The sequence below is a fragment of the Chryseobacterium sp. ISL-6 genome, assembly GCF_018613715.1.
GTDB lineage: Bacteria > Bacteroidota > Bacteroidia > Flavobacteriales > Weeksellaceae > Chryseobacterium > Chryseobacterium paludis.
This window is the reverse complement of sequence record NZ_JAGGPT010000013.1, coordinates 115344-164364: the sequence shown is the minus strand read 5'-3', so window position 1 is coordinate 164364 and position 49021 is coordinate 115344. Positions and strand designations below refer to the sequence as shown.

The 49021-nt window shown below is 33.8% G+C and carries 47 protein-coding genes and 2 pseudogenes (1 of these 49 running past the window's edge); 14 read left to right on the top strand and 35 right to left on the bottom strand.

Annotated elements, in window-relative coordinates:
• Both J7E44_RS22385 and J7E44_RS22380 read left to right on the top strand, forming a co-directional pair.
• Positions 1-422, top strand: a 422-nt coding sequence (locus J7E44_RS22385) for an RteC domain-containing protein (protein ID WP_214834023.1), incomplete at its 5' end; no start/stop codon positions are given.
• Between the two features lie 158 nt (positions 423-580).
• On the top strand, positions 581-880 hold the full coding sequence (locus tag J7E44_RS22380; RefSeq protein ID WP_214834020.1) for a helix-turn-helix domain-containing protein: 300 nt from the start codon (positions 581-583) through the stop codon (positions 878-880).
• A gap of 572 nt (positions 881-1452) precedes the next feature.
• On the opposite strand, the gene J7E44_RS22375 is transcribed toward J7E44_RS22380, so the two are convergent.
• From J7E44_RS22375 to J7E44_RS22365, 3 genes are all read right to left on the bottom strand, one after another.
• On the bottom strand, positions 1453-1785 hold the full coding sequence (locus tag J7E44_RS22375) for a hypothetical protein (protein ID WP_214834017.1): 333 nt from the start codon (positions 1783-1785) through the stop codon (positions 1453-1455).
• 155 nt (positions 1786-1940) lie between these two features.
• Complete coding sequence (locus J7E44_RS22370) at positions 1941-2255, bottom strand: helix-turn-helix domain-containing protein (RefSeq protein ID WP_353050514.1); 315 nt, start codon at positions 2253-2255, stop codon at positions 1941-1943.
• Between the two features lie 28 nt (positions 2256-2283).
• Positions 2284-2712, bottom strand: coding sequence for a transposase (locus J7E44_RS22365; RefSeq protein ID WP_214834012.1), 429 nt, complete (start codon positions 2710-2712; stop codon positions 2284-2286).
• A gap of 1117 nt (positions 2713-3829) precedes the next feature.
• On the opposite strand from J7E44_RS22365, the gene J7E44_RS22360 reads away from it, so the two are divergent.
• Positions 3830-4420 carry an NAD(P)H-dependent oxidoreductase gene (locus J7E44_RS22360; RefSeq protein ID WP_214834009.1) on the top strand — a complete coding sequence of 197 codons (591 nt, stop codon included), beginning with the start codon at positions 3830-3832 and terminating at the stop codon, positions 4418-4420.
• A gap of 195 nt (positions 4421-4615) precedes the next feature.
• Here the strand turns inward: J7E44_RS22360 and J7E44_RS22355 are convergent.
• The 3 genes and pseudogenes from J7E44_RS22355 to J7E44_RS24330 form a co-directional block, all read right to left on the bottom strand.
• Positions 4616-5104, bottom strand: a pseudogene (locus J7E44_RS22355) (integrase core domain-containing protein); the annotation flags it as partial.
• 146 nt (positions 5105-5250) lie between these two features.
• Positions 5251-5700 carry a hypothetical protein gene (locus tag J7E44_RS22350; RefSeq protein ID WP_214834006.1) on the bottom strand — a complete coding sequence of 150 codons (450 nt, stop codon included), beginning with the start codon at positions 5698-5700 and terminating at the stop codon, positions 5251-5253.
• Positions 5701-5837: 137 nt separating this feature from the next.
• Positions 5838-5909 carry a hypothetical protein gene (locus J7E44_RS24330; protein ID WP_502757521.1) on the bottom strand — a complete coding sequence of 24 codons (72 nt, stop codon included), beginning with the start codon at positions 5907-5909 and terminating at the stop codon, positions 5838-5840.
• Between the two features lie 657 nt (positions 5910-6566).
• On the opposite strand from J7E44_RS24330, the gene J7E44_RS22345 reads away from it, so the two are divergent.
• Complete coding sequence (locus tag J7E44_RS22345) at positions 6567-7466, top strand: glycosyltransferase (protein WP_214834003.1); 900 nt, start codon at positions 6567-6569, stop codon at positions 7464-7466.
• 287 nt (positions 7467-7753) lie between these two features.
• Here the strand turns inward: J7E44_RS22345 and J7E44_RS22340 are convergent.
• From J7E44_RS22340 to J7E44_RS22300, 9 genes and pseudogenes are all read right to left on the bottom strand, one after another.
• Positions 7754-7942: pseudogene (locus J7E44_RS22340) on the bottom strand (transposase); the annotation flags it as partial.
• Between the two features lie 534 nt (positions 7943-8476).
• Positions 8477-8755, bottom strand: coding sequence for a helix-turn-helix domain-containing protein (locus tag J7E44_RS22335; protein ID WP_214834000.1), 279 nt, complete (start codon positions 8753-8755; stop codon positions 8477-8479).
• 50 nt (positions 8756-8805) lie between these two features.
• Positions 8806-8961, bottom strand: a complete 156-nt coding sequence (locus J7E44_RS22330; RefSeq protein ID WP_214833997.1) for a cyclic nucleotide-binding domain-containing protein — start codon at positions 8959-8961, stop codon at positions 8806-8808.
• A 1361-nt stretch (positions 8962-10322) separates the two neighbouring features.
• Positions 10323-11423: a metallophosphoesterase gene (locus J7E44_RS22325; protein ID WP_214833994.1), complete on the bottom strand. Its 1101-nt coding sequence runs from the start codon at positions 11421-11423 to the stop codon at positions 10323-10325.
• An 18-nt stretch (positions 11424-11441) separates the two neighbouring features.
• Entirely contained in the window at positions 11442-13175 is a 1734-nt protein-coding gene (locus J7E44_RS22320; protein WP_214833991.1) for a RagB/SusD family nutrient uptake outer membrane protein, read from the bottom strand.
• Positions 13176-13185: 10 nt separating this feature from the next.
• Positions 13186-16308 (bottom strand): SusC/RagA family TonB-linked outer membrane protein, encoded by a 3123-nt coding sequence (locus J7E44_RS22315; protein WP_214833988.1) that lies wholly within the window; start codon positions 16306-16308, stop codon positions 13186-13188.
• Positions 16309-16396: 88 nt separating this feature from the next.
• Positions 16397-17227: a FecR family protein gene (locus J7E44_RS22310; RefSeq protein WP_214833986.1), complete on the bottom strand. Its 831-nt coding sequence runs from the start codon at positions 17225-17227 to the stop codon at positions 16397-16399.
• A gap of 83 nt (positions 17228-17310) precedes the next feature.
• Positions 17311-17799, bottom strand: a complete 489-nt coding sequence (locus J7E44_RS22305) for an RNA polymerase sigma factor (RefSeq protein WP_214833983.1) — start codon at positions 17797-17799, stop codon at positions 17311-17313.
• Positions 17800-17963: 164 nt separating this feature from the next.
• Positions 17964-18368 carry a hypothetical protein gene (locus J7E44_RS22300; protein WP_214833981.1) on the bottom strand — a complete coding sequence of 135 codons (405 nt, stop codon included), beginning with the start codon at positions 18366-18368 and terminating at the stop codon, positions 17964-17966.
• A 402-nt stretch (positions 18369-18770) separates the two neighbouring features.
• Between J7E44_RS22300 and J7E44_RS22295 the strand changes: the two genes are divergently transcribed.
• Positions 18771-19178, top strand: coding sequence for a hypothetical protein (locus J7E44_RS22295; RefSeq protein ID WP_214833978.1), 408 nt, complete (start codon positions 18771-18773; stop codon positions 19176-19178).
• A gap of 160 nt (positions 19179-19338) precedes the next feature.
• On the opposite strand, the gene J7E44_RS22290 is transcribed toward J7E44_RS22295, so the two are convergent.
• Positions 19339-19941 carry a hypothetical protein gene (locus tag J7E44_RS22290; RefSeq protein WP_214833973.1) on the bottom strand — a complete coding sequence of 201 codons (603 nt, stop codon included), beginning with the start codon at positions 19939-19941 and terminating at the stop codon, positions 19339-19341.
• Between the two features lie 437 nt (positions 19942-20378).
• Between J7E44_RS22290 and J7E44_RS22285 the strand changes: the two genes are divergently transcribed.
• Positions 20379-21242: a phosphatase PAP2 family protein gene (locus J7E44_RS22285; RefSeq protein ID WP_214833970.1), complete on the top strand. Its 864-nt coding sequence runs from the start codon at positions 20379-20381 to the stop codon at positions 21240-21242.
• A 132-nt stretch (positions 21243-21374) separates the two neighbouring features.
• Here J7E44_RS22285 and J7E44_RS22280 read toward each other — a convergent pair whose 3' ends face one another.
• The 7 genes from J7E44_RS22280 to J7E44_RS22250 form a co-directional block, all read right to left on the bottom strand.
• A complete protein-coding gene (locus J7E44_RS22280) occupies positions 21375-21860 on the bottom strand; it encodes a hypothetical protein (protein WP_214833967.1) in 486 nt (161 codons plus the stop codon).
• Positions 21861-21939: 79 nt separating this feature from the next.
• On the bottom strand, positions 21940-22356 hold the full coding sequence (locus J7E44_RS22275) for a hypothetical protein (RefSeq protein WP_214833965.1): 417 nt from the start codon (positions 22354-22356) through the stop codon (positions 21940-21942).
• A gap of 221 nt (positions 22357-22577) precedes the next feature.
• Positions 22578-23453: a lysophospholipid acyltransferase family protein gene (locus J7E44_RS22270; RefSeq protein WP_214833962.1), complete on the bottom strand. Its 876-nt coding sequence runs from the start codon at positions 23451-23453 to the stop codon at positions 22578-22580.
• Between the two features lie 3 nt (positions 23454-23456).
• Positions 23457-24377, bottom strand: a complete 921-nt coding sequence (locus J7E44_RS22265; protein WP_214833960.1) for a DUF6268 family outer membrane beta-barrel protein — start codon at positions 24375-24377, stop codon at positions 23457-23459.
• A gap of 255 nt (positions 24378-24632) precedes the next feature.
• A complete protein-coding gene (locus J7E44_RS22260; RefSeq protein ID WP_214833957.1) occupies positions 24633-25388 on the bottom strand; it encodes a LytR/AlgR family response regulator transcription factor in 756 nt (251 codons plus the stop codon).
• Positions 25385-26311, bottom strand: coding sequence for a sensor histidine kinase (locus J7E44_RS22255; protein ID WP_251040658.1), 927 nt, complete (start codon positions 26309-26311; stop codon positions 25385-25387). Before J7E44_RS22255 ends, J7E44_RS22260 begins: the two co-directional genes overlap by 4 nt.
• Positions 26312-26682: 371 nt before the next feature.
• Positions 26683-27420 (bottom strand): SDR family oxidoreductase, encoded by a 738-nt coding sequence (locus tag J7E44_RS22250; protein WP_214833951.1) that lies wholly within the window; start codon positions 27418-27420, stop codon positions 26683-26685.
• 93 nt (positions 27421-27513) lie between these two features.
• Here J7E44_RS22250 and J7E44_RS22245 point away from each other — a divergent pair, with 93 nt between their 5' ends.
• A complete protein-coding gene (locus tag J7E44_RS22245) occupies positions 27514-27867 on the top strand; it encodes a winged helix-turn-helix transcriptional regulator (protein WP_214833948.1) in 354 nt (117 codons plus the stop codon).
• A gap of 250 nt (positions 27868-28117) precedes the next feature.
• Here the strand turns inward: J7E44_RS22245 and J7E44_RS22240 are convergent, their stop codons facing one another.
• From J7E44_RS22240 to J7E44_RS22205, 8 genes are all read right to left on the bottom strand, one after another.
• Positions 28118-29080: a zinc-binding dehydrogenase gene (locus J7E44_RS22240; RefSeq protein WP_214833945.1), complete on the bottom strand. Its 963-nt coding sequence runs from the start codon at positions 29078-29080 to the stop codon at positions 28118-28120.
• 44 nt (positions 29081-29124) lie between these two features.
• Entirely contained in the window at positions 29125-29430 is a 306-nt protein-coding gene (locus J7E44_RS22235) for an ArsR/SmtB family transcription factor (RefSeq protein WP_214833942.1), read from the bottom strand.
• Between the two features lie 107 nt (positions 29431-29537).
• The gene (locus J7E44_RS22230) at positions 29538-29885 is read right to left on the bottom strand and encodes a VOC family protein (protein WP_214833939.1); all 348 of its coding nucleotides are present in this window, start codon (positions 29883-29885) and stop codon (positions 29538-29540) included.
• Positions 29886-29944: 59 nt separating this feature from the next.
• Entirely contained in the window at positions 29945-31396 is a 1452-nt protein-coding gene (locus tag J7E44_RS22225; protein ID WP_214833936.1) for an MBL fold metallo-hydrolase, read from the bottom strand.
• Positions 31397-31502: 106 nt separating this feature from the next.
• Entirely contained in the window at positions 31503-31973 is a 471-nt protein-coding gene (locus tag J7E44_RS22220; protein WP_214833934.1) for a cupin domain-containing protein, read from the bottom strand.
• Between the two features lie 134 nt (positions 31974-32107).
• The gene (locus tag J7E44_RS22215) at positions 32108-32806 is read right to left on the bottom strand and encodes a DUF1826 domain-containing protein (RefSeq protein ID WP_214833932.1); all 699 of its coding nucleotides are present in this window, start codon (positions 32804-32806) and stop codon (positions 32108-32110) included.
• 171 nt (positions 32807-32977) lie between these two features.
• Positions 32978-33394, bottom strand: a complete 417-nt coding sequence (locus J7E44_RS22210) for an acyl-CoA thioesterase (protein ID WP_214833929.1) — start codon at positions 33392-33394, stop codon at positions 32978-32980.
• Positions 33395-33623: 229 nt separating this feature from the next.
• Positions 33624-34895, bottom strand: coding sequence for a T9SS type A sorting domain-containing protein (locus J7E44_RS22205; RefSeq protein WP_214833927.1), 1272 nt, complete (start codon positions 34893-34895; stop codon positions 33624-33626).
• Positions 34896-35720: 825 nt separating this feature from the next.
• On the opposite strand from J7E44_RS22205, the gene J7E44_RS22200 reads away from it, so the two are divergent.
• Positions 35721-36338, top strand: coding sequence for a phosphatase domain-containing putative toxin (locus J7E44_RS22200; protein WP_214833924.1), 618 nt, complete (start codon positions 35721-35723; stop codon positions 36336-36338).
• Positions 36339-36429: 91 nt separating this feature from the next.
• Here the strand turns inward: J7E44_RS22200 and J7E44_RS22195 are convergent, their stop codons facing one another.
• Together J7E44_RS22195 and J7E44_RS22190 are read right to left on the bottom strand one after the other, a co-directional pair.
• On the bottom strand, positions 36430-36996 hold the full coding sequence (locus tag J7E44_RS22195; RefSeq protein WP_214833921.1) for a GNAT family N-acetyltransferase: 567 nt from the start codon (positions 36994-36996) through the stop codon (positions 36430-36432).
• Positions 36997-37073: 77 nt separating this feature from the next.
• Entirely contained in the window at positions 37074-37430 is a 357-nt protein-coding gene (locus J7E44_RS22190) for a response regulator (protein ID WP_214833918.1), read from the bottom strand.
• A 224-nt stretch (positions 37431-37654) separates the two neighbouring features.
• Between J7E44_RS22190 and J7E44_RS22185 the strand changes: the two genes are divergently transcribed.
• From J7E44_RS22185 to J7E44_RS22170, 4 genes are all read left to right on the top strand, one after another.
• A complete protein-coding gene (locus J7E44_RS22185; protein WP_251040657.1) occupies positions 37655-38785 on the top strand; it encodes a helix-turn-helix domain-containing protein in 1131 nt (376 codons plus the stop codon).
• A gap of 153 nt (positions 38786-38938) precedes the next feature.
• Complete coding sequence (locus tag J7E44_RS22180) at positions 38939-40405, top strand: serine hydrolase domain-containing protein (protein WP_214833912.1); 1467 nt, start codon at positions 38939-38941, stop codon at positions 40403-40405.
• A 183-nt stretch (positions 40406-40588) separates the two neighbouring features.
• On the top strand, positions 40589-41644 hold the full coding sequence (locus J7E44_RS22175; RefSeq protein WP_214833909.1) for a serine hydrolase domain-containing protein: 1056 nt from the start codon (positions 40589-40591) through the stop codon (positions 41642-41644).
• 203 nt (positions 41645-41847) lie between these two features.
• Positions 41848-44721 (top strand): glycosyl hydrolase, encoded by a 2874-nt coding sequence (locus tag J7E44_RS22170; RefSeq protein ID WP_214833906.1) that lies wholly within the window; start codon positions 41848-41850, stop codon positions 44719-44721.
• A 78-nt stretch (positions 44722-44799) separates the two neighbouring features.
• On the opposite strand, the gene J7E44_RS22165 is transcribed toward J7E44_RS22170, so the two are convergent.
• Both J7E44_RS22165 and J7E44_RS22160 read right to left on the bottom strand, forming a co-directional pair.
• Positions 44800-46254: a sigma 54-interacting transcriptional regulator gene (locus J7E44_RS22165; protein WP_214833903.1), complete on the bottom strand. Its 1455-nt coding sequence runs from the start codon at positions 46252-46254 to the stop codon at positions 44800-44802.
• A gap of 88 nt (positions 46255-46342) precedes the next feature.
• Complete coding sequence (locus J7E44_RS22160; RefSeq protein ID WP_214833900.1) at positions 46343-47485, bottom strand: vWA domain-containing protein; 1143 nt, start codon at positions 47483-47485, stop codon at positions 46343-46345.
• 413 nt (positions 47486-47898) lie between these two features.
• Here J7E44_RS22160 and J7E44_RS22155 point away from each other — a divergent pair, with 413 nt between their 5' ends.
• Positions 47899-48729: a helix-turn-helix domain-containing protein gene (locus J7E44_RS22155; protein ID WP_214833897.1), complete on the top strand. Its 831-nt coding sequence runs from the start codon at positions 47899-47901 to the stop codon at positions 48727-48729.
• Positions 48730-48808: 79 nt separating this feature from the next.
• Positions 48809-49021: the 5' portion of a hypothetical protein gene (locus J7E44_RS22150; RefSeq protein WP_214833894.1), read on the top strand. The gene runs 195 nt beyond the window's last position; 213 of the gene's 408 nt are visible here — the first part of the coding sequence; the start codon lies at positions 48809-48811; its stop codon lies beyond the right edge, outside the window.

Genomic DNA, 49021 nt, shown 5'->3' with positions numbered 1-49021 from the left:
TTTTTGCTGACGATTTACAATCGAGTATATATAATTTAGATGAAGATTTTACTACATCACATGATCATAAGATTGCTATGATAGAAGCCAATAAATTGCTCGAAGATTATCTTATAAAATGTATTCAAAACATTGGTCAAAATACAAAACATGATACGAATGTAATGTCGAAGTTATCATGGACGTCCTCAAAAGTTTCATTAATCGAGCTGGTGTATGCATTACACAAGACGAAATGTTTTAATGGTGGAAATATCGACTTTAGTGAAGTTGTAAGATTTACAGAAGAGGTATTGAATATTAATTTAGGGAATTTCTATAAGACCATTGGTGAAATTAAGAATAGAAAATATAGCTCTACTAAATTTTTGCAACTGCTTACGGAAAACCTTAATGATGCTTTAATGGAAAGAGGCGATTAATGGATGAAAGTTGTTTTGTATAAATATTTTATATATAGGATTTATAATGTAGTAATTTAAAAATAAATAATTAAAAACCGTTCGGTAGTACCGGTGAGATACCGAAAAAGTTTCATGCTATTTGTTAAACTTTGTATTGATAATAAAAACGAAATATTATGAATATTGACAAAATGGAATTTGTTTCATGGATGGGGAGAATCATGACAAGATTTGACATTATGAGCGAAAAAATAAAAGAAAACCAGAATGATTTAAATAGTATTGATGGTGAGCAGTTGTTGGATAATCAAGATGTATTACAGTTGCTTAAAATTAGCCCAAGATCCTTACAGCGTTATCGATCAAATAAAAAAATACCATACTATACAATAAGTGGCAAACTATATTATAAACTTTCTGATGTGCATCAACTGATTAGAGATAGTTTTAGTAAATCTGTACGTGGTTGTAGTTGAAATATATGACAATCATATTTTATTTAAGAGATTATTATTTTGCATATTGACTAATTGTAAGTAATTTATTTATCAAATTATACCAATAAAAAAGCCCCTCCGAAGAGGGGCGTAAAAAACATAAATAATGTAAAAAAAATACGATGAGCTTAAAGGTAATAAAAAATATCTGGGGTCTTTCAATCTCGAAAAAATACTTTTGTCTTTTCCATATTCGTAACACTATATTAGTTTTCTACTAAATTAGTCTACGAAGGGCTGATGTATTCACAGACTCATATTAAAATTTATCAAGTTTGTACAGATTATAATGGAGAACTACTTGAAGTAGTAAATTTTGTTGGAATGGGGATAACAAATGGTATATAAACAGCCATCTGTTGTGGTAAGCTTATTTTCAGATGATGAAGGTTTTTTGGTAAAATATGTCCGAAATGTCAATCTTATTTTAGGACGACTCAAATCATCAAATAGACCAATTCTTATTTTATTTCTATAATGACTAGTCAAGAACGGATCTATTTTAAGCATTATAGATGAAAAATCAATAGATAGAAGAGACTCGGTCATTTCTATAAAAAAGAATTGACCATCTTTCGGTAGTCCCTGTCATTTATATCCGATACCTTGATCTTAATTCTAAAAGGCATTTCTTTTTCCTTCAAATCAACATCGATTACAATTATATCAGCAAATACCGATCTTTCGATTTTAAGCGAGCGTAATTTGTTCACAGGATATTCAACTAAAGGAAATACAATCCCTTTTTTTGATGGATGATAGTATTTGATTGAAAATATGAAACCACTATTTTCAAACTGAAATACTTTAAGATTGGTTATTTTTTTAATGATTAATATACTTATTACAAGAAATATCCCGAGTAACGGCCATCTTAATTCCATCGGTATAAGAGATTTTAAGACAAATCCACATACTGCCAAACAGCAATTGAATACAAGAAGAAATTGCCAAACCCTCATTTTTGATATTACTTTATCTTTATTCGTTACGACCATAAAATGTATTAATAATTTTTACTATAATATTTTAGTTGAATTTATATGGCAAATAGCTTTTTCCATCGAGCTACCGTATTTCTACTTAATTTGTAATGGTTAGCTAATTGTGAATTACTTAATTTGTTTTTTTTTTGGTATTGAAGTATTTCCATAATGGTATCCTGATTATAAGAACGATGCCTTTTATTAAACTTCCAACTTTCTGCAGTGACGGCCCCAAATATGATCGTGTTAAGGTCTATCACATCTAGATGTGATAATATTTGTTTATTCAATAAGCTTTCGCAGTCTTTCTTTTTATGTGGAAACCTGGTGTCCAGAATATCAGTATAAATTCTTTTGTAATCGGGCATATTTTCCATCAGATACATTTACTTATTTTTACCGGATCTTATATTTAACCATCCATCTGCGTAATGTCGATTTAGGGATCTTGTAATCATTGATCACTTCAAGATGCGTTTTTTCATTGCTTTCAATTATTTCGAGTATGTAAAATATCACTTCCTTCGTATAAAGGTTTTTCCTGAACTGCGGTAATACAGAATCAGTCGGCCTGTTATAATTCGCTCCCATGGGAGAGGTAAATAATATGAGGTGCTGCGAAAAAAAACGGAAAAAATCGTATTCTAGAAGCTTACACCATTTCAACAAGACTTTTGTCTCTAATGTATCCTGCTGATACATATTATTAATTTCCTCTTCCTTAAGCTTCATATTGCTACATATTCTATTCATATCTATACCCATTTCCATTACACGAGTTTGTATAAGGGAACCTATATGAATATCTTTAAAATCAATGTTCATTGTTATTATGCGTTTCTAATTATTTCTCGTAAAGCCCTCTCTATCTCCCTTACTTCATCGGTGCTTAACCCATGGAGGCGAAGAGAGATGGCTTCTGTATCGCCATTACTTTTTTTTATGACCATAGTCAGATTAGAATTTTCAATTGCGCAGCTTTGTAGCATTACTAATGGGAACTCCTTTAATATTCCATGATGATATCTTTTAAAAGGATGGCAATACCTGATCTTTATTTGTGCGTATGAGCTCTCAAATTCAACAACACGTATGCAGAAAGCGCAAAAGAAAAAAATAGTAAAAGAAAGGCTCCGATAATTACCGGAATATTGCTATACTTAAATCGCGTAAACCAACAACTTGCCATTATTAAGATAACAGGAAGTAAAATCAAAAAATATAACCATAAATAATCCTATATACTTTTTAGCTATTTTGAATTCTTAAAATAAAATCAAACTTTATATAAACCGCCACGTTCATAACCTCATAATTGAGATTTGCGATATCTTCAGTTTTCTTTTAAGAATAATGATCAGGAAACTTATTGGGACAATTTCTTTATTCATGGCGTTATATTTTGGTTATTTTTCTAAGAGTTTTCAAACTACACTTAAGAGTTTTATTAAAACATAATCCAACCTAGACTACATTTTATCGCAAATATAAATAATTATCTCAATTAACAGAAAAATATTAAGCCGTGGCAAATTAAAAGGTTGAAATTAAATTTTTAATAACTTATTTGGTATCATATTTTCAGTAATATGTTGGTTTTTTTTTCTTTTTTTTTAACACCCTATTGATCAATGAATTAACTTAAAATCGATATAGATAGGACTACTTTTTTTTTCTGTAAATTTGCTGACAATTTACATAGAACCGATGGCAACCAAAGTATCCCAATCCGGTGCAATTGTGGCTAAATCCCCAATTCAATTAGGAAGCACCATTAAATAGAAGGTTTAGTGATGAAAGCGTTTTCACTTCCGATAATATGGTTTTAAACTCTCGGATTATTTTTTTTCCTCGTTACTTGCATTTCGATTTTTTAACAATTGTTATCGTTCAGACATTTGCTACTTCTCAACTTTGGAGTAGGTAATAAAGCAAAGTAAAAATGAATGTAGTAATAGTATTTAATCATCCTTACGAGGGAAGTTTTGGAAACGCAATTTTGAATTCTGTGACCAGGGGACTTAACGGTGCAAATCACGAGATAGACCTGATGCATCTTGACAATGATGGATTTAATCCCGTAATGTCAAAGGCAGATTTGAAAGCATTTGTGGATCACAAACCTGTGGATCCACAAGTAATAGACTATAATGAACGTCTGGAAAAAGCAGACCACCTGTTTTTTATTTTTCCTATCTGGTGGGATTTGATGCCCGCAATGACCAAAGGATTTGTTGATAGGGTTCTTACTCCCGGAGTTGTTTACGACCACCATCCAAGGGGATTTGGTTTGGTACCCCTTTTAAAAAACTTAAAAGGTGTGACAGTCATCACAACCATGAATAAACCTAAGATAATGTACTCCCTGCTTATTGGTAACTTAATTAAGAAAGCAATGATAAAAAGTGTTTTCAAAACTATGGGATACAAGAATCTTAAATGGATCAGCTTTAACATGGTAAAGTCAGTCAGTCAGGAAAAAAGGGTGAAATGGTTAAAGAATATTGAAGCCAGATTTTCAAAGATTCAATAAGGGTAATTACATGTTTAAATATTCAAAACACAATTATATTAAAATATTGACATCGTTTAAATAGAAGACTTACCTGAAAATTCCTTTAAATTCAGTTTTGGCTAGCCGATATACTTAGTACAATAAAATATATTGTTTGCTGATAATATTATAAGGCATTTGTCGTACTTCATGGCTTCGTAGACTTAAAGATAATTATTTTAGTTTAGCTTTTAATATTTCATAAGGCGTTTTTCCTTTAAAAGATCCATGTGGCCTATTGAAATTATAAAAATTTTCCCATTGCTGTAATTTTTGATTCAAATCTACGTCGTCAGTATAACTTAAAAGTTGATAAAATTCTTTTTTATCTGTTAAGTGCGAGCGTTCAACTTTACCATTTAATTGAGGTGTTCCGACTTTTATAAATCGATGTTTTATACCTAAATCCTGTACATGCCAATGAAACTTAGATTGAAATTCATGCCCATTATCTGTTTGTATGGTGTTAATTCTGAAAGGAAATTTTTCGATAACACAGTTTATAAAATCAATGGAACTTTCTTGTGTATGTTTATCGTATATTTTTAAAGTCCTGATGCGCGTTGCATCATCGATTGCTGTGTATTGATACCTTTTTATCTTTATTCCACCTTCATTTGTGAAAATTAGAAACTTAACATCTACTTGAACATGGTGTCCAGGGGTCTATTTTCTGTACAACACAAATTCCCTTTAAGTTAATTTGCTTTTATTAGGATAACAATTGATGGTTGATTTGAAATTACCTGCTGCCCTTATTGGTTTTGTTAAGCAGTAGATGCGAATCCTAAAGTAAATGAATAGATAGTTTAATAGTTTGAATTATTTAGATTGGTTGCGAGATCTTTGACTAAAATTTGGTAATGATGTGAAGGATCTACTACCCGTATCAATCCAAAATTTTTTACGAATTTTCTACTGTTTTCATTGCAGTTTTCAAATGCTAATAACAAAAATCCACACTTCATAGCAAGTTGAGTTAAAAATTTTAAAAAATCAGTTCCATGTCCCTTTCTAGTTTGATCATAAAATAGTCGAGCAACAACTAAGGTTTCTTTACCTTTATAATGTTTATCATCATCAAAGAGTCTAAGATGGATGTCGAACTTACGACTACAAGCAGTTATCGTTCCAGAACTAAAAGAAAAATGTGCGAATTCTTTTTTATATTGAAAGCGCTTACATAAATACCCGTTAAGTTCTTTTAAAATATATTCATGTTTGATCGTTCTTGTTGAAGTGATTCTATAGTTTTTCATAGAATTGGCAATGGTTTCTTTTTGCTATTACAATATAAGGAATAATTAAATCTTATAATCTTGTTTGGTGCCATCCCATGATTTCGTAAATTTTAAGAGAAGAGGGGAGAAATTAAATAATTTCTATTGTCTATTTTTCACATTCCCTGAAAGTAAGGATGGCGAATAATTTTGTTGCTTTTCAACTCTGCATAATTTACTTCGCACAGTAATCCGGGCTTAAGCCAAGTAATATTTCGAATGTGAAGGGTTGGGTCTAAATCGGGATGGCTTATTCACATCTGGTTCTTCTGAAAAGGTTTTTTGTAGCTAATGGTTTGAGAAGGTCCATCGTCTCCTGCTGATCTTATCATTAAGTCCTGTTCCGACCTTCTTGTATAATAAGTTTTTTTGCTGGTAAGCTATTGTGAAACAGTTGTTTACATGGTTGGTTTTAAAGTGTTAATCATTTCCTTTTGCTGATCAACCTCCCATTTTACTTTAGCTGACTGAAAGCTAATTAAAATCATTAAGTTCTATATTATTAACAACAATAATTCAATGAAGTCAAACTATTTTCTTTCTATGTTTTCTTTTTTATCTTTGATTTCTAATTGTTCCTAAATATATTGGTATTATTCCTCTTGTCGATTTAATTATTTCTGGCGGAACTTTCCAATTTTTAATTTTATTGACATAAGATTTAAAATCACAATCATTACTAGAATTGTGATAGTTTAAAAACTACATCTAGTTAGTGATAATATGACTTATTATCATGTAGTGTAAAAAAAGCATAATTCTACATTTGTAATATATTTTTAGTGAAAATTATAAGTTCAAGATGACAGTTATCTTATCTTAAAATCAAGTTAAATTAAAAACAAATGAAAGTATCTGTTGCGCTATGTACATATAATGGCGAGAAATATTTATCCCAGCAGCTAGAATCCATACTGAAGCAAAGTCAGTTTGCAAATGAAATTATAATTTGTGATGATAATTCCACTGATAGTACAATAGAAATCCTATCTAATTATAAGAATCAGTATCCTAGTATTATCAAAATATTTAGAAATGAAGTTAATGTAGGATACATAAAGAACTTTGAAAAGGCTATTAATTTATGTTCTTATGATTTAATCTTTTTATCTGATCAGGATGATATTTGGAGTAATAATAAAATTCAAAAAGTAAGAGATTTTGCAGAGAACAATCCTGATTATAATATATTCAGCCATAAAGTAAAATTATTGAAAGAAAATGTAGAAATTATTGAAAGTCCATTTTGGAAAGGCAGTAATTTTAATGAAGATTTTAATAATACAGAAGTATTGCAATATCTTCTTTTTGAAAGAAATGTTTTTCCAGGAATGACATTGATTATTACTCAAGATGCTAAAAAAAATTATCTTCCTTTCAAAAATGTACATCCTGTAATTATTCATGATTATGAATTAGTACTAAAATCATGCAGAGACGAAAAATTTGCTATAATCCCAGAGGCGCTTTCTTTATACAGAATTCATGAGAATCAAAGTATAGGATTGAACAGTCAGGGAGAACACAAAAGCGAAAAGGAAATTATTTACAACAAAATAAAAAGAATTTATTTTGTTGTAAATGCTGTTCATCAATTGAACTTAAATCCAAAATTAATAACAGAATATAAAGAAAAATGCAGACATGATTATAAAAAGTTCATTAAAAATATTAAATTCCCAAAAAATTTGATAATGTCCTTGAAGTTTAAATATTATTATAAAATTTTGGACGATATTATTTAATATAAAAAACGAAAAATCTCGATTAAATTAGTCCGATATAGATTTATTCTTCTGATTTAACTTGAGCCTGTTAGACGACTTTCATTATTCTTTTTATCTGCTATTCCTTTGCATTAAATACATTATAGAAACACTTTTAAAATCAAATGACTGGTCCTGAAAAATCGATACAGATTATTAATGACAAAATAGTAATTAAACTAGAGCAAAAAGACACTATCCAACGAGGATGTAAGTTAAAAAGCTAGGCTTTGATTTTACAATCTGAGCCTTTTTTCAAAAATAATAACAACACAAATTTGGGTTTGAGATTCAGGAAAGACAGAACGGATAGTTTGGGTAAATCCGTTCAAATTATTGATGGTGGTGATTACAATACCCTCCACACCACAGGCTTTTAAATCAGTGAGAACATCCATCCAGAAAGCTGATCTTTCATTTTTTCCAAGGCACATCCCCAATACTTCTTTTCTTCCGTGATATTTTTTTTCTTCACAAGCAAAAATATTTGGATTGAATAGTAGATGAGAATTCTTGCCTTTATGCGCATTTACTTCTTTTCTCAGGCTATCAGTTTTATTTTTAAGTTTATTAATCTGTTGTGTTTTTCAAAAGCGGGCTGTTTATAAACCCTTAAAAATCCTTTTGTAATTCTCAATAGGCTTATCGTTTTGATATGCTATGTTGAAATTCAAAAAAATCTGATTCCTTTACAATTAAATCCTCAAATTTTTGAGAACCAATTTCAGTTTTTAATTCTTCAATTTTTTCTTTCAGGGCTTTATATTCTTTCCTTTTCTGAATTTTAAACTCAATGGCCTTGATCCTGAAATACCCCTTTCCATTTCCAGGCATTCTGTCGTGATATCCTGCATTTTAGAATAATAATGATGGTAGTATCCTTCGTCCTTATGAATGGCAATCTGAAATATCCTTTCTTAACTCTAAGATTTAACATTATATAAAATCAACAATTCACACTTATAGCCGCACTGTTGTTTTTTTTGAACTTAATAATATATTTTTCCATTTGACAGCTGGACAATATTCATCTTCTCCATCTTCTTTACCGTTCTGGTGACGGCTTCAACGCAAAGCCCTGTTAGATTAGCAATCTGCTGGCGGCTAAAAGGAACGTAAAATCCATATCTCTTTGTCTCTGAGTTGAACTTCTTAAAGTAGTCAAGGACTGCCTTAATCTTAATAACAGAATTGGTCGTAGAATTATTAAACAACATAATGTACTTATAATAAAGCCGGTCTGAAAGACATCTGAATAAATCCATCATACAATTCTGGTCTGTCATTAAAAGATCAATAAAATTAGATTTAACTAGTTTCAATATCCTGCATGGTGTCTTGGTAACTGCATCCATTGGATATTATGATCACTGAAAAGAAGAGATTTCCCAACGCTTTGACCGTCAGAAAGAATGTTTAATGTAAATTCCTTACCATCTTCATGGTAATTGTTCAATTCGACTGTTCCAGGCACTATTTGAAAAAAAAAGCGGGGCAATCATCTTTCCTGAATAGAACCTCTCCGGGTCCGTACTCCTGATATTCTGCTCCATTTTGCAGTAATAGATCTTCATTGATTATCATATTATTAGTGTTTAAATTGTAGAAAAAAATAAAAACTATTAATGAACAATTGTGATGATCTTATTAGAAAAATAAGACAACTTTTTGATCATAATAAATTACAGATATGCATTGTTATTCTCTTTGTAAAATCGTTCAGTTAACCATAAAAGTTAATTATAAAGGGGGATGATTAATCTTCCGTATGGAGTTTGATGTGGATCGAATCCGGAACTGTAGAAGCAGTTAAATCAGGTAACGTTTTGACCGTTTCGGATCTTTTATCATTCATAGTTGATTTTTTGTTGTCATTATTGATATATTGCATTTCAGATTTGGTGCAGCATATCAAAAGAAACAAAATAGAGACCAATAGATATTCTATATTCTTGAATTTGGTTTTTAAGTTTAAAAAAGATCTTTTACAGTTGAATAACTCGCTACCGTAAAAAACGGAGTAGATTAACAATACACACACACAGCACCGGCAACTGGGTTGCAATAGTTCTGAATCCCCAAGATTATCAGACTCAATGACTAACCAGAAGATGTTATATACATGTTAATAAAAATGAAACTTAGATTTTTTTTCCGATACCTATCAGAAAAAAACAATTTTGTGCAGAGATTTAATCTGTTACCGGATAGCACTTACAAGTAAATGTGCTATGGTAAAAATGATTCATCAGAATAACTGAATATATTTAAATAGGATTTTAGAGTTATATCTCAAATAAAATATCAATATATAGGGTAGTTCTATAGAAAGTCCTGTAAGGGAAGCCAGTTGTTGTCTAGCATGTGGAATCTCTAATGAAAATTTATCCTTATTTTCGTTTTTTTCAATGTTAATAATTATTAGTAATAGTTCTTTTTTAGTAATCTGTTTCTATAAATTTAATGAAAAAACAGATGCTAATAAGAAAAGGGTACAATATAATATTTTTCTCAAAACAGTAATAAATCATATGGAAAATAAAATAAAGTAGGACTGCTATATAAATTTATATGGTAATCGATTTATTTATATTATATTTACAGCATGGCTTTTTAAAAATGTTCCCTATTTGTTCCCTGAGAGTCGGGAATATCTATTAACAAGTGATTTCTAAGTTTTGTATCGGAAAGTAGAAATTATGTAAATTCTATTCTAATAGGATTCAAAGGCTTTTATAAAAATAGAGGCGAGCTATTAGCTCGCCTCTACAGTATTCATATTAGCTTAAATTTCGATGCTAAAAATAAAGCAATGGGTGTGCTATATATCCGGAGTTATTCTGAAAGTTTAAAAACAAACTCATTTCTCGGATCTTTTTTATAGGCATCTTTTTGAGTAACCGGTGAAATACCAAAAAGAGGGGAGTAGGTTTTTACTTTTACGGTTTTATTATCAGGATAGAACTCAATAATTCTGAGCCAGCCATCACCTCCGTTACCATCACGATGACCACCGCCTTCACTTTGCATATCAAAAAGCATTTGATTCACGTTTTTCCCGTAACTATTGCGATCTACACGGAAGCCCTCACCGGAGATATGACCACTTAGCACGAGCTCGAGGTTTTGAGACGGCTGTATGAGCTTTTGCCATATCTGTTCGCCGTTATTGGACTCTGGAAGAATGATGGTTTTGGATTTTTGAGGGACATTGTTTATTAAAAAAGGCTTATACATGAACCATGAATTATCTTTATCCGTTCTCTTGTCTTTCTCATTAAGAAAGGCGTGGGTTATTAAAATCGATTTATGATTTTTGTATTGAGGCATATCCAACACTTTTTTAGCCCATTCCAACGTTTTATTTCTCGGTGCAAATTCAAGGCTAAGAAATAAATAATCGATACCATTTAATCCTTTAAGTTCCAAAACAGAGTTTTCCATGCTTGGAGCACCGGCATCATTAAAAAAGTTTTGTGCTAAATATTTCTGATTTAAACGATTAAAATTAGAAGGAAAAAACTTATAGCGGGAAAACCTTCTGCCTTCATCATTAATACTAAAGTCATGGTTTCCTGTTGCAGCTACGTAGGGTACTTTTCCATTGAGTCTTCCCAGGATTGACTGCACGGATTTCCATTGGTCATCTGCACTTTGGTCTCCGTCATATCCCTGATTAAGAATATTATTATGTTCCACCAAATCCCCAACCTGGCAAACCATTTTAATATTAAGTGGAGAGATATTGTCCTCAATCCATCTTACCATCAGATCTAAAATAGGCTGATTTTTATTCCATTTCACATAGTTTTGCGTATCTGGGATCAGAACGATACTCCATGATTTTTCATTGTCTAATTTTGGAGCTTGAAATTTTTCTTGCGCAAAAAGCACAGCAGATAGCAGTAACAAAAATAGCGATATATTCTTTTTCATATATTCTCTTTTTTATAATTAATATCCAGGATTTTGTTTTAGAGAAGGATTTGCATCCATTTCCGATTGTGGTATTGGCCAGTACTCATCTTTATTTATTCTGTAAACCACTTCCTGTGTTGAAAAATATACTGAAGCTTGTGAATGATTATAAATAGGATTTGCACTTTCATCAAAGCCTGTTACTACTGATTTAGTCCAATTGTTTGCATTACGGTTTAGGTATAAATAGCCGTTCATCACATTATTGGCGATATTCCAACGTCTGATGTCATACCATCTTAATCCGTCATTTGCTAATTCTACTTTTCGTTCATATCGGAGTGCTTTTCTCAATTGAGCTTGTGACATTCCGGTATTTAAAGCGGGCATTTTTGCGCGGGCTCTGATTTGGTTAATCACGTCATAAACGGAATTATCCAAGTCATTCGACTCAATTTTTGCTTCTGCATAAATCAACATTAATTCCGGTAACCTGAAAATTCCAACATTTAAATCTGAATTTCCACTTACAGAGGTCGAATTAAAGTCAGCAATATCAACCACTTTTCTCCATAGATAGCCACTGAAAGATCGATACGCATTCGTAGCGTCGGCATTGGTAACCTGTGTTGGTGCGCCAACTGACCAGTAGTTGTTTACTTTTGCGAAAGAGGTATTCGGTTCAAATTGGTATCCGAGATATCTTGAGTGTGGTCGTGCGGTATACATGTCAAGACGCGGATCCCTGTTTTTAAAAGGGTTTGCTTCATCATACAGCGGAGACTCAATTATTGAGAGACCATCTGTCATCTCATAAGAATCTATAAGGTTTTGAGTAGGTCCCCAGTAGCAAACTCCTTTACCCAAACGGGATGCTGCATAATATTGCTGATTATGCAGGTATCCTGGTACATTCATATTGTATTCTGCCACCCAAATCCATTCTTTACTATTAGCAAAGCCACTATGCCCAAATATATTACTGGGATCCGGCTCTCCTACGGTATGATCTTTACCGGCATAATTCACAGAAGAATTGAATGGTGTTAAACTATAAACACCTGCTCCTAAGTCTAAGGCCTGTTTTGAAGTGATCGCCGCCGCCGCGTATTGTTTAGAATAAAGTTCAACCCTGGCTTTTAACATTAAGGCGGCTATACGGGATGCGCGCACATTTCCGAACTGCGATTGTGATATCGGAAGTTGTGGTGCAACCGCTCCAAGTTCGTTAATAATAAATTGTTGAATTTCAGCAACAGGTGTTCTGGGAACATTAGCATTTTCAAGCGTAACAGCTGCTTTTATTAATGGAACATCTCCGTAAAGCTCGATAAGCTGAGAATAGCAATAAGCACGAATAAATCTCAATTCCGAACCAAGCTCCGCCTTTTGCCCTTCGGTAAGTCCTGAAATTCCATCCAATTTATCGAGTACAGCATGACATCTTGCAATGGTCTGATAATGAACTTCCCATGGTTTTATAGCCAATGCATTGGTTGTAGTAAGAGAACTTGTGATAGGTGATGTATAATTGGTTCCAGGTCTTGCATACCCAATGTCTGTAATATTATCCATTACGTGCCACATCGGAGTACTGGCAGCATCCAAGGTACTTAAGTTTCTATAAGCTGCAAAAAGACCCATTTTTCCTTCTTCATAAGATGCGGGAAAAGTCCCGGATGTTGGTCCGTTAAGCGGTTCTAAATCCATATCGGCGCTTGTGCACGAGGTGATTATGGCTAATAAAAATATTTTTAAAAAGTTTTTCATTTTTTTTAAATTAAAATTTAACATCGATACCGAATGAGAATGTTTTTACCTGTGGATAATAGTTTCCGCCTCCCAAAGCAACACCGTCAGAACTACCCAGATTGTAATTGATTTCCGGGTCATAGCCCTCATAGAATTTTGTGAAAGTGAAGAGGTTTTGTCCATTGAGGTAGATATAAACACTCTGCAGGAATGTTTTGTCTATAAAAGATTTAGGTAATTCATAGCCTATCTGTACATTTTTAAGACGCATATAAGCGGCGCTTTTCATCCACTTTGTCGAGTTTTGTGTATTGTTTGTTGAAGTTAGGGAAACACGGGGAAATTGAGCATCGGTATTTTCCGGGGTCCAATAATCGAGTTGCCAAGGTTTCACAGCACTTGAGTTTACGGCAGGAATTACGTAGTGTGAATCCAAATACCCATCAACTTTTCCAACACCCTGTATTAGTGCTGATAACCTGAAGCCTTTATAAGAAAGATCCATATTAAAACCGTATGTATATCGGGGAATTGTACTTCCGATAATGGTTCTGTCAGCATCAGTAATTTTTCCGTCACCGATTGGGTTACCATTAGCATCAAAAGCTCCGGCAATATCCTTGTATCGGATATCTCCCGGTTTTAAAGTTCCAAATTGTGTTGGACCGGCATCAATTTCTGCCTGACTTTGGTATAAGCCATCAGCGATAAAGCCGTAAATGGAGTTCACGGAAGAACCAACCTGCTGGCGAAGAAGTGTTCCGGAAGACTGGCCTTTCATATCAATAATTTTATTATTGACGTCAGAAAGATTAAAGCCGATATTCATTTTAAAATCACCCCATTTTTCATTATACTGTGCACCTATTTCCCAACCTTTGTTGCTTACTGTTGCCGCGTTTTGAACGGGTGCCTGTAAACCTGTAAGCTGAGATGTGTTTAATCTTAAAAGAATACCATCGGTTTTTTTATCATAAATATCAAAAGAAAGGTCTAATTTTTTCCATAAGGATAAATCAACACCAACACCTGACATGGTGGTTTCTTCCCACTTCAAATTGGGATTGGACATAATTAATTGCTGTATGGTCTGATATACTTGTCCGTTCATAGAAGTACTTCCCAATGATAATGGTTCTGAAAACGGATAATAAGAAGAACTGATATTCTGATTTCCTAATTTACCCCAGGATCCTCTCAGTTTTAATTGGCTGATTGTTCCTCTTAAGCTTTCGAAAAAGCTTTCTCTCGAAACCACCCAACCGGCAGAAAATGATGGAAAGACTGCCCAACGGTTTTTACCAATAAACCTTGAAGTGCCATCGTATCTTACGTTAGCTTCAAATAAATATTTTTGATCGTAATTATAATTTAATCTACCAAAAGCAGAAACCAATAGCCATTCGTATTCCGAACCTGCATTATCCTTGGTTTCATTATCTGCACCGGCATCCAGCTGTTCGTAATTATCATATAGAAAGTCCCTTCTGTATCCGGATAATATTTTTTCATTATAAGTTTCTCTTGAAGTTCCGGCAAGAAGCTCAAAACTATGCTTACCAAATTCTTTTTTTGCATCGGCCTGGAATTGATATGTTCCATAAAACTGACGTCTTGCAGATTCTGTAAGCTCTGTAAAAGTGTTGGCAGAACCCGCTTCAGTTCCGTCTTCATAATAGGTGGGTACACTTTTTCTGAAAAGATGGATATTGGTAGTATGATATCGTGGAGCAACAAGACCTTTTAAGGTCAGCCAATCTGTAGGTTTGTAAGAAATATTCATATTTCCTATAAACTCTAAGTCGTTTTGGGTGCGATTTCCACCATTTTCGATAAAACCAACCGGATTGATTTTTACCCATCCGTCAGAATAGTTATTGCCATAATAAATTGGAATATTTGTAGGCATTCTTCCAAGATAATTCCAGATGGTGCCTTCATCAGCAATCTGTTTTCTGTCTTTGTTTACCACTGACATATCCAGTCTGATATTCCATTGGTCGTTAGGGGTAATATCCATATTATTACGGAAAGTAAATCTCGTAAAGTCGGTATTTTTAATAATACCTTCCTGTTTTGAATACCCGAACGATGGTGATACACTGATAATTCCGGATTTTGCGGATAACGAAAAATAATGGTCCTGCAAGAATCCACTTCCCTGAAGGATCGCTTTTTGCCAGTCATAGTTGCTGGGGTTTTTGTTGTATGCTTCTGTAAAAGCACTTATAGCCTCATCACTGTAGATCTTTGTGCCATTGTCATTCATACTGGCATCATTAAATACTTTCATGTAGGTAAGACCATCAGTAACTTTTGGTATTGCCGTTGCCATTTGCCAGCCTGTATACACTCTATATTGGGCAGATAATTTATTCCCCTTAGCTCGTTTTGTGGTTACAAGAATAACCCCACCAGCTGCTCTGGAACCATATATTGCAGCAGAAGCAGCATCTTTAAGGACGGAAATAGACTCAATCATGTTGACATCAACATCATTGATGTTTCCTGCAACACCGTCAATAATAACAAGTGGATTGCTGTCGGAGCCTCCAAAACTGTTGATCCCTCTGATTCTGATATTCCCGGCATCACCGCCAGGTGCCCCAGTTTGTGTGGTCACCGTAACACCGGGTGCAAGACCCTGTAAAGCATTTCCAGCCGAAAGTATTGGTTGTCCGTTTGCTGATGAGCCTTTCACAACAGATACGGATCCTGTTATAATGGATTTCTTTTGTGTACCATATCCAACCACCACTACTTCTTCTATTTTTTTCTCCTGTTGGTTTATAGTATCGTTTTGGGGTTTTATTTCATTTTCAGTAAAAGAATTATTAGAAGTTAATTTTCTAAGGATGACCGTGTTGTTCTGAATTTGATAATCCAAAGGAACATTCTTTTTCAGGTATCCTAAACTTTGCTGTAATGATGAATAGTTGATTTTGCTTTCATCTACCCAAATATTTTTAAAATCTGAAGCAGAATAAAAGAACTTAGTATGGGTAGATTTCTCTAATTTTTTAAGTATTTTGACTAATAGTACCTGTTTTTGATTGTTGGTGACAGGCATGTTAGCTTGGGTTTGTGCATAATTTAGCACAGGCAGTCCCATAGCTACGAGTAAAGCAATAGAAATTGCAGTTTTTTTCATAAATTTGAAGAGTTAATTTATTATTCTTTTGCGAGTTTTGAGTTAATTACAAGCACTGATAACGCCACATTATTGGTGCTGTTTTATTTTAATACAGAGTTATTTCATTTTCATTTTTAAAAACAGTTTTTAGGTTAAAGGGATAATTTATAATGGAAAGAATTTCTTTCAGATTTCCTGAGAATGAACCTGATACTTGGTTTTTAGCAATGTTTTTTGGATACGTAATATGGACTCCATACGTATTTTCTATTTCAGTTATGGCATCCTCGAAAGTTGTGTTTTCAAAAGTGAAAGGCCTTACCATACTCATTGCATAATAATGAAAATCTATTTTTGTAGAAGAAGTACTCCAGTTTTCATTAGGTAAAAGATATATTAGTTTGCCATTGTGTTTTATTTTTACTTTCCCTTCAATCAGTTTTACCTTTTTTTCTTCCGACTTCTGATCAACTGAAAATTTTGTTCCTAAAACTTCAACACTGAAGCCACCTGCATCTACTATGAAAGGTCTTGATTTATCTTTTTCAATCGAGAAAAAACCTTTCCCCTGAAATTTTACATTTCTATATTTTTTGCCAAAATCTTTATTTATAGATAATTTACTGTAAGGCTCTAAGGTTATAACACTATGATCTGATAGTCTGAAAGTTTTAGAAAATTCATTGGTTTGTAATACGATTGCTGACAAGTCATTTTTTGTTTCTTTTGGTGCAAAATCTTTATAAAAAAGCAGTATTCCGAATAAAGGAACCAAAATAGCTGCCGCAGCCGCCCAGTAATATTTTCGCTTATTATTTTGCTTAATTCTCCTGTCTATTCCTTTCCAGATTCTGGAATCGGTTGTAGAATCCATTTCCTGTTTTTCTTCGGAGACTGTTTTCCAAATTTTTTCAAAATGTTTTTGAGAATCTTTCATACAATTATAATTACGCGGTTAAATAAAAATATCCACCCCGGAGAGATGGATTTAATAATTTGTTTATATTGATTAATATTTAGTTAAAATAGATTTAAGTTCGCCTTTATGTATCGGACGACTTTATTGACTTGTTTTTCTACAGCTGTTTTGGAGAGATTATTTTCTTTTGCGATCTGAGAATAACTTATTTTTTCTAATTTGTTTTTATAAAAAAAAGTTTTACTTCTTTCAGGAAGTTCTTCGAGAAGGTTTTGTATTTTTCGTAATTGTTCTTCTTTAAATTCAGTATCCGTTTTTTCTGAATCGGCTTCATCTATTATAAAACTTTCATCGGAAAAAGAGAAAAGCATTTTATTTTTTCTATAAAAATTAGAAACTTCCTGTTGGGCTGTTTTGAAGATAATGGATTCTAAAGTCTGTGGATTTTTAAGAGATGAAGAATGTTTCCAGAGATGTACAAAAATCTCCTGCACAACGTCTTCCACATCTTCAATATTTGAAATAAACTTTTTGACAAAAAAGTATACCTGATGTTTGTAATCTAAATATATTTTTTTAAAATACTCCATTATAAAGCACCAAACGGTTTCAATGCATGGCAAAAGTAATCAATTCGTGTCGGGCTAATATAAAGTATATATTAAATTTAACGTAGATTATTTAATCTGCATTTACTTTAACAAATAATATTTAAACTTCTTGCTTAAGTTTATAATAAAAAATTAAGATGGAATTATTTTTCCAGTGTTACCACCTCTGTCTCGATCTCAGATTTGCCTTTTTTTAGTTTACGTTCTGTTTTTGTTAAAATCAAGCGCTTACCATTGGTTGTTATTATATAAGGCTCTTTGTTTTTTTCAGGCTTACCTATGAACAACTTATTAGCTTGAACCCGAAGTGGCAATTTCTCAGTGTGTTTACCAAAACCCTGAGTAATTCTAACATTTGTTGAAGTAAATGTGTAGGTTTTTTCTCCGGCTTTGTAAATTTCTTTATCCTCCTCCGTTACGATGCCCTGTTTTGTTTCTGTCTCAATTTTTGAAACAGCTTTCCATGTTCCGTTCAGGGAAGGGATAACCTTTTGGGAAAAAGCTGTTGAGGAAAGTATGAGTGCAATGCAGAATAGTAGATTTTTCATATCTGTCTGATTTGTATTATAAATATACTCATTTTGAAGGTTCTAAATTCTGTATTGGGAAGTAATTACCTATAATACTACAAACAAAAATATATGGTTTATTGAAAATTAGACATTTATAAACGCAAAATGCCTTATAATGCTATCCAGTTTTTCTTATTGATTTTATTGTTGTAGTTCATGTATTTCTACAATATTAATTTATTTGGCAAGGTTCTTAGCCTACTTACTTTCAATTAAGTATTTCTACCTAGAGCTATAATTGGTCAATTGTACGCTACCACAGATTCTAACATCTTTGTTACTTTGAGATAGAAATCAAAGCTTCAGAGCAGATCCTAAAATGATGTATTCTGAAAAGCTATCGTGAACAGAAACTAATCAACCAAAAATACATTCAATATGGAAACAGCAAATGTAAACGTAAACTCTTCCGGCCAACTTCAATTGGGTGGTGGAGCTCAATTCTGGGTTTATCTTTCACCTCAGAACAATACAGCCAAAATGATTTCAACATGGCGTGTCACATTCTCGCAAGGCAGCTGGAGCGACTCTATTTCCAGTGAAGACCCAACGAAACAAATTCAGACACCTAATCTATCAGGTATCTTTGAAATTAAAGTAGAATTGCTAAGCGGATCAACGGGTACATGGCGACAGATTCCACCTCAACATGGAAGTTATAATGAAATAGGCTGTAATTCCAACTGTGCCTCAATGGTAGGCATTGTTGCAGACAGTACGAATCCTCCTCCAGGTGCTATTAATGCGCACTTTTGGACAACATGGGATGCCATGTGTAAAAGATAACGGAGTATAAAAAAATTTTAAGTAAGGCGAGCCCATACTATTCAATTGCCGGTTTTATTTTTTACAAGTTTAATTACATGATTTTAAAGTTCGTGTATTGACGTCCAGTGAAAAAATAAAACCGGTAATTGCTTTATAATTATATGGGAAAAATAAACATTTACGATTTTGCTTCCAAAATAATCCAGCCGACAGATGCACCGTCATCCGTTGGGGTTATTTGTATCCAAACATTTTTATCTGCATTACGTATGAGGTAGGTATATGTAGTTGCATAACCAATGAATCCATATCCGCTCACATATTTTACCTTGTTTGCTTCATCAGTCGCTGAAATATCTGATGTCACCTTAGATTCGTTTATCTTTTTCCCACCCAGAGAAATAATTTTCTCCTGTATTCCCTTTAATAATTCGGTTTCAGAATAGGTCTTTCCATCCTTGGCCTTTATCCTGCTGAAAAAGATTTTACCAACAGGTTGTTCAAAATGATCTCCAACCCAAAAATAAGCTTTATCGCTATCAGATATTGGATTATCGCTTACATTATCATATCCTTCAGGAAGAGAAATGTATGGAAAATCACCCAATTTCTTGTCAGAAACGGGTATGCTGTTTATGTCGAATCCTACATTTTTTAAAGGTTTAGTGCCCGTTGTGGTTTCTTTTTTCTGTGGTTTAGATTCTTGTGAATTTTTCTTGCTCTGACTGCAGGCGGTGATCGCTAAGACGGTCATTGCTGAAATAAGGATTTTTGCTTTCATGATTTGATTACTATTTTTATTTGGATTAATAATCTATACGTTTTTACCCATAAAAATATAAAAATATTTGGTTCAAAGATGAGTCATGAAAATAAATTATTTGATAAGAAATGCTTTCGGCATAAAACTGATTATCAGACGTTATGGAATCTTCTAACTACTTTATGTTACCCTGATTTTTTGTCTTTTTTAGCAAAAATATAAACAGGTGGCATCAGTGAAGTAACCCAACGAATTTGCAAATCTTGTGTCAATAAAAAAATAAGTAAACTTATTTGCTAAAATCTGTACTTCTAAAAAAAATTTATACACATTAAAAAATATCCATCATTATATTTTGGAAATAAAACATAATGATGGAAATTGTTTTTTTCTATCATCAGGAAAAAGCCTTTGATCTCCTTAATTTGTAATTTTGCCCTTCTCAAAAAGAAATAATGAAGCGGGTTTTTATTTTATTCCAATTTTTACTTTTCAATTTTATTTTTTCCCAAAAAGCTGATAGTTTGGTCATTACTAACCAGTCAATAACAGATACTTTAATCATTTCTAAGAAAAATAGTATTGGTAGGCAGCTGGTAGTTGACGGTAAACAGATATTCAATAATATGGCACACAGCTATTTGAGTCCATTTTCATGGAAAAAAGATAATTGGATTGATGTGGGCGGAGTTGCATTGGGAACAGTATTATTGTATTCTGTAGACAATAATACCAGTCAGTATTTTATAGATCAAAGTGGAAAAGTGCCCAGTGTTATCAAAAAATTCGGATACTATTTTGGGAGTCCACAGAATAATTATGGCATTACAAGTGTAGTTTATCTGACAGGACTTTTTACAAAAAATGATAAAATCAGAGATACAGGAGTTCTTATGATTTCTTCTGCAACAACAGCCGGATTGATCCAGACATTATCTAAAACATTAGTGGGAAGGGCGAGACCGGGAACAGGTGAAGGAAAATCTTACTTTAAACCCTTTAGTGGACAAGCTGAATATCGATCATTCCCATCAGGACATACCGTGTTGGTTTCCACTACTATGTTTGCATTGGCCAAACAGTTTTCAAATCCATGGGTGAAAGCCGGGATCTATAGCGTAGGTTTTATAACGCCTTTATCAAGAATGTGGGAAGGTGCTCATTTTTTTTCAGATATATTTCTGAGCACTGCGATTAGCTATTTCATTGTAGATGGCACCTATCGTTATATGCAGAAGAATGAGTACCGTAAGGAAAAAAAGATTTCATGGAAGGTAAATATGTCACCTAATATGCTTGGTTTAAATGGGACCTTTTAATAATTATTCAGTAAATGATATGCTGGGTTTTTCAGATCGATGGAATTGAGCCAGATTTTGAATACGGAAATGGTGAAAAAAATAAACCCCCAGTTTAAATTAGCTGGGGGTTTGGTACATATTTTTAATCATTTATTTTTTTGGTTTCAAAGAAAAATTATCCACATATACTGCCTGATGTATTCCATTCAGCAAAACTTTCAGTCCTAAATTTGAATCTTTTTTTAAAGAAATAGTAAAGACTTTTTTATCTCCCGTTATTTTTGAAGATTTAGCTATTGAGACATAAGATTTGGCATCGGCTGTATTGTTTATTGAGAACAGTTCCAAAGTAGTTTCTCCACCGTTGTCAGAAATATCAAGGCTAAGGGTATATGTTCCTGCTTTAATTTTTGGAGTAATCAAATACATATTTTCTCCGGGATTGGTCATCGAATAAAATACGATTCTTTTTTCATTATTGTAAAGCATTGCTTTTCCTGACTGAGCAGTCCAACATTTGTTAATATCTTTCCAGGTATCAAAATTTTCTACAAGTGTGGATACAGTTTTGCACTGTGCATTTGCTGTTAGAAGTCCTCCTAAAGCCACTATTCCTGTAAATACGATTTTTCTCATGTATGATTTATATATTATCAGATAAAATTAGTTAAAAAAGGTTGTACCAGAAAGCCATTGTTTAATAATCTAAGTTAATTTATTGGTTGGTTGTTTCCTTATTTGTATTAAATAAATTAAATTTATTAGACCAACTAAAAAAGTGTATTAACTCATTTTTGTTTAGTTGCTCAAAATGAAAAATTTTATGAGGGAATGGAATAGCATTCGAATACACTCCGTTATTTGAAAAGACAAAAATTGTTTTTTTGTTCTGGCAATTTTCTAATTCAAAAAATCTAATAAACCCTTTTAGGTCTCTTTCAGAGTGAAGTTCTGAAGAAGAATTTTGAATCAGCAAAACAATATAGTTGCAATATTTTATAATGTTTTGAAAATCAATCGCTGTATTATTTCTGATAAATACCTCATTTCCTCTATTCCATAAGAAATCTGCGATGTCATCATGTAATTCATCATCATGCTGTTCTTTATTTTCTATAATTATATATTTCATTATCAAAAATGCTTAGTTTGTGTTTTAGTCTTGTTGTTAAAGACTATAACTCTAATTATAAAATCGTGTTCAAAAATAGAATTTCATCTAAATTGAGAGAAATTATTTACTCTTCATGAAGAACTTTAATAAAGATATACAGAAAGAGGAAACAGCTGATAAAACAGCTAATAAGTATCAATCCTATGATCACGATGATTGAAAGTAGGTAAATCATTATTTTATGTTTTCCACCGTTTATGTGTCCATAGCCAACCGTATGGTTCTTCGTTGATATTTTCTGTCAATAAATCAACATACCTTTGCGTTATTTCTCTCTTATTTAGGATTTCCGCCTGAGAGCATATGGGAACGCAGGTTATTTTGTAATTTCCTTTTGATACTTGAACAATATGCAGGTAAACAACTGCTGATCCAGTAGTAAGCGCCAATTTTTCCATCCCTGAAAATACATAGGTATCTTGATTTAGTAGTTTGAATCTGTATCCGTTTTCTTTTATCCGGGGATATTGGTCAGCTAGAAAAAGATAAATGGCTGGAGATTGCTTTTTGGTTAAAATGTGTCGTACGGCTGATTGGTCGGGTATCAGCTTCATACCAAAACGTGACCTGAGCTTAATCATTAGCATGTTTATTATTGCCGACTTTAATGGTTTATAAACCGCATACATATCGTGTTGAATTTTATATGGCATAAAATTCAACACTTCCCAATTGCCGCAATGCCCCATACAAGAAATAACATTTCGGCCTGAGTTTACATATTGGTCTATTAATTCTAAATTTTCAAATATGATTTTCTTGTCCATTATTTCTGTCCGAACAGATACGCTTTTTATGATTTCAGCAAAATAAGCCGCAAAACAAGTATAAAACTTTTTTGCAATACGATGGAGTTCTCCATATTGCCTGTCAGGAAAAGAGCGTGCAATATTTTGAAATACAACCTCTTTTCTATAACCAATAATGTAATAAGAAAGGAAAAAAGCAAAAGAAGCCATTGCATATAGAAATGTCATAGGTAGTAAACTTAAAGTATAGACAATCATATAAAGACTCCTATATGCAAGAATTTGTACGGCTTGGTTTATTTTCATAAATTAAAATTTCATTTTTAAACCAACCGATACATATGATGAAACGGAAAAATAATAATCATTATCCGATGCAAACACTCCTTTTAAAGTTCTGTCACTGTAGGAAGCCGGTCGATACAAATTAAGCCCAGCCATACCAGTCACAGAGAATCCGGTTGTGCCAAACTTTAGTTCAGGACGAAACCCCGTAACTATATATTGATGAGAGAAGATCACATTTTTACCGTCCTTTTCTAACAAAGCCACTTGTCCGTTCATTTCTATCGCATAGGATAGTTTGAATTTCTCATTAAAATCATAACCAGCTGATATTTCCAGACCTTCAACAAGTTCAACGTTGATGTCAAATTTCCCGTCGAGTTTCCATTTAACGTAAACAGCAGGAAATACCATTGGATAGCCTAAAGAACTATTTATAGCGATACCTCCGCCGAGGTCAAGATTGGGATTAAGGTGTCGGATAAAAACAATACCTCCACTTCCGAGAATATTTTTAAAGTTGATCTTAGAAAAATCGGTAGAGGGAGTAAATATTCCTATCCCAACGCTTGCCCTCAGAGACCATTTGTCATTCAATGGACGAAGATGATAAATACCCAATTGCAAATTCATGATTTCAGATACCATGTTTTCTTTGAAGTTTTTGTTATTCAACGCAACATATGCCCCGCCAAAACCAATACCCCAGGTAGTAGAACGATTGTTTTTATTTGATTTCATAGATAATGGGATGTTGACCGCTCCCTGGTAGACCATTGCAGACCCTTTGCCATCACCAATTTTTTCCTTGGGTTTCTCGTTTGGGGGTAGATAGTAGTAACCTGAATTTCCGATGTACTCTGTTTTGAAGGATACTTCCTGCGCCTTTCCTTTTAAACATAGCAGCGTTGCTGATGCCGTTAGGAATAATGCTGTTAACTTCATGTGATTTTAAATTTGTATTTGTAATATTTTGTACAAAATAACAATCAATGAAGTGGAGTAGAAAGTGGTAAGTTGCAGGCTTCAGAATCTACAGAATGAAATTTAGAATGAGTGGAATAAAATGAATTCTTTTATTTTAAAACTAAAGAAATAGAAATGAGATGATAGACAAACTATAAGCTAGACATTAGAATTTTGTATTGGATAAAAGAACAGAGAATAAAGAGTGGAATATGGAATGTATGGTAGCTCATGTTATTCAATTATACCGTCCATCCATTTCAGGAAATCCGATACACGTACCCGGCTCACCAGAACTTCATGTGGGCATTCAGGTGAAAAGGAAAGTTTCAGACGGCTGTTAAAATACTTAATAACATTTTCAATAGCTTTTACATTACCAATGCAATTACGCGACACACGGAAGAATAAGCGGTTATCCAACTGTTGCTCCAATTGGTCTAATGTATAATTAATAATATGTCTTTTACCCTGAAACGTGTGCAGGAATACCACTCCTTCTTCACTATAGAAATGGGCAATATCTGTTGTTTCTATGTAATGATAGTTTTCTCCTTTCGATATGAGGAATCGGTTTTTGGTTTTTAGAGAGCTTGTTTGTTCTAAATTTTTGAGATCGGTTTTAAATGGGGAGCTATGGAAAATATTTTCAAATTTGATTAATGCAGTTTCTAATTCCTCTTCATCAAATGGTTTTAAAAGATAGTCGATGCTGTTAAGCTTAAATGCCTTGATGGCATGCTCATCATAAGCCGTAGTAAATATAACAGGAGTGGAAACCTCCACATGATTGAATATCTCAAAACAGTTACCATCAGCAAGTCGTATATCCATAAGAATCAAATCAACTTTGGATACTTTCAGAAATCCAATGGTTTCTATGGCTGTTTTAGTATGTTTTTCCAAGGAGTAACCAGGACGTAATTTCGTCATCATACGTTTCAGCTCTTCGTATGCAAACCTTTCATCTTCTACGATCAGGAATTTCATAATTGAATATATGGGATTTTAACAATAAATGTTTGCTTAGTATGTTCAACGATAACTTCTTTCTCATACAATAAATATTGCTTTGTAAGATATTTCAGTCCGATTCCACCTTTTTCTATATCAGTTGATGGCTGAATATTATTTGCTACGATGATGTAGTCAGTATTCATTGTGATTTTTATATTTAATGGCATTTCTTCTGTTGCAGTATTGTGCTTAAATACATTTTCTATAAGTAATTGTAAGGTAAGAGGAATAATGCTATTTTTTTCAAGATCAGATCTTTTATCTACTGTACAAGCAAAAGAGTTTTCAAATCTCATTTTCATTAGAAAGATATATGAGTCCAATACGTCCAGTTCTTCTGCAACAGAAATTAAAGGATGGTGATTAAGGGAAAGTACATATCGGTAAGTTTTGGAAAGAGCCTTTGTGAATTTATTGGCATTGTCGGGATTGATATATATTAATGAAGACAGAACATTTAAAGAATTAAACAAAAAATGTGGGTTTATCTGTGCTCTCAGTGTTTCGTGCTGAAATAAAAGGGCTTTACGTTTGGCTTTTTCAGAATCAGCAATCGCTTTTTGTTCAGATTGAAAATAATAGATCAGTTCAAATACTAATAGGATCGGAATATTTGCTGCCATTCCGAATGCGAACTTTATTAGGAAAGAAGGCATACCATTTTTAGAAACATGAAATACATCGTATATCAGATAATTAAATATCCCTAACAACATCATACATATTACAGTAAGTCCAGTAAGTCCAGCCAGTATACGGAGTAATATACTCTTTGAGTAGGGTAGATATTTGTTCAATAAAAGTAATAAACCATAATCAGCGATACACATGGTAAAGATTACAATATAATGGGCTGATAACTGGATGTGAAAATTATTCCATAGATCTTCCTTCATTAAAATAATGCTAAAAAGCATCTGACATAATGCATAGATCAATGTGGAAGCAAAAAAAATGAATAACCTTTTTATATCTATTTTTTTTAGTTGAATCATCCTTCAAAAATAAAATTTCCACAGGAAATTAAGTATAAATCTAGTACTTTTCTGATGAACTTCATTTTTTGAAGGATGAATTTCAAGATAGGAATATCTTAGATCTAAAAATAAAAAGACAGGTTATAATGTTGAATAATTATTCCAAAAGGATAACATTTGATAATACCTTCATAGTCTTTGATAAATCTTAGAATACCAACAATATACTCTAAAATTTTTGATGGGCTAATTAGTTATATCATAAATTAAAAAGCTTAAAGAAGTATCAATTATACCAGCAGACTCCCTCCATCAACGACTATGATCTGGCCCGTGCTGAAGGTGGCCCGCATCAGATACAGATAAGCTTCGGCAATTTCATTCGCATTACCTACCTTTCCTGTCAATAATTTACTTCCAATCTGACTATAGAAAGCCTCTCTATTTGCTTCAGGTACGTTTGTCAAGAGATTGGTTCTTACTGTTCCTACGCAAACTGCATTAACTCTTATAGGGGCAAGCTCAAAAGCAAGTGCACGGGTAAGTCCTTCAATAGCGCTTGCCATTCCTGAAATTATTGCTGTTCCTTTCCTTGGCTTTCTTCCGAGTGCACCCGTTGTCAAAGTGATCGATCCTCCTTTTTTTATCAACGGAGTAGCATGCTTTACAGCCATTATTGCTCCCCAAAAGCGAAGATTAATAGACTGTTTTGCTTCTTGAATGTTCAGGTCAGTTAATTCGTTAAACTTTAGGGTGTCGCCTGCTGTAAAAATAAGGTGGTCAAATTCACCTATTTTTTTAAAAAGTAACTCGATCTGCTTTTCGTTTCCTAGATCAGCAACAAAACCTGTACTTTCCTTCGGTAATAAATGTAATGCTTCGTCTACCTTTTGTTGTGTACTTGAAACAACAATTACTATTGCACCATCCGCAGCTGTAGCCAGTGATGAAGCTAAACCGATACCGGATGTTCCGCCTAATACAACAACTTTTTTACCAGCCAGACTGTTTTCACTTTTATTTTCCATAATCTTTAGTAAATTTTATGTTTATAATAGCAAAACTATCAATCATTCATAATAATTTTACTATTCATTACCTTTAGGATAGTTACTATAATTATGGGAAAAACAAAATGTAATTCAGAACCCGACATTAACAGAAAATTAGCGCTGAATGACGCTTTGGAATTATTAAGTGGTAAATGGAAAATAGTTCTTTTGAGAAGTTTATATCTTTATGGAATTATGCGCTTTAAAGATTTACAGGAAACCATAGAGGGCATATCACCAAAAATATTGTCAAAGGAACTACAACAGTTAGAAGAAAATTTACTGATCACCCGGACAGTAAACAATACAAAACCGATAACGGTGTCTTATGAACTTACCGATCATGCTAAAGAGACTCTTCCTGTTATCAATGCTTTAATTGAATTTGGCCTGAAACATCGTGAGAAAATCAAGAATAAGTGATGATTTCATCATATCTACTACAAATGCTAATTAGGCTATAACTATATTAACTCTATTGTTTACTTTGATTAAAACTCTGGGAGCACTTTTCACAGTTGAAAAGTGCTCCCAGAGCAATTCCAGAGAATATGTATATATTTTAGAAAATTAACTTAATGAAAAAGCTGTGATTTCACCAGAAATAGGGACCTATCTATTATATTCAGATCATATACGGATTTCAAATAATTTTCTATTACAAAAAACATTTTTACAATGAAAGTACAATTTTACCTAATAAAGGCCGATCCCGTTTTGTATCCTCTATTCTTTGATGGGCTTTTTTCACCTCTTCAATGGGGTATATACTATCTATAATTGGTTTTACATGTCCAGATTCAATTAGTTGGGTAATATGATGAAGCTCATCTCTGTTTTGTCGCGTAAAAACAAAATGATAGGTAGCATTTTTTTCCCATGCGTTGATCAGGTTTTGTGGCTGGGGAATATCAACAAGCGTTACAATTTTACCATAGTTCGCTAAGGCTAGGGGACTGTCGGAAAGTGTGCTTCCTCCTACAGTATCAATAATTACATCTACACCTTTTCCCTCAGTATAGGCCAGTATTTCTTCAATATAGTTTTTTTGATGATGGTCAATGACTATATCTGCTCCAAGATTCTGAAGTTTTTCATGTAAAATACTTTGTCCTGTTGTATAAACAAAAGCACCCAATGATTTAGCGACCTGAATTGCCAATGTTCCAACACCACCTGCTCCTCCGAGGATGAGAATGGTATCTCCTTTTTTTAGTTGAGTCCGTACCACAAGCATTTCCCAAACCGTTCCTCCAATAAGCGGAACAGCAGCAGCTTCCTCGTAGCTAAGATTATCAGGCATTCTGGATAATGAGGCTTCGTCTGTCAGGTGATATTCAGCATAACTGCCGGAGCCACCAAAACGCGGTGAATAATAAACTTTATCACCAGGCCGCCAATTTTTTACTGCTTCACCTACTGCTACAACATCACCTGAGATATCGTGACCAGTTACAATTGGTAAATCAAACACTGACGTATAATCTCCCCGCCTTACCTGATAATCAAGGGGATTTACTGAGGTAGCTCTTACCTTCACTAATACCTGAGAAGGATCTGTTATGGAAGGAGTCGTCACTTCCGCTAACTGGAGAACTTCCGGTCCTCCATAATTTTTAATTACAATTGCTTTCATAATTAGATATTTCGCTTATTTTCGAAATGTTTAGTTAAAAAAATTCACAATGATTTTTGAATTAATTTGTTAAGCGTCTCAATCGCTCCTTCATTACGTTTGTAGTAGGTCCACTGACCCATCCTTGTAGCTTCGATAAGCCCACATTTTTGTAGTAAACTCAGATAGTCTGAGGTGGTAGATGGAGATAAACCAGCTTTTTTTGTAATGTCACTTACACAAACACCAAGATTGGAATCATAGTCCTTCAATTCATCAGCAGGAAAGTGGAGGTGAGGCTGCTTAAGCCAGACAAGTATGTTGATTCTAGTTTGGTTACTGAGCGCTTTAAAAACTGTAATTAATTCCATGGAACAAATATATCGATATTTTCCGAAATGCCGAAATTAAAATTTGAAGATTATATTGCCGTATTAGCACCTGTGCATTTAAAGGGATTTACCTTGCACAAACCTATTTATGCTTGGACAACACAAAAAGAATTTCCTTCAGGATCAAGCAAAACTACATAATCAGCATCCTGTTCATAATCCCAATTTTGCATTTTTACAGCACCTATACTAAGTAACCGTTTTACTTCTTCTTTTTGGTTCTCAGTGATCAGGTCAATATGGTGTCTTCTTGGCTCCTCGGAGCTGGTGAGTTTCAACGATAACTGCATTCCCTGACCATTTTGGGGAATCAAAATGGCAAAATCCAGATCTGGATTCCGTTTCAATTTATAATTCAATGCCTTACACCAAAAGTTTATTGCTCTGTCAAGATCCTGTACTCCCCATACAATTGAAAGTATTTTTAAGTCCATATAATGTAGTTAGGATTATTAATGCTAAATTTAGCAATTGTTCGATACGTTTACCCATTCTAATGCTCAAATGTATTTTTAAAAAGCGGATCTTTCTTTTTCATTTTGACAATCTCATTAAACGTTTCTTTAGAAATTACAGGAAGTCCATGATGGCCAATAATTTTTGTAAAAGTTATTTTTTTCTGACGTAAAAAATCGCTGAATTCTTTTGTTACAGCTATTGCGGGGGTGGTGTATGAATCCGCAGGCAATGATAACAGATCTCCCTGATAGATCATTTTCTCCTGAGGCAGGTATAAAAATGACATTCCTTTTGCGTGACTATTAGGTATTTCAATGAACTCCAGCTTTTTATGATCATTTTCTAATACCTTTTTATTATTAAATACTTCAAAATTTACTTTTCCATTTTTATAAAGACTGCTATCGCTGTTTTGCAGCATGCTGATAACCGGCTGCTTCATGTTTTCTGCACAAATAATAGTAGCCCCTTCTTTCACAACTTCAGCAATACCGGCTATATGATCGTTATGGAAGTGAGAAAGATGAACATATTTGATAGGAATATCAGGGAGTGTGGTATGAATAACATCCAGTATAGATTTTGTCGTTGCTGATGATATGGGTGCTTCTGTAAGTACAATATAATTTCCCATATTAATAAACATGATATTACGGTCTCCATCTACATTTTCAATCAGGTAAACATCTTTAGCGATCATTTTTGCAGAAAGTACGGGAGTGCTTTCACTAGTTGATTTATACCCTGGAGGAAAATCAAAAACGAGACTGGCGAAATTCTGATTGTATTTAAATAAGCTTAATGAATCTGAATAAATAATATTTCCATTGCGCTCCAGGCTGCTTTTCTTCGCAATCATTAATCCATCAGTCGGTGTGTAATCTTCGAAACGCTGTACTATGGTGTCTTGTCCCTGTATTCTGGTGATTTTCTTCAAAAGAAAAGTGATTGTATCAAATCTGTATTCTTCAGTTCCATTTGGATTCTTTTTTAAGACAATCAAATCCTTTCCCTCTGTAAGCACGGACTCGTTTTTAATTTCCTGAAGTAATTGTTTAAGTATAAAATAAGGGAAATTGTTCAACAGGCTATTCTTCCTTTTATCGAAAGAGGATGAACCCAGATTCAGTAGATCTTTTCCCGTTCTACTGCCAATACCATCATATACATAATAGGTTGAGTCCCGTCCCAATCTGTAGGTGTCAAACACATAACCTCCAGGATAATGATTCTGCGTATGGTGTAAAAAACGGCTGTCTTTTAAGTCAACAAAAAGATGGAATGAATCTTTTTCCGGTAGAGCATGGTCGAAATCATATCCTTGCCATTTATCTATATTTATCCTGTTAGTCGCATATTCAAAATCATTCACTGTTTCCCAGTTTCCCAATGCTGATATACTTTTTTGAAGTACATTGGTAGTTGTTTGTGCAGAAATAGTAAAGCTCAGGCACCATCCAATGATGAATAAAAATTTTCTTTCCATAGATCAATTTGTTTGATTTTTTTCACATGTATGTGATGAAACAAATGTAATCAATTTACATGGTAAATAATTCTATGATAAAGTATTAACAAATAACATTGCAAAGTTAGTGTGGATTATTCGTAGTAATAACAAACATGATTAAAGGTTCGTCTCCAGTGTTTTCTATAGAATGATAGCCTATGGAGCTGATGGCCGTAATATCTCCTTTTTGAAGCGTTTTTTTACGTTCTGGTCCCTGCGTTCCGGTTCTTTCACGATATTCTCCGGTTCCATGCACGACAACATACAATTCTTCCTCGTTTCTTTCATTATGGGTGTGAAATCCCGATTCATCGCCTCTATTTAATAAGACCATATAAGCTCCCAGACGATTATTGGTTAATTCATTCTGGTCGAACATTTGTAACATGTATACTGTTCCTTTTCCACCATACATTTTTTCACGTTTATCGATTCGTGTAATGGTTCGTTCATTCTTTTCAAAGGCCATTACATACAGGTGGATATATTTTGAAACCTCTTGTATAACATGATCAAATTCTGCTCCTTCAGATAATATAACGGTATCAGCCATGTGAGTTAAATATTAATTGATAATAATAAAGATCAATGTACCAAAAATTACATTGTAACACAAGCAAAATTGCCTTCATTGAAGAGTTCTTTTTATTGTGAACAAATAGCAGCCTGGAATACCAAATAGACTCCTTAACAAATCAGAAGCAGTCGGTATTCACTATCGTTTTCAATAGGAGCTCTATGAACACAGGGTAAAACTTGTTGCTCCGGATGATCTACCGCCAGGCGCCAAAGATGTCCAACTTTTAAACTGATAGGTTCAGCATCTGGTTTGGGCTGATAATGCAGATCGAAAAAATAGTCTTTCAGGAAGTCTTCAAATTCCTCTTCCGGACCATTGTGTAATTTTTTAAGCTTTTCCCGGATTTCAGGGATCAGAATTTTTTGTTCAACCTGATCATTGGGTAAGATTTCACTTGCAGTACCATGATAGGTACACAAAAAAGTATCCGTTAAAATCGGTGATCGATCGACATGATACGAATATACATCTGTTGAAATGAAATCGAACTCCTCATCCCGTTCGTAATTTTTGAGCAGATTGAGAGAAGGTAATGCTCCAAAATCAGTTAATAACTGTATATCACTTAAGATGATTTCCCTTGCCTCATTACCTTTTTCTGATAGTTGTAGAGCTAAAAGGTCTTCAATGGAAACTTCTGTGACGTTCTCTTTTAAATGAAGCTTAGATACGATCTCGTTAAAATCTCCAACTAAATTTCTGTGCCAGCAAATAGCATTCATAGCTCCCTGAAAATGGGTGTCTACAAGTTCAGAAAAAGTAGAAACTATTCCAATTTGTTCATTGTCAGAAAATGTATTGTCCATATTTTAGGATAGATAATTTAGTTGCTTAATTCTTTACAAAAATAAGGAATAGGTTAGAAGAACATGCTAACATTGATTTTGTTTTTGTAAGTCATAACTGATTTATTGTAAAAAGTAAAAGCGAGTTTAATAACTCGCTTTTTATATGGTATATTTTAATTTTACAACGACTTAATCTTCCAAAGTAGGGGCATTCTCAATAAGCGTTTTTATGGCCTCGGGAAGAAATGGCCTTCCACCTGTAGATGGCACACATGTACCTGTAAAAGTAGCTTTTGTCGTTACCTTACCATTCAGAATAATGGATTGCTTAAAATGTATTTTAGGAGCATCACTTTTGTCGCGAAATAATTCACAGGTTACAGTGAAGGTATCTCCTTGTTTTAAAGATCTGAGAAAACTGATCGTGTACCCGGATAAAACCATATTAACGCCATTTTTTGCTTCGTTTTCCAGATTGAAGCCCAAAATTTCATCAATATACTGATGTCTGCATTCTTCCATGTAAAAAGGATAGTATAAACCATCCATAATTCCCTGTACGTCAATGTGCTCATCTTGAGTCACATATTCTTTTGAATATTTCATAATGACCATTCTATATTTAGTAGATAAATCTAATTATAAATTTTTCTAAATCAAAATTGAATCGATCTATCTTGAGTGGGGTAGTATATATAAAATGTAGTCCATTTGATATCATGAAATAACAAAAACCACTGCGATTGCGGTGGTTTTTAATTATTCAATATTCAATATTCAATTCAATTTTTGCTTTTATGTGATAACTATTATAAATGTTCTTTACTTACAATACTTATTTTTTAATCGTATTAAAGGTTTGTTTAGATCCGTCTTTCATATAAACAACCACTACATAGGTGCCCGACTTTAATTCTTTTAGCTGAAGAACTGAAGATGGTTTATCAATCGTTTTCAACAATCTCCCTGAAATATCCACTATAGAAACAGATTTTACATTCTTAATATCAGAAATATTTAATAGATCTATAAAAGGATTGGGATAAATATCGATGGTATTTTTGGCTTGTAAAGCTTCAGAAATACCAAGAGAAGGACCTTTGGTAATGTTGATGGTAAATATTCCGGGTAGAGCAGTACTCGACTGAACCCCACCTACGTTTATATAATAAACAGTACCAGCATTAGTCTGTATTGTGAGTATTTCAGTTTGACCTCCAGATCCGCTATTCACAGTACCTAAACATGTAAAATTTGAACAGACGCCACCATAAACACCAATTGCAGGGTCAAAAGTACTTCCAGATGGTGTTGTAACAGTAATGGTGTACAAACTACCATCGGCTATAAACCTAAACCAGGTACCATCCCTTATAAAAACAGGAGTTCCTGATGAAGAGCAGAAAGGATTACTTGTTGTTGCCTCACTTACTGCCGGACCATCCACCTGAGTATAAGAATAGGGAAAAGAGGAAGCGATCAAGGCTCCCTGACAATCATCATTAACAGGCAGGTTACGTACGCAGATATTGAAATTTACATTGTATCCGGGAATAGAAGAAGATTCATATACCCTAACATAATAAGTTTGTCCAACGATTAAACCTGATAGAATACCCTTCATTGGACAGATAGGTGGTCCGGGATCTGGGCCAGTACCAACACAAATCCCAGATACATGACAGAACAGACTTGTCATACTGCTGCCACAACTTCCGGAGAATACTTGAAAATTCATAGGCGTTGCTATCGGAACAGTATTCGATACTTCAACGAGATGTGTAGTTGCTGTTGCAACAAATTTAAACCAAACATCGTCAGTGGCTAATCCATTTCCGCCGCAGGTTGCAGGCATAGACTGAGTGGCTCCAACAGTGCTTCCAACCGTAACAGAAGTACAGGATAACGGAGGATTTATTGGTAGCAATACCGCACCTGAACATTCATCATTGGCAGGTGGTGGAACAATCCCAGCAGAATGAACATTGGCTGATTGACCAATCGTTGGTGCTGTCGGGAACCGAATAGTTTCTAAATCTAAAAAGGTTCGGCTATTTGCCAGAGTGACTATTAATATAAATAGACACGTAAGTAGATTTTTTCTCATATTATTTTTTAAATAAAAGATAAATTACCCTGAACTGCTTTAGTTCACATACAATAATCTATCATAACAATAACCTATATAAATGGGTGTATTCATTACTTTAATTTCATGTAAAACGACCCCAAAAAATTAATAGCTCTAACTAAGAAAAATAATACTTCTGAAAAATAATCCGCATCGAAAACGATATCGGAAATAACTGCTGAATTACCGAAATGTAGTAAGACAGAAATAAAAGATCTTGCCAGATCGGAAAATATGAAGATCCAAAAAAGATTGGAATTGTTCCAAACTTAAACCTCAGATTCTTCCTGAATTTTAAACTTATACCCTATAATAAATGGTAACTATACTATAAATGATCAAATGTTTTCCATTTTATGGGATATATTTTCATTTTCCAATACACTCAAAGATAGTTAATTTATAATATATTATGCATTAAATAATATAATATCATTTTAAATTTTAATCTTATTTGGATTTTTTATTTACTTCATAATAACTTATTAAAATATAAATTAATATTTTACATTCTCAATGTTTTGTATTTTTGCAATATTAATAAAAATATATCCCTATTTATTGAAATATAATACTTTTATTCATACATTTGCTGCTTATTACTAGATGATTATAAGAATTTATAAGTCATTCTATTCAGATTGTATCCACTTGTTTCGAAGAATATATGATAAATTATTGCGGCAATTTGCACTATACTTTAACCTACATTGTAAGCAAAGTGAAAAAGTGAAATAGAGCCCGATAATTAAGATAGTAGTAACCAGTAAAAACAGACCAATTTTAAAATAAAATAAAAACATGAAAAAAGTAATTTTTATCATTTTGGCTTTGGGTACAATAGCTTGTGCTCCTGAAAATTCCGAAGATTCACTGTCTAAATCAGCTTACAGCTCCAAAAGTTCTGAACTGGCTATTGCTTCTAAAAGTTCGCGACCTCAAAACTGGGCTCAGAAAGTTACAGGATCACCTTTTGATAATCTGTACAAAGTCAATAATGATGTTTATAGAAGTGAACAGCCCGATAGTGATGGCTATAACTACCTTGAACAAAAGAATGTAGCCTCAATTCTTAATCTGAGGTCAGGTCATATAGACAACGTTTCAGGAACCAACTATACAGGCACTTTATACAATGTTCCTATGGTGGCTTCAGATGTTTCGGATGTAGAAATTATCCAGGCTTTAAAAATTATAAGAACAGCTCCCAAACCAATAGACATACATTGTGCACATGGGAGTGACAGGACTGGAGTTACTATGGCAATGTACCGTATTGTTTTCCAGAATTGGAGCAAGCAAGATGCTACGAAAGAGATGAAGGAGGGAGGTTATAATTTCCATTCACAATATACCAATCTGGTTAATTATATTAGGGATGTGGATGTTAATTATATTAAGACACAAGTATTTAATTAACTTGATTTTAAGGAATATGCAAAAGTCCAATATCAGAGATGTTGGGCTTTTTATTTTAATCGTAAACCAATAATGGAATAGAAACTCTCAGTTAAAATTCCGATTTGGAATCTGAATGTTCAGAATGGTGAAGAACATAAGTAAGCATCCCTTCAATATTTTCGTGGGTATGTTGGAAGGTATCATGCACCATTTTAAAATTTAGTTTTTCTAATATATTAACTGATGACGGGTTATGAGCAGAAGGAAAGGCTGTAATTGTTTCAGCGCCCATATTTTCGAATCCAAAATTGATGATTGCTCTTAAGCCTTCTCCCATGATCCCCATTTTTTGAAATTCAGGAAGCAGTTCATATCCTATTTCGACAGACTTGTTGCTCAAGTCAAAATTCCAAAAACATAAGGCACCTATTAAAGCAGATTGATCTTTATAGGAAATTGCCCAAAATATACACGAATTCTCATTGAACAGATTTTCAATTTTTTGGATATAAGCTGTTGCATCACTGATGCTGTTGGCAGGTTCCCTCCCTGTTAATTTGGCTACTTCATGATCTGATCGTAGTTCATAAATTGCCTGAGCATCTTCCAGGGACAATCTTCTTAAGTTAAGACGCTCAGTTTCTAATGCTGGAAATATTGAAAAATTAACGTTCATCAGTTATCTAAAATATAATTGTTTATTTCAATGCTAATCATGCTGATGAGAACACTCAAAAAAAATTAACAAGTTGATCAGGAATTATTTTTAACCACATTGATCATATGATCAATATCAAATGGTTTTTCGATATAGTCATCAGCTTTGCAATCTTTTGCTTTTTGTGGTAAATCATGTGATGTAGAAGTGAGGACAGCAGAAACTTCTTCTGTTTGAGGATCATTCTTTAATTCTTCAATCACTTTTGCTCCTTTCTTATCTCCTTTGATGTTATCGTCTACAATGACGACATCGGGGTCAATCTCGTCAATTTTTTCAATTGGTTCGGTTGTTAATGATGAAGTGACATCAAATCCTTCATCCTGTAATACCTCATCCATGATCTCCAGGATTTCTTCATTATCCTGAATAAGGACAACCTTCTTTTTCATATATTCTTAATAAGTTATATAAATATAAGAAAACTTTATGAAGGACTAACAGTTTAGTAAAACAAAAATAGTGTCATCAGAGAACTTGTGAAAATGAGGTTTGATACCAGGTTTTTTCATAAAAAAACAGACAGCTCCATTCTAATTTCTATATTTGCACGGGTCAGCCTTAAATAACTAATTTCCTAAAAAGCAATAAACAAAAAGAATATAGAATGGATAAAATGAATTTATTAATTATTGTAACAGTAATCTCCTTATTCATTTCATTGTTTCTTGCATTCTTTCTACTCACCGTTAAAACAAAACACAAGACCAGCAATATTCTTTTTGCGGTTTTTCTTATAATCACGGCAATTGATACAAGTGATCCAATATTAGGCCTGTTAACTGACCGTCCTTCGAATCTGGGAATGCTGAAAACGACTCTGGCTTTTCTACAAATTCCTGTTTTTTACCTCTATATACTGTCGGTTTGTTATTCAGATTTTAAGTTTAAGCCCAAATATCTCATACATCTGCTTCCATTTTTAATAGCGAATATAATTTTGTTACCTCGTTTTTACACAGTAGATATCGCTTCTAAAATTGATTTTATTATCAATCGTCAAACCAGGATAGAACTGCAGTTAACCCATATTCTATTCCATATTCAGGTACTTATCTATTTTGTAGCTATTTTTATACTGTTGAGAAAAGCAAAAAAACTATATCTTGAAAACAACGCTGGTACAAGCATTAATTCTTATAACTGGCTGTTTCAGTTTACACTTGTACTCACTATTTTATATATGATCGTCATTTTCAAAAACATTTTCAAATTTTCAGATTATCCCTACATTTCTGAATGGATAAAAATCGGAATCCTGGTACTTCAGCTGTTTATAGTGTGTTGGTATTTGTTTAAGGCGCTCAACAATCCCGGATTATTCAGAAATATTGATTCAAAATTAAAACTCGTTTCGGATATTATTTTAGAAGAAAAGAAGAACGAGCCGGAAACGGTAAATGAAAAAGAATACAACGAAGAATTAGTGAAATTAAAGAAATACATGGTAGAAGAAAAACCATTTCTTAATCCTTCTTTAACCATTCAGGATATTTCAAATGAGATTAAAATTCCTGTTCGTGATCTGTCCCTTTTAATTAATCATCAGCTGGGTCAACATTTCTTTGACTTTATCAATACCTATCGTATAGAAAATGCAAAGACCATTTTAAAAGATCCGACAAAAAATAAAGTAACGGTTCTTGAGATCCTGTATGAAGTGGGTTTTAATTCAAAATCATCTTTTAATACGGCTTTTAAAAAACATACAGGTTTTACACCTACTGTATATCGTAAACAGTTGTAATATAGTTATTTGTAAAAAGTCGTACTTCTGTAATATATAAATCATACGTATTTTTTTGATGAAATAGGGCCGACTTTTTTTAGTCGGTCGCACAAGGCTGATCGTTATCCCAAATTTGTATCGAAATAATTTTTTAACCCAAAAAACGATACAATGAAAAGTTCTGTTTATTTATTAATTTTAATGATCATAATGTCTAGTTGTCATACGAGCAACAAAGCATTAACCCAAAGAAAAGACTATACCTTTCTTACCGACAGTTTACATATTGAGCAACAATTAGAAAAATACAAACTTGCCGGATTTAGTATGGTGGTTTTTGAAAACTATGAGATCGTTTATTCAAAACAATTTGGTGTAAAATCCATAAACTCAGGACAGAAAATAGATCAAAACACAGCTTTTTCTACAGCATCTATTTCAAAACCGATTACTGCACTTCTTTGTCATATCCTTGAGGAGAAAGGACTGATTAATTTAGATGATCCTATAGACAATTATCTAAAACGCTGGCATTTGCCAAAAAGTAAGTTTACGGAAAACAACAGTCCAAACTGGAGACAATTTCTTAATCATACGGCGGGCACAAGTCAGAGTGGATTTGAAGACTATTATCAAGGTGAAACAATTCCAACCATACAACAAAGTCTTTTAGGCCAAATTCCAAGATATGACAAAGAAATTGAATTCTTATTTACGCCTGGAACTGACTGGCAGTACAGCGGTGGCGGTTACGTAATTGTTCAAATGGCATTAGAAGATACTTTAAATAAATCTATTGCAGAGCTTGCCAACGAGTATATTTTTTCACCTCTTGGTATGAAAAATACGACAATGATTCAGCCTGATGAAGATGGATTTCCGACCAATGTTGCTCTTGTCCACGATAAAGATAAAAAAGTAATTAAAACAGGTTTACCAATTACTCCGCAGGTTGGAGCATCAGGCATGTGGTCGACACCAAGTGATCTGGCTAAGCTCTCTATTGAGATACAAAATGCCCTGCGTAACAAAAATAACAAAGTGATTTCTCATCGTATTGCAAAAAAAGTAACAGCAGTCTCTGCTTTAAAAAATGCAGTTGGTGGATGGGGTTATGGATGGCAGAAGTCTTTTGGCTATAATAACTACAGTTGGTTTTCATGTAATGGCTCTAACACTGGAGTGGGTGGGAGTACTTTCGCAACAATGACAGATGGTAATGGCTTTGTTTTTCTTGCTAATGGTGAAAAGCCAAACCGTATTCCTGTGATAACTCAGGCTCAAAGAAAGATTTTGCAACTGATGAACTGGAACAAAAAAGGAACTGATGAAGATATTCAGGAAATGCCTTTAGCCTTAAAAGAGAAACTGATCGGAACATATGACGATTTCCTTTATTCGCAAGGAGTGGAAACTAAAATAGTAGAAAAGAACAATCGCCTGTATGTTGAGTCTCCATTGTTGGAATTTTTTAAAGGAAAAAATGACAATGAGTTGGTGTATCTGAAAAATGGATTGTTTAAAATAATTGATTATCCTAATGTATTAAAATTCGATTTCAGCAATGGAAAACCAAGTTCTGTAACCTTAATAAGAGATCATCTGAATACTAAAATCCAGCTCACTAACAAAAAATAAATAATGATTATAATGGGATTAAGTATACTGTAATACAGTTGTTTGTAAAAAGTCGTACTTCCGTTTGTAATCTATCAAACCTATTCTTCTAAATAAATGCGTTCGACTTTTTTCAGTCGGTCGCGGGAAGATCATTTCTTTCACACATTTGCATCAATATAAATTTAACCTAAATAAAAAACTATGAAAAACGCATTAAAAATGGTAGCCGTATTATTAATAAGCAACTTTACTTTTGGGCAGGACTATTCTAAAAAGATCGATTCCATTATTCAAAGTAACTATAAAAATAATCCGGATGTAGGGATTAGTGTTGGTTACATCAATAATAATAAAGAACATTATATCGCATATGGTAAACTGAGTAAGGAAAATCAAATGGATATTGATAAAAACTCCCTGTTTGAAATTGCTTCAATTACTAAAATTTTAACTTCAAATTTAATTGCACAGGCAGCTATTGAAAATAAAGTAAAATTAGATGATTATATAGACAACTACCTTCCTAAAGAATATGTATTACAGAAGGATCTTAAAAATAACATAAGAATATCGGATTTAGCTTCCCATCAATCTGGCTTGCCTGATGTCGATTTTGCAAAACTTGTAGAGCTTGATTCGCAACAACCTATCAATAGTGTAAATGAAAAAACATTAACTGATATTGTCAATAATTGCACTGAATTAACTGATTATGGAAAATACCGTTATTCAACCCTTGGTTACACTTTATTGGGGCAAATCTTAGAAAAGGTATATGAAAAGACTTATGATGAGATCATTCGTGAGAAAATACTGAAGCCATTAAAAATGAATCATACCCTAACAAAAGATTTTAATGTAAAAAATAAAACAACAGGCTACAATCCTAATGGTGGTGTTCAGGAATTTCTTAAATGGAATGTTACGGCACCTGCAGGATTAATAAAGTCCAATACTTCTGATATGATCACCTATTTGAAAGCGGTTTTGACTAAAGGAAATAAAATATCTCAGGCAGCAATGCTGACCGAAAAGATCTTCTATAAAGATAATAATAGAGAATTGGGATTGGGGACAAACATTATAGCGGATGATAAAAATACCGTGTATGTAAAAACAGGTGATTCTATGGGACAATCTTCGATCATATTTTATAACAGGGTTAAAAATTGGGGCGTTATCGTACTTCTAAGTCAAAGAAACTCAAAGATGAGACAGAACTTATTTAATGAAATTTCTCAAAAAATATTGAAATAAATCTGTTCTTTACGTAAAGTATTAACTGATCCAGGAAAATAGAATTCCTGGATTTTTTATCTTCATTAAATATCTCCTATTATTTTTCCAACAAAAGTGTATTATTGTTGGCAAATCTATTAAATTTGGTTCGCCCGCTTATCTGATTCCTTCAAGGGAATCTGTTTGTATAAGTGTTATCAATTTTAATACACAGGCCATTCATGAAAAGAAGAGACTTTTTGAAACATTGTTCAGTTGCAGCATCCGGTTTAGTTTTAGTGAATGTATTGCCGTCATATGCACATGCAATGCTGAAAGAAGGAAATTTACCCCTTAATAAGTCACTATTTGAAATATTCAGTAACCCGGAAAATCATTACCGGCCATTTGTCCGTTGGTGGTGGAACGGCGATAAAATAGAAAAATCAGAACTTGCCCGTGAACTCAGGATTTTAAAAGATGCAGGAATAGGGGGTGTAGAGATCAATCCCATATCATTTCCCTCACGAACTGATGATATGAATAAACCCAGTGTAGACTGGATGAGTGATGAGTGGATTGAATTATTGAAATTCACCCTTGAAGAAGCTAAATCATTAGGGATGACCTGCGATTTGCTTGTCGGTACCGGATTCCCTATGGGTGGTGATTTCCTGAAAAAGGAAGAATGTTCACAGATCGTGGTGATCGCTGTAAAAAAATTGAAAGGTCCCCTTACCACAGAGTTCTCTCTTTTTGATCTTTACAAAGAGGCTGATCCGGCCATTACAAGTCCGTATAGCGGAAGAACAATGGAAATGATGGAAGTAAAGCTTGTTCCCGATCCTTTAAACAGTATGGATGAAGTAATGAACCTGTCGGATCAGATTAAAAATGGGATGATCAAAGTTTCTATACCTAAAGGTGATTATGCCATTTACGGACTGGTAAAAATACAGCGCTTTATGAGTGTGATCCAGGGTGCTCCGGGTGGTATGGGACCTGTACTGAATCATTACGATACTGCGGCAGTAAAGAAATACTTCAACAGGATGAGTGACAGCATTCATCAAAAAATAGGACCGCTTGCTCCAAATGTCAGATCTTTCTTCGTCGACAGTCTGGAGACGGAAGGAACGAACTGGAGCAATGATATGATGAGCGAGTTTAAACGGAGAAGGGGATATGACCTGTATCCTTATCTGCCTTTTGTTTTATTTAAAATTGGTGGAATGGGAAATACGACCGGTCAGAATATCCTTTATCCCGTAAAATCAGGTCCGGAATTTAAAAAGATGATCGACCGGATGCGGTACGATTTTGAACTGACAAAAGCTGAAATATTTGAGGAAAGATTTGTACATACCTTTGTACAGTGGTGTAAAGACAATAAGATAAAATCAAGAGCACAAGCTTATGGACGCGGTTATTTTCCACTGGAAGGAAGTTTTGATATCGATATCCCTGAATGTGAGACCTGGCTGAAATATGGAATAGGAGAAGATATCAGTGAGGAAAAATTCACGCAATATCCCTGGCATCTGGGTAGGGGAAATACGATGATCAATAAATTGGTTTCCTCCGCAGCACATTTAAAGGATAAAAAGCTGATCAGCTCAGAAGAGCTTACCAATACGGATATGGTCTTTAATGAATCGCTGGAAATTTTTAAAATAGCCGGAGATCAGAGTACGATATCCGGAGTTACCCATCCTATTTTTCATGGATTTAATTATTCGCCACCAGAAGCAGCTTTTCCCGGCTGGATAACCTATGGTGGATATTTCAATGAGAAGAATACGATGTGGCCTTATTTTAAACATTATACAGATTACCGGGCAAGATTATCAGCCGTATTACAGCAGGCAAGTATGTTTGCTGATATTGCACTTTTGGCACCTTTTACGGATCAGTGGTCGGAATATGGGGCGCAGATGGAACCTTTCCCTGTTATGGTATCGCCAGCTTATCAGGCACTGATCTGGGAATCTATTCATCAGAATGGTAATGCCTGTGATTATGTCTCTGAACGCGTCATCAACGACTCGGAAGTCAAGAAAGGTTTCCTTACTTATGGAAAGAGAAAATACCATACTTTATTTTTGATCGAAGTACATAGTTTAGATACAGCTACCGCCAGTAAACTCCATGATTTTGTTAGCAGTGGCGGAAGAATCTTTTGTATTGAAGCCACACCAGACCGGTCTACAGGCTGGAATAATTATGAGAAAAGAGATCGGGAAGTAAGAGACTGGGTCACGAAAATGCAGGCTTATCCTGACCGCTTTATTTTCTTAAAAAAGCCAGCGTCTGATTTCCTGGGTTGGTATAAAACTGTTCAGGAAAAGTATAATATTAAGCCTTATGTGAAGATTCAGTCCCCAAAGACGTTTGTCACCCAGGTGCGTTATCAGACAGATAAAGCGGACCTTTTCCTGTTTAATAATTCCAGCAGTAAACACAATGCGCCGTTGGATATTACATTTGAAAAAGAGGTGATCAGACACAAACGGGCCTGGTTATGGGATGCTGCAACAGGTAAACGTTTCAGACTGGAGCTGCCGGAAGGACGCCTTCATATCGATTTAGGCCCTGCCGATTCTAAGCTGATTGTTTTTGATCATGATAGAAAAGGAATAGTCTGGAAAGACAGTCCTTTAACTGGAAATAACTCAACAGAACTTAACAATACCTGGGATGTTGAATTCAGACACTATGATGGAACCATTAAAAAAGAAGAACTCAATAAACTGGCTGATCTTAAAGAACTTCCTGCATATGTAAATTTTGCCGGAACGGTAGTATACCGGAATAGGTTTCAATCAGGAGATAAGTCAACAATAAATTATCTGAATCTGGGAATTGTATATGGAATCTGTGAGGTTCGTATCAATGGAGTAGAAGCGGGAACACAGTGGTTTGGTAGAAGAATTTATCCTTTGGAAGGTTTAATCAGGGAAGGAATGAATGATATCGAAATTAAGGTGGTTACCGTCATGGTGAACTATATGAAAACCCTTAAAGATAATGTTGTTGCACAATACTGGACGAATCAAAAAAAGAAGGACCAGCCACTTCAATCCATGGGTTTGGCAGGTCCGGTCACTATTTATTAGAAGAATTTAAAAATAAAACAACAGCTTCAGAGAAATCTGAAGCTGTTGTTTGCATATACTTTCTGTTGTTTGTATAGTTTAGTTTCGGAAAAACTGACCTACATCTGCTGAATCAAAAGTGAAAGCAGTCTGGTTTTCAGATTTATCCAGTTTTTTACTAATGGTTAAAGCCCATAAAACCAATTCTTTGCAAAAATTCTGATCTTCAGGGCTGAGTCCTGAAGTATTTTCTTCAACCACTGCTACCAGAGGGGTTATGCTGTTTAGTTTAGCATAGAATTCCTCATCTGAATCTGCATAATTGAGTTCAAGGTGGTTTTTGTTAAACCATTTGATCAAGTCAGTATATGGTGTTTTAATACTCTCTTTTTCCAGCTTGGATATACGTGGGAACAGCATTTCAAACTGTACCATAACCGCTTTGTCGATTAATATTTTCGCTACATAATCTGCACCTTCCTGCTCGCCTTCATACACAAGTTCTATTTTTCCTGTAATTGATGGAATGATCGACATAAAATCGAGCAAACGAATTGTCGTTTTTTCGGCACCAGACTCGATCAGACGTAATTTTGCAGCCGCCATTAAATTTTCCATAGCACTGATGGTAAGTCGCGCACTTACACCACTTTTTGCATCCACATATTCACTGTCACGTGCTGCAAAAGCAACTTCTTCCAAAAGATCTTTTGCCAGACCTGGAATTTGTATTTTTGATCGGTCTTCGGTTGAAACCCTGGCTTCCTGTTCTGTAATCTGTCTGGCAAGCGCAATCGTCTGAGGATAATGGGTAAAAATTTGCGATCCGATTCTATCTTTTAAAGGAGTTACAATACTTCCACGGTTGGTATAATCTTCAGGGTTTGCTGTAAAGACAAACTGGATATCAAGTGGCATTCTCAACTGAAATCCACGAATCTGAATATCACCTTCCTGCAAAATATTAAATAAAGAAACCTGAATCCGTGCCTGTAGATCCGGAAGTTCATTTAATACAAATATCGAACGGTTGGCACGAGGAATCATTCCATAGTGTAAAACACGCTCATCGGAATAGGGGAGTTTTAAAGTAGCCGCTTTAATAGGATCTATATCCCCAATTAAGTCAGCAACATTCACATCCGGTGTTGCCAGTTTCTCAAAGAAACGGTTGGAGCGGTGTACCCATGAAATAGGTGTTTCATCACCATGTTCAGCAATAAGATCCCGGGCAAATTTTGAGATAGGCTGAAACGGACTGTCATTGATCTCGGATCCTTTTACAATAGGCATGTATTCATCAAGAAGATTGACCATACTTCTTGCAATCCTCGTTTTTGCCTGGCCACGTAAACCCAATAGATTAATATGATGACCGGCAAGAATAGCTTTTTTCAATTGCGGAACTACCGTATCTTCATAACCTAAAAGACCTTCAAATACAGGTTCTTTAGCTTTAATTCTTGCAATTAAGTTTGCCTGAATTTCTTCATTGATCGTTTTATCAGTATAACCGGATTTTTTTAATTCTTTAAATGTAATATCGTTTTTCATTTTCTTGTAAGTAATAACAATTATTTAATGATACTTTTATCTTAATTATAGGTCTGACATCTAATGTCTAACATCTGACATCTTATATCTAAATTCTTTTAATTCTGTTTTTTTCATAATCTTCAAAAATCATTTGCCCTAAACCTGAAAGACCCGTTAAAAAGGCTTTCCCTTTATTTTGTGCTGTAAAGGCTTCCACAAACTGACGCAGATAAGGATCCTGAGCAATCATAAAAGTAGTGATTGGAATTTTCAGTTTTCTGGCTTGTGCTGCTCTGTTGAGGCATTGGGAAACAATCATTTCGTCCAGGCCATTGCTGTTCATATAAAACTCACCTGTAGGCAGTTGAATACAACTTGGTTTTCCATCAGTGATCATAAAGATCTGCTTATTGGTATTTCTTTTTCTGCGAAGAATATCCATTGCTAACTCTAAACCGGCGACTGTATTGGTATGATAAGGGCCGACCTTTAAGTAAGGCAGATCCTTAACTTTAATAGGCCAGGCTTCATTTCCAAAAACAATAATATCAATGGAATCCTTTGGATATTTTCGGTTAATTAATTCTACCAGCGCCATGGCCACTTTTTTAGCAGGCGTGATACGGTCTTCACCATATAAGATCATGGAGTGGCTGATGTCAATCATCAATACGGTACTCATCTGCGCTTTATGTTTGGTTTCCTCTACGATGAGGTCGTCTTCCGTGAGGCGCAGGTCAGAAATTCCGTTATTGATCTGTGCGTTTTTTAGACTTTCAGTCATATTCACCAACGACAGATCATCTCCATATTGATAGGTGCGATTTTCACCATCTCTTTCATCACCAACACCCGTTTTCGATGTACGATGGTTTCCGACGCCGCTTTTTTTCAGCTTTCCAAAAATCTGATCCAAAGCATATTCCCGTAAAGCAGCCTCCAGTTTGGCAGTCAGTATATTTTTACCTTTTCCTGATCCGGAATTCCCATCTTCAGGATCATCTTCTTTTTTGATGTATCCGCGTTTTCTTAAATCCTCTTCAAAATCCTCAATGGTATATCCATCGTCGAAAATGTCATATTCTTTATTCAGCATATCGAGCCATTCAAAGGCTTCTTCGATATCTCCGGAAGTATGGGTAAGCAAATCTTTGAAAACATCAAAGACCCGGTCAAAATTTGATACTTCTTCCGGAATATGTTTGCTGAATGTAAATCCTTTGTGAAAATTAAAATCTTTATTAGTCATGAGACGTTGCTGTTTTTCTACTAATTGCTTTTAAATATTTGTTGTATTTGTCTGGAATTAAATGGATTAAAGATTGTTATTGTCTTTAAATTTAAGCAAATTTATTTGTAGATTTTTTGTATTTCTTCCTTAAGTTAAAATAGACAAGTTATGAAAATATACAATCGGGAAAAATAGAAAATACTAATGACAGTGATAAGAAATGAAAATATAATATACATGACAAGGGGTAGTAAATGATTGTTTAATTCGCTTATATGTAAAGTTTATAAAACTAAAATGATTTTAGTTAATAATCCGTGATGTGTTAATTTTAGTACATTTTTCCTTTAGTAGAACAATATTTAGTAAAAATTTTATATTTATATAATAGTTTGTTGAACGGGATTTTCCTTGATAGAATTAGCAATTGTATGTATATAATAACGGAGCAGTTAAAGGATAGTGGATTTAGTATCAATCGATTAGATCTTATTATAAAAAGAAATAACAATAATAGAGAATTTAGCACACTGGATTACTTTTGTATCTATATCATTTTAGAAGATATCAAACTAACCGTTGAGAATGTATCTTATGACATTCAGGCAGGTAATATTGCATTCGTAGGCCCTCAAAAGAAAGTGCTTTTCGGTAAAGTGAAAAGATATGAAATTTTTGTTATTGCCTTTTCAGCAAGTTTCTATGAACGATCAACAAAAGACAGTTTGTTCATCAATTCCCAGCTTTTCTTCAATTATGATTCAGATGTATTTATTGCGCCCTTCACTAATATTGAACAAATGAAAGTAGTTTTTATGGAGCGGATGGAGAGTTTTCAGCGTAAAGATAAGAGCCTGTATATTTCTGCAGCTCACAATGCAATAGAAAGGCTTATCCTGGATGCATTTTTACATATACCTACCGAAGAGATAAAGAAAGATTTTAAATTCGACTATATGTACTATGTCAATAGGTTTAAAGTCATTTTACAAAGAGATTATAAAAGGGCAAAGAAGGTCTCCTATTATGCTAATGAACTGAATATTTCTGCCAGAAAATTAACAGAAATGACTGAATATGTTCTGGGAAAAACTGCCAAGCATATTATTATTGAAAAGTTGGTGAATGAATGTAAAAAAGCACTTGTTTTTTCTAACTGTACAATCTCTGAAGTCTCTTATGAACTGGGTTTCAGTAATGAAGGGAATTTTACGAACTTCATTAAAAAGCACACCGGAAAAAATCCCTCAGAATTGAGATAATTCTAGAACTTCTTGTATGAAGTTATAGAATTTATTGTATATTTACCTAAGTAACCGATTGGTGAAAAATCTAGGCTATATGCTTTTTACAAGGTTTTTATTAATTGTTTTATTTTTTGCAAGTGCAAAATATTTTGCTCAGATGTCTGATGCTTTGAGGCTAAATGTCCGATTATATCCGGTGCAAGTCCTTTCAATTAATTCTGATGTATCTGATAAAAAAAGATCCCGGTCACCTGAATTCCAATCTGTGACGGTATCGAGTCCCTCAGGTTTTGAGGTTAAAGCGCAC

Bases quoted from the DNA above. Each gene is read 5' to 3' on its own strand.
- J7E44_RS22185 (WP_251040657.1), top strand. From the start codon at position 37,655: ATGAATTTATTAATTATTGTAACAGTAATCTCCTTATTCATTTCATTG.
- J7E44_RS22210 (WP_214833929.1), bottom strand. From the start codon at position 33,394: ATGAAATATTCAAAAGAATATGTGACTCAAGATGAGCACATTGACGTA.
- J7E44_RS22255 (WP_251040658.1), bottom strand. From the start codon at position 26,311: ATGAAGGAAGATCTATGGAATAATTTTCACATCCAGTTATCAGCCCAT.
- J7E44_RS22250 (WP_214833951.1), bottom strand. From the start codon at position 27,420: ATGGAAAATAAAAGTGAAAACAGTCTGGCTGGTAAAAAAGTTGTTGTA.
- J7E44_RS22295 (WP_214833978.1), top strand. From the start codon at position 18,771: ATGGAAACAGCAAATGTAAACGTAAACTCTTCCGGCCAACTTCAATTG.
- J7E44_RS22315 (WP_214833988.1), bottom strand. From the start codon at position 16,308: ATGAAAAAAACTGCAATTTCTATTGCTTTACTCGTAGCTATGGGACTG.
- J7E44_RS22205 (WP_214833927.1), bottom strand. From the start codon at position 34,895: ATGAGAAAAAATCTACTTACGTGTCTATTTATATTAATAGTCACTCTG.
- J7E44_RS22310 (WP_214833986.1), bottom strand. From the start codon at position 17,227: ATGAAAGATTCTCAAAAACATTTTGAAAAAATTTGGAAAACAGTCTCC.
- J7E44_RS22350 (WP_214834006.1), bottom strand. From the start codon at position 5,700: ATGAAAAACTATAGAATCACTTCAACAAGAACGATCAAACATGAATAT.
- J7E44_RS22380 (WP_214834020.1), top strand. From the start codon at position 581: ATGAATATTGACAAAATGGAATTTGTTTCATGGATGGGGAGAATCATG.
- J7E44_RS22305 (WP_214833983.1), bottom strand. From the start codon at position 17,799: ATGGAGTATTTTAAAAAAATATATTTAGATTACAAACATCAGGTATAC.
- J7E44_RS22270 (WP_214833962.1), bottom strand. From the start codon at position 23,453: ATGAAAATAAACCAAGCCGTACAAATTCTTGCATATAGGAGTCTTTAT.
- J7E44_RS22180 (WP_214833912.1), top strand. From the start codon at position 38,939: ATGAAAAGTTCTGTTTATTTATTAATTTTAATGATCATAATGTCTAGT.
- J7E44_RS22195 (WP_214833921.1), bottom strand. From the start codon at position 36,996: ATGAACGTTAATTTTTCAATATTTCCAGCATTAGAAACTGAGCGTCTT.
- J7E44_RS22365 (WP_214834012.1), bottom strand. From the start codon at position 2,712: ATGAACATTGATTTTAAAGATATTCATATAGGTTCCCTTATACAAACT.
- J7E44_RS22215 (WP_214833932.1), bottom strand. From the start codon at position 32,806: ATGGACAATACATTTTCTGACAATGAACAAATTGGAATAGTTTCTACT.
- J7E44_RS22240 (WP_214833945.1), bottom strand. From the start codon at position 29,080: ATGAAAGCAATTGTAATTAAAAATTATGGAGGACCGGAAGTTCTCCAG.
- J7E44_RS22165 (WP_214833903.1), bottom strand. From the start codon at position 46,254: ATGAAAAACGATATTACATTTAAAGAATTAAAAAAATCCGGTTATACT.
- J7E44_RS22220 (WP_214833934.1), bottom strand. From the start codon at position 31,973: ATGGCTGATACCGTTATATTATCTGAAGGAGCAGAATTTGATCATGTT.
- J7E44_RS22260 (WP_214833957.1), bottom strand. From the start codon at position 25,388: ATGAAATTCCTGATCGTAGAAGATGAAAGGTTTGCATACGAAGAGCTG.
- J7E44_RS22170 (WP_214833906.1), top strand. From the start codon at position 41,848: ATGAAAAGAAGAGACTTTTTGAAACATTGTTCAGTTGCAGCATCCGGT.
- J7E44_RS22290 (WP_214833973.1), bottom strand. From the start codon at position 19,941: ATGAAAGCAAAAATCCTTATTTCAGCAATGACCGTCTTAGCGATCACC.
- J7E44_RS22235 (WP_214833942.1), bottom strand. From the start codon at position 29,430: ATGGAATTAATTACAGTTTTTAAAGCGCTCAGTAACCAAACTAGAATC.
- J7E44_RS22360 (WP_214834009.1), top strand. From the start codon at position 3,830: ATGAATGTAGTAATAGTATTTAATCATCCTTACGAGGGAAGTTTTGGA.
- J7E44_RS22245 (WP_214833948.1), top strand. From the start codon at position 27,514: ATGGGAAAAACAAAATGTAATTCAGAACCCGACATTAACAGAAAATTA.
- J7E44_RS22300 (WP_214833981.1), bottom strand. From the start codon at position 18,368: ATGAAAAATCTACTATTCTGCATTGCACTCATACTTTCCTCAACAGCT.
- J7E44_RS22370 (WP_353050514.1), bottom strand. From the start codon at position 2,255: ATGCCCGATTACAAAAGAATTTATACTGATATTCTGGACACCAGGTTT.
- J7E44_RS22345 (WP_214834003.1), top strand. From the start codon at position 6,567: ATGAAAGTATCTGTTGCGCTATGTACATATAATGGCGAGAAATATTTA.
- J7E44_RS22285 (WP_214833970.1), top strand. From the start codon at position 20,379: ATGAAGCGGGTTTTTATTTTATTCCAATTTTTACTTTTCAATTTTATT.
- J7E44_RS22375 (WP_214834017.1), bottom strand. From the start codon at position 1,785: ATGGAATTAAGATGGCCGTTACTCGGGATATTTCTTGTAATAAGTATA.
- J7E44_RS22335 (WP_214834000.1), bottom strand. From the start codon at position 8,755: ATGATGGATTTATTCAGATGTCTTTCAGACCGGCTTTATTATAAGTAC.
- J7E44_RS22200 (WP_214833924.1), top strand. From the start codon at position 35,721: ATGAAAAAAGTAATTTTTATCATTTTGGCTTTGGGTACAATAGCTTGT.
- J7E44_RS22280 (WP_214833967.1), bottom strand. From the start codon at position 21,860: ATGAGAAAAATCGTATTTACAGGAATAGTGGCTTTAGGAGGACTTCTA.
- J7E44_RS22325 (WP_214833994.1), bottom strand. From the start codon at position 11,423: ATGAAAAAGAATATATCGCTATTTTTGTTACTGCTATCTGCTGTGCTT.
- J7E44_RS22230 (WP_214833939.1), bottom strand. From the start codon at position 29,885: ATGGACTTAAAAATACTTTCAATTGTATGGGGAGTACAGGATCTTGAC.
- J7E44_RS22160 (WP_214833900.1), bottom strand. From the start codon at position 47,485: ATGACTAATAAAGATTTTAATTTTCACAAAGGATTTACATTCAGCAAA.
- J7E44_RS22225 (WP_214833936.1), bottom strand. From the start codon at position 31,396: ATGGAAAGAAAATTTTTATTCATCATTGGATGGTGCCTGAGCTTTACT.
- J7E44_RS22275 (WP_214833965.1), bottom strand. From the start codon at position 22,356: ATGAAATATATAATTATAGAAAATAAAGAACAGCATGATGATGAATTA.
- J7E44_RS22265 (WP_214833960.1), bottom strand. From the start codon at position 24,377: ATGAAGTTAACAGCATTATTCCTAACGGCATCAGCAACGCTGCTATGT.
- J7E44_RS22190 (WP_214833918.1), bottom strand. From the start codon at position 37,430: ATGAAAAAGAAGGTTGTCCTTATTCAGGATAATGAAGAAATCCTGGAG.
- J7E44_RS22175 (WP_214833909.1), top strand. From the start codon at position 40,589: ATGAAAAACGCATTAAAAATGGTAGCCGTATTATTAATAAGCAACTTT.
- J7E44_RS22155 (WP_214833897.1), top strand. From the start codon at position 47,899: ATGTATATAATAACGGAGCAGTTAAAGGATAGTGGATTTAGTATCAAT.
- J7E44_RS22320 (WP_214833991.1), bottom strand. From the start codon at position 13,175: ATGAAAAACTTTTTAAAAATATTTTTATTAGCCATAATCACCTCGTGC.